At 49.4% G+C, this 57671-nt stretch carries 52 protein-coding genes (1 of these 52 running past the window's edge); 37 read left to right on the forward strand and 15 right to left on the reverse strand.

Annotated elements, in window-relative coordinates; translation table 11 throughout:
• Positions 1–305: 305 nt before the first annotated feature.
• Both B5F77_RS09865 and B5F77_RS09870 read right to left on the reverse strand, forming a co-directional pair.
• Positions 306–2351 carry a M13 family metallopeptidase gene (locus B5F77_RS09865; protein ID WP_087330302.1) on the reverse strand — a complete coding sequence of 682 codons (2046 nt, stop codon included), beginning with the start codon at positions 2349–2351 and terminating at the stop codon, positions 306–308.
• 2 nt (positions 2352–2353) lie between these two features.
• Entirely contained in the window at positions 2354–2851 is a 498-nt protein-coding gene (locus B5F77_RS09870) for an NUDIX domain-containing protein (RefSeq protein WP_087330304.1), read from the reverse strand.
• A gap of 361 nt (positions 2852–3212) precedes the next feature.
• Here B5F77_RS09870 and ppdK point away from each other — a divergent pair, with 361 nt between their 5' ends.
• Together ppdK and B5F77_RS09880 are read left to right on the forward strand one after the other, a co-directional pair.
• Positions 3213–5939: a pyruvate, phosphate dikinase gene (gene ppdK / locus B5F77_RS09875; RefSeq protein WP_087330305.1), complete on the forward strand. Its 2727-nt coding sequence runs from the start codon at positions 3213–3215 to the stop codon at positions 5937–5939.
• Between the two features lie 377 nt (positions 5940–6316).
• Positions 6317–7813, forward strand: coding sequence for a phage integrase SAM-like domain-containing protein (locus tag B5F77_RS09880; protein ID WP_087330307.1), 1497 nt, complete (start codon positions 6317–6319; stop codon positions 7811–7813).
• Between the two features lie 114 nt (positions 7814–7927).
• Here B5F77_RS09880 and B5F77_RS09885 read toward each other — a convergent pair whose 3' ends face one another.
• Positions 7928–8140 (reverse strand): hypothetical protein, encoded by a 213-nt coding sequence (locus B5F77_RS09885; RefSeq protein ID WP_087330395.1) that lies wholly within the window; start codon positions 8138–8140, stop codon positions 7928–7930.
• An 841-nt stretch (positions 8141–8981) separates the two neighbouring features.
• Here B5F77_RS09885 and B5F77_RS09895 point away from each other — a divergent pair.
• The 20 genes from B5F77_RS09895 (at position 8982) to B5F77_RS09990 (ending at position 26885) form a co-directional block, all read left to right on the forward strand.
• Positions 8982–9368, forward strand: a complete 387-nt coding sequence (locus B5F77_RS09895; RefSeq protein WP_087330311.1) for a plasmid mobilization relaxosome protein MobC — start codon at positions 8982–8984, stop codon at positions 9366–9368.
• Between the two features lie 39 nt (positions 9369–9407).
• Positions 9408–10967: a relaxase/mobilization nuclease domain-containing protein gene (locus tag B5F77_RS09900; protein WP_087330313.1), complete on the forward strand. Its 1560-nt coding sequence runs from the start codon at positions 9408–9410 to the stop codon at positions 10965–10967.
• A 182-nt stretch (positions 10968–11149) separates the two neighbouring features.
• Positions 11150–11860, forward strand: coding sequence for a ParA family protein (locus B5F77_RS09905; protein WP_087207586.1), 711 nt, complete (start codon positions 11150–11152; stop codon positions 11858–11860).
• A 10-nt stretch (positions 11861–11870) separates the two neighbouring features.
• Positions 11871–12233 carry a hypothetical protein gene (locus B5F77_RS09910; protein ID WP_087330315.1) on the forward strand — a complete coding sequence of 121 codons (363 nt, stop codon included), beginning with the start codon at positions 11871–11873 and terminating at the stop codon, positions 12231–12233.
• The gene (locus tag B5F77_RS09915) at positions 12226–12813 is read left to right on the forward strand and encodes a MarR family transcriptional regulator (RefSeq protein WP_177607989.1); all 588 of its coding nucleotides are present in this window, start codon (positions 12226–12228) and stop codon (positions 12811–12813) included. Before B5F77_RS09910 ends, B5F77_RS09915 begins: the two co-directional genes overlap by 8 nt.
• A gap of 2 nt (positions 12814–12815) precedes the next feature.
• Positions 12816–13208: a hypothetical protein gene (locus B5F77_RS09920; RefSeq protein WP_087330317.1), complete on the forward strand. Its 393-nt coding sequence runs from the start codon at positions 12816–12818 to the stop codon at positions 13206–13208.
• A gap of 65 nt (positions 13209–13273) precedes the next feature.
• Positions 13274–13630, forward strand: a complete 357-nt coding sequence (locus tag B5F77_RS09925) for a DUF4134 domain-containing protein (RefSeq protein WP_087330397.1) — start codon at positions 13274–13276, stop codon at positions 13628–13630.
• Positions 13631–13634: 4 nt separating this feature from the next.
• Complete coding sequence (locus tag B5F77_RS09930) at positions 13635–13934, forward strand: DUF4133 domain-containing protein (protein WP_087330319.1); 300 nt, start codon at positions 13635–13637, stop codon at positions 13932–13934.
• Between the two features lie 25 nt (positions 13935–13959).
• Positions 13960–16800 carry a TraG family conjugative transposon ATPase gene (locus B5F77_RS09935; RefSeq protein WP_087330322.1) on the forward strand — a complete coding sequence of 947 codons (2841 nt, stop codon included), beginning with the start codon at positions 13960–13962 and terminating at the stop codon, positions 16798–16800.
• Positions 16788–17528, forward strand: a complete 741-nt coding sequence (locus B5F77_RS09940; protein ID WP_087330324.1) for a hypothetical protein — start codon at positions 16788–16790, stop codon at positions 17526–17528. The genes B5F77_RS09935 and B5F77_RS09940 overlap by 13 nt, the downstream gene beginning before the upstream one ends.
• Before the next feature lie 83 nt (positions 17529–17611).
• Positions 17612–18265, forward strand: coding sequence for a hypothetical protein (locus tag B5F77_RS09945; RefSeq protein WP_087330399.1), 654 nt, complete (start codon positions 17612–17614; stop codon positions 18263–18265).
• Between the two features lie 43 nt (positions 18266–18308).
• Positions 18309–18932 carry a DUF5045 domain-containing protein gene (locus B5F77_RS09950; RefSeq protein WP_239446198.1) on the forward strand — a complete coding sequence of 208 codons (624 nt, stop codon included), beginning with the start codon at positions 18309–18311 and terminating at the stop codon, positions 18930–18932.
• A gap of 36 nt (positions 18933–18968) precedes the next feature.
• Complete coding sequence (locus B5F77_RS09955; RefSeq protein WP_087330327.1) at positions 18969–20087, forward strand: hypothetical protein; 1119 nt, start codon at positions 18969–18971, stop codon at positions 20085–20087.
• A 20-nt stretch (positions 20088–20107) separates the two neighbouring features.
• The gene (traK, locus tag B5F77_RS09960) at positions 20108–20704 is read left to right on the forward strand and encodes a conjugative transposon protein TraK (protein WP_087330330.1); all 597 of its coding nucleotides are present in this window, start codon (positions 20108–20110) and stop codon (positions 20702–20704) included.
• 13 nt (positions 20705–20717) lie between these two features.
• Complete coding sequence (locus B5F77_RS09965) at positions 20718–21209, forward strand: hypothetical protein (RefSeq protein ID WP_087330331.1); 492 nt, start codon at positions 20718–20720, stop codon at positions 21207–21209.
• Positions 21202–22416 carry a conjugative transposon protein TraM gene (locus B5F77_RS09970; RefSeq protein WP_087330332.1) on the forward strand — a complete coding sequence of 405 codons (1215 nt, stop codon included), beginning with the start codon at positions 21202–21204 and terminating at the stop codon, positions 22414–22416. The genes B5F77_RS09965 and B5F77_RS09970 overlap by 8 nt, the downstream gene beginning before the upstream one ends.
• A gap of 44 nt (positions 22417–22460) precedes the next feature.
• Positions 22461–23345 carry a conjugative transposon protein TraN gene (gene traN / locus B5F77_RS09975; RefSeq protein ID WP_087330334.1) on the forward strand — a complete coding sequence of 295 codons (885 nt, stop codon included), beginning with the start codon at positions 22461–22463 and terminating at the stop codon, positions 23343–23345.
• Positions 23345–23809, forward strand: a complete 465-nt coding sequence (locus B5F77_RS09980; RefSeq protein WP_087330401.1) for a hypothetical protein — start codon at positions 23345–23347, stop codon at positions 23807–23809. Before traN ends, B5F77_RS09980 begins: the two co-directional genes overlap by 1 nt.
• A 24-nt stretch (positions 23810–23833) precedes the next feature.
• The gene (locus B5F77_RS09985; protein WP_087330336.1) at positions 23834–26143 is read left to right on the forward strand and encodes a type IV secretory system conjugative DNA transfer family protein; all 2310 of its coding nucleotides are present in this window, start codon (positions 23834–23836) and stop codon (positions 26141–26143) included.
• Positions 26144–26189: 46 nt separating this feature from the next.
• Entirely contained in the window at positions 26190–26885 is a 696-nt protein-coding gene (locus tag B5F77_RS09990; RefSeq protein ID WP_087330338.1) for a TraX family protein, read from the forward strand.
• Positions 26886–26894: 9 nt separating this feature from the next.
• Here B5F77_RS09990 and B5F77_RS09995 read toward each other — a convergent pair whose 3' ends face one another.
• Both B5F77_RS09995 and B5F77_RS10000 read right to left on the reverse strand, forming a co-directional pair.
• A complete protein-coding gene (locus B5F77_RS09995) occupies positions 26895–27554 on the reverse strand; it encodes a hypothetical protein (protein ID WP_343225081.1) in 660 nt (219 codons plus the stop codon).
• 10 nt (positions 27555–27564) lie between these two features.
• Entirely contained in the window at positions 27565–27930 is a 366-nt protein-coding gene (locus B5F77_RS10000) for a DUF2200 domain-containing protein (RefSeq protein WP_087330341.1), read from the reverse strand.
• A gap of 267 nt (positions 27931–28197) precedes the next feature.
• Here B5F77_RS10000 and B5F77_RS10005 point away from each other — a divergent pair, with 267 nt between their 5' ends.
• From B5F77_RS10005 to B5F77_RS10015, 3 genes are read left to right on the forward strand one after another with little or no spacing between them, the layout of a single operon-like run.
• Entirely contained in the window at positions 28198–29184 is a 987-nt protein-coding gene (locus B5F77_RS10005) for a DUF3592 domain-containing protein (RefSeq protein ID WP_087330343.1), read from the forward strand.
• 38 nt (positions 29185–29222) lie between these two features.
• The gene (locus tag B5F77_RS10010) at positions 29223–29936 is read left to right on the forward strand and encodes a DUF3592 domain-containing protein (protein WP_162607981.1); all 714 of its coding nucleotides are present in this window, start codon (positions 29223–29225) and stop codon (positions 29934–29936) included.
• Between the two features lie 14 nt (positions 29937–29950).
• Complete coding sequence (locus B5F77_RS10015; RefSeq protein ID WP_239446186.1) at positions 29951–30355, forward strand: hypothetical protein; 405 nt, start codon at positions 29951–29953, stop codon at positions 30353–30355.
• A gap of 1 nt (position 30356) precedes the next feature.
• Here the strand turns inward: B5F77_RS10015 and B5F77_RS10020 are convergent, their stop codons facing one another.
• Complete coding sequence (locus tag B5F77_RS10020) at positions 30357–30953, reverse strand: glucosaminidase domain-containing protein (protein ID WP_087330350.1); 597 nt, start codon at positions 30951–30953, stop codon at positions 30357–30359.
• Between the two features lie 89 nt (positions 30954–31042).
• Between B5F77_RS10020 and B5F77_RS10025 the strand changes: the two genes are divergently transcribed.
• Genes B5F77_RS10025 through B5F77_RS10075 form a run of 12 tightly spaced genes read left to right on the forward strand, consistent with a single transcriptional unit; the run spans position 31043 to position 40241 of the window.
• Positions 31043–31819: a DUF4099 domain-containing protein gene (locus B5F77_RS10025; protein ID WP_087330403.1), complete on the forward strand. Its 777-nt coding sequence runs from the start codon at positions 31043–31045 to the stop codon at positions 31817–31819.
• Between the two features lie 12 nt (positions 31820–31831).
• On the forward strand, positions 31832–33163 hold the full coding sequence (locus tag B5F77_RS10030; protein ID WP_087330352.1) for a DNA mismatch repair protein MutS: 1332 nt from the start codon (positions 31832–31834) through the stop codon (positions 33161–33163).
• Positions 33164–33217: 54 nt separating this feature from the next.
• The gene (locus tag B5F77_RS10035) at positions 33218–33448 is read left to right on the forward strand and encodes a hypothetical protein (protein ID WP_087330354.1); all 231 of its coding nucleotides are present in this window, start codon (positions 33218–33220) and stop codon (positions 33446–33448) included.
• Entirely contained in the window at positions 33432–34760 is a 1329-nt protein-coding gene (locus tag B5F77_RS10040) for an ArdC-like ssDNA-binding domain-containing protein (protein ID WP_087330404.1), read from the forward strand. Before B5F77_RS10035 ends, B5F77_RS10040 begins: the two co-directional genes overlap by 17 nt.
• Before the next feature lie 18 nt (positions 34761–34778).
• Positions 34779–35960, forward strand: a complete 1182-nt coding sequence (locus B5F77_RS10045; protein ID WP_087330356.1) for a DUF3991 and TOPRIM domain-containing protein — start codon at positions 34779–34781, stop codon at positions 35958–35960.
• A gap of 38 nt (positions 35961–35998) precedes the next feature.
• Positions 35999–36715, forward strand: coding sequence for a hypothetical protein (locus B5F77_RS10050; protein ID WP_087330358.1), 717 nt, complete (start codon positions 35999–36001; stop codon positions 36713–36715).
• Positions 36716–36762: 47 nt separating this feature from the next.
• Complete coding sequence (locus B5F77_RS10055) at positions 36763–37308, forward strand: topoisomerase C-terminal repeat-containing protein (RefSeq protein WP_087330360.1); 546 nt, start codon at positions 36763–36765, stop codon at positions 37306–37308.
• Entirely contained in the window at positions 37305–37847 is a 543-nt protein-coding gene (locus tag B5F77_RS10060) for a hypothetical protein (RefSeq protein WP_087330362.1), read from the forward strand. The genes B5F77_RS10055 and B5F77_RS10060 overlap by 4 nt, the downstream gene beginning before the upstream one ends.
• A gap of 51 nt (positions 37848–37898) precedes the next feature.
• Positions 37899–38174, forward strand: coding sequence for a hypothetical protein (locus B5F77_RS15730; RefSeq protein WP_158098025.1), 276 nt, complete (start codon positions 37899–37901; stop codon positions 38172–38174).
• 20 nt (positions 38175–38194) lie between these two features.
• Complete coding sequence (locus B5F77_RS10065; RefSeq protein ID WP_087207595.1) at positions 38195–38500, forward strand: hypothetical protein; 306 nt, start codon at positions 38195–38197, stop codon at positions 38498–38500.
• 35 nt (positions 38501–38535) lie between these two features.
• Entirely contained in the window at positions 38536–38961 is a 426-nt protein-coding gene (locus B5F77_RS10070) for a PcfK-like family protein (RefSeq protein ID WP_087207535.1), read from the forward strand.
• 2 nt (positions 38962–38963) lie between these two features.
• Complete coding sequence (locus tag B5F77_RS10075; RefSeq protein WP_087330364.1) at positions 38964–40241, forward strand: PcfJ domain-containing protein; 1278 nt, start codon at positions 38964–38966, stop codon at positions 40239–40241.
• Positions 40242–40325: 84 nt separating this feature from the next.
• Here the strand turns inward: B5F77_RS10075 and B5F77_RS10080 are convergent, their stop codons facing one another.
• The 9 genes in view from B5F77_RS10080 to brxC are tightly spaced (at most 59 nt apart) and all read right to left on the reverse strand, a layout consistent with a single transcriptional unit that may run on beyond the window.
• Entirely contained in the window at positions 40326–41180 is an 855-nt protein-coding gene (locus B5F77_RS10080) for a hypothetical protein (protein WP_022384484.1), read from the reverse strand.
• Between the two features lie 59 nt (positions 41181–41239).
• Positions 41240–41929, reverse strand: a complete 690-nt coding sequence (locus tag B5F77_RS10085; protein WP_087330367.1) for a TatD family hydrolase — start codon at positions 41927–41929, stop codon at positions 41240–41242.
• Positions 41926–43344 carry a Qat anti-phage system QueC-like protein QatC gene (gene qatC, locus B5F77_RS10090; RefSeq protein ID WP_087330371.1) on the reverse strand — a complete coding sequence of 473 codons (1419 nt, stop codon included), beginning with the start codon at positions 43342–43344 and terminating at the stop codon, positions 41926–41928. The genes B5F77_RS10085 and qatC overlap by 4 nt, the downstream gene beginning before the upstream one ends.
• A complete protein-coding gene (locus B5F77_RS10095; RefSeq protein ID WP_087330373.1) occupies positions 43332–44075 on the reverse strand; it encodes a hypothetical protein in 744 nt (247 codons plus the stop codon). Before B5F77_RS10095 ends, qatC begins: the two co-directional genes overlap by 13 nt.
• Positions 44076–44080: 5 nt before the next feature.
• Positions 44081–45940, reverse strand: coding sequence for a P-loop NTPase fold protein (locus B5F77_RS10100; RefSeq protein ID WP_087330375.1), 1860 nt, complete (start codon positions 45938–45940; stop codon positions 44081–44083).
• A gap of 2 nt (positions 45941–45942) precedes the next feature.
• Positions 45943–48042: a BREX system Lon protease-like protein BrxL gene (gene brxL, locus B5F77_RS10105; RefSeq protein WP_087330377.1), complete on the reverse strand. Its 2100-nt coding sequence runs from the start codon at positions 48040–48042 to the stop codon at positions 45943–45945.
• 3 nt (positions 48043–48045) lie between these two features.
• Positions 48046–50529 carry a PglZ domain-containing protein gene (locus B5F77_RS10110; RefSeq protein WP_087330379.1) on the reverse strand — a complete coding sequence of 828 codons (2484 nt, stop codon included), beginning with the start codon at positions 50527–50529 and terminating at the stop codon, positions 48046–48048.
• Between the two features lie 10 nt (positions 50530–50539).
• Positions 50540–54442 carry a BREX-1 system adenine-specific DNA-methyltransferase PglX gene (gene pglX, locus B5F77_RS10115; RefSeq protein WP_087330381.1) on the reverse strand — a complete coding sequence of 1301 codons (3903 nt, stop codon included), beginning with the start codon at positions 54440–54442 and terminating at the stop codon, positions 50540–50542.
• A gap of 14 nt (positions 54443–54456) precedes the next feature.
• On the reverse strand, positions 54457–57671 hold the 3' portion of the coding sequence (brxC, locus tag B5F77_RS15595) for a BREX system P-loop protein BrxC (RefSeq protein WP_140392864.1). Its footprint extends 421 nt past the window's final position; 3215 of the gene's 3636 nt are visible here — the last part of the coding sequence; the start codon falls outside the window, past its right edge; its stop codon occupies positions 54457–54459.

The following is a 57671-nucleotide window of genomic DNA, read 5'->3' on the forward strand; positions in this document are numbered from 1 at the left end:
CAAAGTGCACGTCCTCGCTTAGTCCCGGATTCATCCTCTCGTCCAAACTGATGTGTATTTCCGTTGAAGTCTGGGATATCCCTACTATGGAGAAGTAATCCAATATCTGGGCTGGGAGTACAATACCGGCAAGTATGTTCAAATAATCGTTTTCCATACTGCAAAATAAAGGTTTGTTCTTCAAACTAACAAATTTATCCCCTCTGAAAATCTACTGAGCCCAAATATGCTGAGTAACGAAATAAAAAACGGGAGGCTGGAGGTCAGTCAGCTTCCCGTTTCTATGATAGATGAATCAAATGTATTTACCAAACGTTTACGCGGTCAGTCGGCTTCATATACATCGCGTCGCCCTCTTGGATTTGGAAAGCATCGTAGAAAGCATCGATATTGCGAAGCGCGGCATTCACACGCCATTTGCCCAGCGAGTGCGGGTCCATTTTCGTGAGCCGAATGATTTCTTCGTTGCGGATGTTTTGCGCCCAAAGCGTAGCATAACCGAGGAAGAAACGTTGTTCGTGCGTGAATCCATCAATAGGAGCCGGCGTTTGTCCTTGCAAACTATTCAGATAAGCCTGATGCGCTACGAGCAATCCGCCTTGGTCTGCAATGTTTTCGCCCAACGTGAAGCGGCCATTGGCGTGCATAGTGTCTACTACGATGATGTTACTGTATTGATCTGCTAACTTATCCGCACGGACAGTGAATTGTTCAGCATCTTTTTCCGTCCACCAATCAACGAGGTTCCCCTCTTTGTCGTAGTGACGGCCCTGGTCATCGAACCCGTGCGTCATTTCGTGGCCAATGACCACGCCGATAGCGCCATAGTTTACAGCATCATCTGCATCCGGATTAAAGAAAGGCGGCTGCAGGATACCGGCCGGGAAGCAAATCTCGTTTGTTGTCGGATTGTAGTAGGCATTGACCGTCTGCGGCGTCATATACCAGCGGCTCTTGTCTACCGGTTTACCTGCATCGGCCAGCATATAATCCATTTCGAAGATAGCCGAGCGGCGGATGTTGGCCCAATAAGAGTCGTTCTGGATATCCAATGCACTGTAGTCACGCCACTTGTCTGGATAACCGATTTTGACCGTGAAGGCAGAGAGTTTTTCTTGTGCTTTGAGTTTGGTCGAGTCGCCCATCCATTCCAAGCTATTGATACGCTCTGAAAGTGCCTTTTGCAAGTTGCCCACGAGCGTCAGCATCTTTTCTTTCGACGAAGCAGGGAAGTATTTCTCGACATACATCTGTCCTACCGCCTCGCCCAGCGAACTATTGACCGTCTGCAAAGCCCGTTTCCAGCGTGGTTTCATTTCCTGCTTACCTGACATGACCTTGCCGTAAAAATCAAAATTTGCATTGGCAAAATCGTCGCTCAAATAGGGAGCTGCCATATCCAGCAAGTTGAATGCCAAATAATATTTCTGGTCGTCTACGGAAATATCTCGCAGCACTTTGGCTAATTTCTTGTAATATTCAGCCTGCTTTGCGTCCAGTTCGGGGATGTTTTCCAATCCCATCGCCTTGAAATAGGTATCCCAATCAATGGCATCATTACTGCTTACAAAGTCAGCATACGACATTTTGTGGTAGTTTTTCTCCGAATCGCGCATCTCTTCGCGAGAGAACGAGACTTCGGCAATGCCATTTTCTACCTTCATCACGGCATTCATGGCTGCTTCAGCCTGTTCCGGAGTATGGCCAGCCAAGGTGAAGAGTCGGTTGATGTACGTTTTGTAGGCTTCACGTATTTGGGTGAATGTCTCGTCGTTTTGCAAATAATAGTCGCGGTCGCCCATGCCTAAGCCGGCTTGATAGAGTTGTACGATGTTCATCGAGCTGTTCTTTTCATCGGCCGAGACATACAACGCGAAGAAGGGAGACATGCCTTCATGGTGCAACGTAGCTACCATTTGGGCCACTTCCGATTTGGTACCAATTTTCAGGATGGTCTCCAATTCCTCTTTGATAGGCGTAGCGCCTTCTTCGTTTGTCTTGATGCTATCCAACGCCAAAGCATATAGTTTGCCAATCTTTTCACCTACGCTTCCTGCGGTTTGCGGTGTAGACATAAGTCCTTCGACAAGCTCTTTCAGTTGTTTGTTGTTATTTTCAAACACCATGTCGATAGTACCAAAACGCGAATACTCCGCCGTAAGCGGATGCGCTTTCATCCAGCCACCGCACGCATACTGGTAGAAGTCGGCGTTGGCCGTAGTCGTACTGTCCAAATTAGCCAAATCAATTGCAGGAGTCCCTTGTGGAGCCACTTCCTGTGCTTTGTTGTTACATCCCGCGAGCACCATGAGTCCGGCGGCAAAGAGCGGGAATACGGTTTTCATTTTCATAACTATTCTTGTTGTTTTAAACGATTATATTCTCTTTCGAAATTAGGCGTAAATATTCCTTTTCCTAACTGTGATTCGATTTCGTCGATACGCCAAAAGCGGGCATCGTCCAACTCTTCTTTGTTGAGTGTGAAAGGACCTTCATAAATCGTACGATAAGTATGCACTAACTCTTTTTCGATATCCGATTCGAATACGTAGCGAGCCATCACTTCAGCTTCGAAACTTTTGATACCTAACTCCTCGCGGGCTTCGCGCCTCAAAGCTTCTTCGATAGATTCGCCATAGTCTACATGTCCGCCCACGGCCGTATCCCATTTCCCCGGTTGGATATCTTTCGTTTGCGAACGCTTTTGTAATAAAAGGTCGCCTTCCTTATTATATATATGTAGATGAACTACCGGATGCAATCGTTTGCTTCCATTATGGCACTCGCGCCGAGTAGCTCGCCCTATGATATTTCCCGCCTCGTCGACCAGCGGGAACCATTCTTCATCCATATCTTCTTACTTGCTATTTGTTTTGCGGCGGCAAATATACGGATTTTTTTCATTCTATGGATAGAGGGACGTTTTTAACGCGGTATTTTTCTGTTTTGTGATTTGTATAGAAGGAATGTGAAAGTGTATATTATATAATAGGTATAGAGAAGCTTTTTTACCCCTAAAAGAATGGAGTTTTCTTCTTATCCGAAGTCCGGCACGCAAAAATACAAATAAAAAACCAATAAATCGCACAATATGTTTAAAAACATATAAAATTTTTCTTGAGAAGAGATATGATTCTGCCAGAGAATCCCTATCTTTGTGAAGTAAAAATTGAACTAAACAAACGTCTATAGAACAATCTAAAAAACATATCATGGAGACGAAAAGAGTTTATACATTTGGAAATGGAAAGGCAGAAGGACGCGCGGATATGCGCAACCTCCTGGGTGGTAAAGGTGCCAATTTGGCGGAAATGAACTTGATTGGAGTTCCTGTTCCTCCGGGATTTACGATTACAACGGAAGTATGTTCGGAATATTTCGAGAAAGGGAAAGATACGGTAGTCGAATTGTTGAAAGACGACGTTGAACGTTCCATTCATGGAATAGAAGAATTGATGCATTCGAAATTTGGCAATGTAGAGAATCCGTTGCTCGTTTCAGTTCGTTCGGGTGCTCGTGCATCTATGCCGGGTATGATGGATACGATTCTGAACCTCGGTTTGAACGACGAAGTGGTAGAGGGATTAAGCCGCAAGACAGGCAATCCGCGTTTTGCGTGGGATTCTTATCGCCGTTTTGTCCAAATGTATGGTGACGTGGTTCTTGGCATGAAACCGACCAACAAAGATGACATTGACCCGTTCGAAGCCATCATCGAAGATGTAAAGAAAAACAAAGGAGTTAAGCTGGACAATGAGCTGGATGTAGAGGATCTGAAAGTACTTGTCAAACGCTTCAAAGAGGCGGTAAAGACACAGACTGGGCAGGATTTTCCATCTTGTGCTTACGAGCAATTGTGGGGCGCTATTTGTGCTGTGTTCGATTCGTGGATGAACGAACGTGCTATCCTTTATCGTAAGATGGAAGGTATCCCTGCTGAATGGGGAACGGCCGTGAATGTGCAGGCCATGGTGTTTGGTAATATGGGTGATACGTCGGCCACCGGTGTTTGCTTCTCGCGCGATGCCGCTACGGGCGAAGACCTTTTCAATGGCGAGTATCTGATTAATGCCCAAGGGGAAGACGTCGTGGCTGGTATTCGTACACCTCAACAGATTACGAAGATAGGTTCGCAACGTTGGGCGAAGTTAGCGGGTATTTCTGAGGAAGTCCGTGCGGCAAAGTATCCTTCTATGGAAGAGGCTATGCCCGCTATTTATAAGGAATTGGATGAGTTGCAGACGAAACTGGAAAACCATTATCGCGATATGCAAGATATGGAGTTTACAGTTCAGGAAGGTAAATTGTGGTTCTTGCAAACGCGTAATGGAAAACGTACGGGTGCTGCTATGGTGAAAATCGCTATCGATTTGTTGCATCAAGGGATTATCGATGAAAAGACAGCGTTGGAGCGTTGCGAACCGAATAAGTTGGACGAACTGCTTCATCCGGTGTTCGATAAAGAAGAGTTGAAGAAAGCACAAGTCCTGACGCGAGGTTTGCCTGCATCTCCGGGTGCCGCTTGCGGACAGATTGTGTTCTTCGCAGAGGATGCTGCTAAATGGAAAGCGGAAGGACATCGCGTAGTTATGGTGCGTATTGAGACTTCGCCGGAAGATTTGGCCGGAATGACTGTAGCAGAAGGTATCTTGACGGCTCGTGGAGGTATGACTTCGCATGCAGCCGTAGTGGCTCGCGGTATGGGTAAATGCTGTGTGTCTGGGGCAGGAGCTATTAATATAGATTATAAGGCTCGTACCGTAGAAATTGATGGTACTGTGTTGAAAGAAGGTGATTTTATCTCACTGAATGGTTCTACTGGTGAAGTGTACAAAGGAGAAGTTCGTACACAAGCTGCTGAAATCTCAGGTGATTTTGCTGAACTGATGAGCTTGTGCAATAAATATACGCGTCTACAAGTTCGTACGAATGCAGATACTCCACATGATGCAGAAGTTGCCCGCAAGTTTGGTGCGGTAGGCATTGGACTTTGCCGTACGGAACACATGTTCTTCGACAATGAAAAGATCATCGCTATGCGTGAAATGATTTTGGCTGAAGATGTAGAAGGACGTAAAGCTGCTTTGCTTAAATTGTTGCCTTACCAGAAGGAAGACTTCAAGGGTATTTTCAAGGCAATGGATGGTTATCCCGTAAATGTACGTTTGTTAGATCCACCTTTGCATGAGTTTGTGCCTCACGATTTGAAAGGTCAGGAAGAGATGGCGAAGGCAATGGGCGTAACGGTTCAATATATCCAGCAACGCGTAGAGAGTCTTTGCGAACATAACCCCATGTTGGGACATCGTGGTTGCCGTTTAGGTAATACTTATCCAGAAATCACGCAGATGCAGACGCGGGCTATCTTGGGTGCTGCCATCGAGTTGAAGAAGGAGGGGTATAATCCCATGCCGGAAATCATGGTACCATTGACGGGTATTCTTTATGAGTTTGAAGCGCAGGAAAAAGTAATCCGTGAAGAAGCTGCAGCCTTATTTAAAGAAGAAGGTATGGAGATTCCGTTCAAGGTGGGTACGATGATTGAAATTCCGCGTGCAGCTTTGACGGCTAATCGCATCGCTTCTCGTGCGGAATACTTCTCATTTGGAACGAATGACTTGACGCAAATGACTTTCGGTTATTCGCGTGACGATATTGCTTCTTTCTTACCTGTTTATCTGGAGAAGAAGATTTTGAAAGTCGACCCATTCCAAGTTCTCGACCAGAATGGTGTTGGGCAGTTAATCAAGATGGCTGTAGAAAAGGGACGTTCTGTCCGTCCGAATTTGAAATGCGGTATTTGCGGGGAGCATGGAGGTGAGCCTTCATCCGTTAAGTTCTGCCACAAAGTAGGTTTGGATTACGTTAGCTGTTCTCCGTTTAGAGTTCCGATTGCAAGATTGGCCGCCGCTCAAGCGGCAATCGAAGACAAACTCTAAAAATCTGCAACGACGTTGATATTTTGCTTCCATCTGCATTTTATATGCAAAACATTTGTTTTTCATTTGTTTTCCCAATGGAGGCTAATCAACTCAATACCAGTAAGGTATTAAAGCGGCGCAGGCTGCGATAGAGGATACTCTCTAAGACTGGAAGCCCTCAGGCAGAATAGCAATTAAAATTTGTATCAGGCTGTAATCTACCGATTTATACGGTGATTACAGCCTGAGTTGCGTTAAGACAGTTCGTGCAGTTGACATCAAAAAATGAGCCAAATGAGCATATTTGTTTTACTCTATGTTTACCCCAAAAATCATCATGTTTACCCCTGTTTACCCCAAAGAATTTATAGTATTTATCTAAAAAGGAAATAGGTATGACAACATTTAAAGCAACGGTAAAAAAGCCAAGAAGCGATGGCTTCTACACAGTTTACATCAGGATTACGCATCAGCGCAAATCCAGTTACATTAAAACAAATAAAATTGTAGACGCTGCTCATATTACAAAAGGTGGTGATCTCACTGACCCTGTTGTAAATGAGTATTGCGCTATGCTCATCAGGCAATATACGGACCGCTTGAACCGCGTGAATGCGACTTGTTGGGAAATAAAGGAAGTAATAGAGTTCTTGTTGAAAGACGATGAAGAAGCGTGCTTCAGCGATTACGCGCGAAAGTTCATAGACAGGATGGAAGCGGATGGACACGAACGCAATGCAAAGAATTACAGACTTGCGGTAAACCATTTAGAACGCTTCATGGGGACAACCCGACTTCTGTTTAGCAACTTGTCATCTTCTGCAATAAATCTTTGGATAGAGAGTCTGTCAAAAACAAACCGAGCCAAAGAAATGTACCCTACATGTGTACGACAAATTTTCAAAAAAGCTATAGTCGAGCTAAATGATGAAGAGCGTGGTGTTATACGCATAAAGTTCAATCCTTGGCTTAAAGTGGCAATTCCCAAATCTGACAATACAATGAAACGTGCCATCAGTGCGGAAGCCTGCCGTGAGTTCTTCAACCGTCCTCTTCCAAAAACAAAGATGCTGTCTCCCCTTCCGGAACTTGGCCGGGATGTAGCACTTCTATCACTGTGTATTGGCGGTATCAACACCGTTGACCTTTACGAACTCAAAAAGAAGGATTACAACAATGGCATTATCGGCTATAAAAGGGCAAAGACACGTCACAGCCGCAGAGACGAGGCATATATGGAAATGAGAATAGAGCCATTTATCCAAGAGACCTTTAATAAGTATCTCTCCAAAGATGAGGATGATGAGTACCTGTTCGTATTCCACAGCCGTTACAGCAATTCCGACAGTTTCAATGCTAACGTAAATATCGGAATACGCAAGATATGCGCCGACATGGGCATGAAAAAGGAGGACTACTACTGCTATTATACGTTCAGGCATACGTGGGCAACCATTGCCCAAAACGATTGTGATGCAAACCTTTATGAAGTTGCATTTGGCATGAATCACAGTCATGGGTTCAATGTAACAAGAGGCTACTTAAAACTGGACTTTACTCCTGCGTGGGAACTTAATGCCAAGATTATTGATTTCATTTTCTTCAGCAATAAGAAGAGTAAACAAGGCAAAGCTCGTGACCTTGAAGCTCCAGAGGAAAAACTTTTCCGCATTTCAAAAAAGATGATGATATACGGACGCGCTTATTTCAAAGGAGATGTTGTTGGTGAACTAACAGATATCGGTTTTAGTAACGTTGACGAAGTTATCTCCGAACTAGTCAAACAGCTACCCAAAGATATTCCTATCGGTTGTACAGTCCAGTTCAGACTTAAAAATTGTGATAGTCAAAGAGAGGTTGTCTATGAAAGAAGCAAAGGCAAAGGATTTTAGCCTGCTTGTCAGTTAGGTAAACACCTGACATGAGGGAAGAACACCTTTCCACCCGACTACAACACGAAGCCGTACCTGCCCGTCCGAGACAGGTGCGGCTTTGCTGCTTCACCCTTATCTTGAATCCGGCGGACGGTTGACACAACACCGCCCCAGGAAGATGCCGACCAACAGCAGTAATCCCTTCCATACAAGGACGCACACCTTCTTCAACAACCATCCGGCAAGCCGCAGCACGTTCCTTACCAGCCATAACACCAACCGCCACAACAGCGAAAGTATGATGATGACAGGCACCAGGTATATTATCAGTAACAGTTCAAACATATACTCAAATTTAAGTGAAACCATAAGCCATACGAGGCTATTTTCCACCATAAATATACTAAAAATCAGCGAGATATGAAAATATTCCGGCAACTTTATCCTGACAAAATCATTGATTGACAAACGATTGCCCATTGTGCTTCCATATCAAGATAGCTTTATACATATCGTTTGGAATATACTGGTGACAAGTGTCTGTATTTCCAAAATCCGAAATCATCAGGTGCAAAAAACTAGTTTTCTCAGGTCTGATGAGTGACTATAAAGTAATGTCAAGGTCGTCTTAGCCTTGGTCGGCCATTACATTACTACATTATTGCATCATGTTGAAATATCCAAGCTCATTACCAATCTGAAAAATCTGATGCCTGTGCTTCCTTTTCCCTCTTGTTATCGAACAAACGGATAATGATTCTAATAATTCACGAATAGATGAACTAATATAACCGGACACTTGAAACCAAAGTAAGCCCCATTTCGCACCTTGGATTACAAGATAACTGGATGACCCGATACTCACAGACCGAGGAAAATCCTATTCGATACACCCGGCAATCGGATGCTCTCGATATCCCGGTCAAAATGATATGTTCCTTGAAGAATAGTGTTGTGCATTTTGTACGGAAGCCCCTTTTCACGGTAATTTTGGCGCAAGAAAGAACCCGGGATGACATTGCCCTGCGTTGCAGGATTTTCCAAGCAAGTTGTACTTTTGTGGCCACAAAACTCCGTTTGTTCTCCCAAAAAGTGACTTGCCGGATGCCATGCACCGGAGCGGCACCGCCGCTGTTTCGCCCTGCGAAATAAGGTAAGACAATCCCGGTTGCAAACAAACCGGAACATGAAGGAACATAGGAACAAGTACATCAAGGTAAGGATGACCCCGGAAGAAGTCCGGGAGTTCAAGGAGAAATCGGCTGAATACAAGACCGTAAGCCACTACGTGCGCAAGGCACTCGAAGAGTATTCAAACGTAAGCGTCAGGCAGCAGCTTGAACTCATGCAGGAACTCGGTTCGTTTTACCGAAGATACCAGGGCGAACTGTCCCATATAGGCGGAAACCTCAACCAGGCAGTAAAGCGCGCCAACGAGCTGGCGGTTGCAGGGTTGCTGCCCCCAAGCTATATCCGGGAAGTTCTGTTGCCGCTCATCCGGGACACACAGGAAACCGTCAACGGGATAAAAAGACAACTTGACATCCTCACATCAAGAATAAACAAGCCTTAGAACCAGACATATCACCAATCCAGATAACACCACCCCAAGATGATAGCGACCATATTACCCGGAAGCGCGGACTTCCATGCCGTTGGTTACAACGAACACAAGGTATCGAAAGGGCTTGCCCGGCTCATCGAGATGCGGAACTTCGGGACAATCGGTCTGGCAGGCAGACCCACCACGGAGGAGCTTACCGGCTATCTCAAAAAATACAGTTCCACCAACAGCCGCATCCGGAAACCGCAGTTCCATGTGGCCGTCAGCTGCAAAGGCCGTGAGATGACGGAATCCGAACTGCTGGATTTCGCGCACCGATACCTCAAGGAAATGGGATATGCCGAACCCGGACAACCTTGGCTCATCTACGCCCACCATGACACCGACAACACCCACCTGCACATCATCACCTCGCGTGTCGCCCCCGACGGCAGGAAGATAGCCTATAGTCACGAGCGCAGGCGTTCCCAGAAAGTCATAGACAGGATTCTCGGCACGGACAGGCAAAAGAAGATTGCCGACGACATGGACGCGGCCAGGCAATATACCTTCTCCTCTTTCGCCCAGTTCAAGGCAATCATGGTTTCTATGGGATATGAGGTATATAAGAAAGATGAAAACGTATTTATCAAGCATGGCGGCAAGGTGCAGCGGCAAATTCCGTTGGCCGAAGTCGAACAGCTTTTCAAAAGCGGCTATAGGGAACGCGCCCGTTGCCGCCAGCTGCGGAGCATCCTCAAAAAATACCGGGACGTGAGCGGCGGCAAGGAAGAGCTGCAGAAAGAGCTGAAGGAGAAGTTCGGCATCGACCTCGTGTTCTTCGGCAGGAAGGATGCGCCCTACGGCTACATGATTGTCGACCACGCCCACCGTACCGTCATCAACGGGGCAAGGGTGCTGGCCACGGAACAGCTTCTGGACTTCGCCACCCCGGAACAACGCTTCGCACGCATAGAGGACTACATAGACCGGCTGCTCACCCTCAACCCGAAAATCACGCAGGGCGAGATTTTCCAGAAGCTGAGGAAGCAGCGTGCCTATATCAAGAAAGGCGTCATCCACTTTGACGGACAGACACGCCCGTTAAAGCCGTTCATGGCGGAAGCCATCGACCGGAACAACCGCATCCGTTTCATCGAGATGTTCCACCCGGCCACAGAAGCTGAACGCGATCTGCTCTGCAAAATCTTCAAGGTGAACCGTCCTGATCTGGTGGACCTGTCAGGCGAAAGGCCGCAGTCCCATACGGATGCCGTCAGCCGCCTGCATGAAATCTTCAATGACGAGAACGTCTTTTCCGTGAAAAGTGCCCTTCATGAGGAAGGCTTCATCATCCGCGAGGAAGCGGGCGCGGCATATGCCGTCAACTTTAAAAGACACATCGTGATAGACCTTGCGGCGGAAGGGCTTGACACGGAACGGCTGAAACCCCGGCCACGGAAGCAACAGGCCAAGCAGACACATTCCACCGGAAACGGCGGAAAGAAGATACACATACACGGACTGAAGGATTCCGGTGCCGGAAGCCATGCCGAAAAGCGTGAGTGGGAAGTCGGCGGCAAGGGAGGCTACGATGACATTGACGACGGACGCAACCTTAAACGGTAGACCATGAGGAAAAAACGGAGACTCCCTTTTGTCACCTGTCTGGCCGCATAAGCCGTCATACCTTTTAATCCGCTGCATAAAATACTTCGGTCAGGCTGACCTGAAGCACAAAAGTGTTGTGCATTTCGTTACCGTCCTATCCGGTGCATACTTTTGCACCGAACCAAACGACCGTGGACAAAATGATACAGACACCCGTCATCGTGACATTCGCCAACCAGAAAGGGGGAGTCGGCAAGACGACCCTCTGCGTCACCTTCGCCAACTACCTTGTGACGAAGGGCGTGCGTGCCGTGGTCGTCGACTGCGATTTCCAGCACTCCATCATGAAGTGCCGCAAGGCCGACATCAAGAAATACGGCGAGGAAGCCGTACCCTACGACGTGCTGGCCTACGAGGCCAACGACAAGCAGGCCATGACCGCGCTCATGGAGAAGCTGCACAACGACCCCAGCATAGACGTGGTGCTCATGGACTCGCCCGGCAGCCTGAAGGCGGAGGGGCTGATACCCATGTTCGTCAACTCGGATATCATCGTCGTGCCGTTCCATTACGACCTGGTGACCGTCCCCTCCACCGCGAGCTTCCTCCTGTTCATCGACCGTCTGCGCAAGGCCGTGGGCGGACGGATGAAAGCCCGGCTCTTCATCGTCCCCAACCTCCATGACGGACGGGTGGGCAAACGCTCCGAGCTGGAACTGTGGGAGAACACGGGGAAGACCTTCGCCAACTACGGGCTGGTGACGGACAAGATTCCCAAGCGGGCCGACATGGAACGTTTCAGCACGGTGGCGGAACTGGATATGCAGGCCGGCATCGTCAGTCCGGTGTTCGACAAAATATACGCCGGAATTTTCGTTGACGGCACCCCCAAAGACATAAACCATCAATGACCATAGCGTAATGAACAAGGAATTACAAATAGACGACCTCACCAGAGGCATCAATGACGACGAACCTGCATTCAAGGGAGAAGGACAAGCGGAGCAAGGCACCGCACATCCCGGTGACAAGTGCTGGCAGGACTTCATGGCCTACCTTGAAGCGCCGACGGACGGGAACGGCAAGGCAGACCGTCTGGTATGCAAACTCGACCGCGACCTGGCCGACTCGCTTGACGACTGCGACATCCGTGGCCGCTGCCGTTCCGACCTCGTGAACGCCATCATCCGCTCGTTCTTCGAGAACCACCTTTTCCGGCTGGCGCAATACCGCCGCGAGAAGAAATCATTGTTCAACAACTATAACCCCGAATCCCATGCGTAGAATCGACTGGACAGAAACCATGCTCTCCCGGCTTGCCGAGCTTTATCCCGTGGAGACCACCGCACATACTGCCTATATGCTCCAGATAGGCGTGACGGCCGTGAAGGAAAAAGCCCGCGAACTCGGACTGGAGAAGCTGGCCAAGAGCCGGTGGCTGGAACGTGCCGGACATATCAGCCGCCACTTCGACAACCGTTCCTACGCCGAGATGGCCGGCGACCTGGGCGTCAGCCGCACCACAGTCAGCCGCATGGCACGCAAGCTGGGGCTGAGCCGGAGCAAGGCAAAGGGTTACGCGATGTCGTCCCGTGTCCGCAATGAGCTGGTACGCCGCGAACGGCGCAGGGCTGTATTCGGTCTTGACCCCCTCACACGCCTCAAGGTTATCTCACACCGCGCCAAGGTCAGGATACGCTCCAGGCTGAAAGCCAACGGATACATCACCGGCGTACACAGGAACATACTGTACTTCACCGAAGCCACATGCCGGAAAGCCCGGCTGGAAGCCAAGGCCACTAGACTTGGACTATCCTTTCTGCCTTTTCCCGAAGACAATACACCATTATCCAATGCCATATAGCCATGCAGTACGGACAAATCGTTTTTATCCTTTTCGTGGCAATGGCCTGCTATTACGCCTTCCTCATCTTCACGGACATCAGGAAAGCGCAGGCGGCCCGGAACGCGGAAAAGGAGAACCATACGGAAGAAGAGATAGACATATCGGACGAGGCAAAGAGCTTCCGCCCGACCAGAGTCAGCAGGGACGAGGAGAAGAAAGAGGATGCGGCAGGTGGAAAGCAGGAAGAAACACCGGCAGGCGCAACCTCCAACTTCCGCCGCCCCGGCTACCGTGAGGCCATCATGACCGACGGCATCCTTGTGGACGACCTCATCCATGAAATCGACAGGCTGGCGGAAACCGGCACCGGCGACCTCGGCCTGGTCATATACACCTGCGAAAATGCAAGGTGAGAAACACGTTCCTTTGGCGACTCCTGTTCCTTTGGCGATGAAACAACCATTTAATGATTAAAGAAATGCAGACACTAAAAAGAAAATGCCTACGCGCATTCGTCCGTTTCAAACAGTCAGCGTTCGCCCGGAAGGGCACGCTCGCCCTCGTGGCGCTCACCCTCGCCGCCGGCGATGTAATGGCAGGCAGCAAGGGGGCGGCGGGCTTCACCAAGGCCACGCAGGAAGTAAGCTCCTACCAGACTCCCGTCTCCAACCTCATGAAGGCTATCGCCGCCGTCATCGTGCTGGTAGGCGCGTTCAATGTCTACTTCAAGATGCAGAACGGCGACCAGGATGTCAAGAAGACCATCATGCTGACCATCGGCGGATGTATCGCGTTCATCGCATTATCAGAGGCCTTGCCGCTTTTCTTCACGTAAGGCCATGGAAGAGGACAAGAACAGTCAGGACGGTTTCCCCGTGTTCAAGGGACTCCAGAAGCCGTTGGAATTCATGGGCATCCGCGGCCGCTTCCTCACACTGGCGGCGGTGGCCATAGGCGTGTCCTTCGTGGGATTCATCGTCTTCTCCATCGCCCTTGGGAAACTTGCCGGGTTCATCGCCATGCTGGTGATGGCCGCCGCAGGGCTGGCCACCATCTTCGTCAAGCAGCGCGGCGGACTGCACAGCAAGAAACGGGCGAAGGGCATCTACGTCTATAAGAACATCCGAAAAACGAATTGAAAAACCAACAAACAGAAAGCAACCAATGGCACAGAACAGGAAACGGGCATTCGAGGGGCTTTACTCCCAGCTGGAAGAAACGGACGGCCATGCCGTCCTCTTTTCCGCCAGGGGCGAGCCTTCGGTCATATTCGAGATGGCCAATCCCGTGCAGCAGCTATGCACGGACTCGGAGCAGTACCTGCGCTTCCAGGACGTACTCTCCAACCTCGTGCAGACGCTCGGCGAAGGCTACGCCCTGCAGAAACAGGACATCTTCTGCAGGCAGGCCTACCACCACGACGTGCCGGAGGATGCGGAGTTCCTGACGCGGAGCTACTTCCGCTACTTCGAGGGAAGGGAGTTCACCGAGATACGCACCTATCTTATTATCACGCAGGAGGCGCAGCGCGGCCAGTTCGTGCAGTACGACCCGAAGAAGTGGGCGGAGTTCCATTCCAAGGTGGCCAAGGCGGAGGACATCCTGAATGAAAGGCACATCCGCCACAGGCGGCTGACAAAGGAAGAGGTGGACGAATACTGCCACCGCTTCATGGCCTTCCGCTTCCGCCACGGCCCGTTCTCCATGACCAACTTCAAGGCTTCGGACGAGTACCTGAAGGTGGGCGGCCGCGTGGTGCGCTCCTATCCGCTGGTGGACATCGACGAGATAAACCTGCCCTCACGCATCAGGCCCTACACGCAGGCCAACGTAAACGGCTATCCCGTCGCCACCGACCTGTTCTCGTTCCTGACCAATGTTCCCCATGCGGATTGCGTGGTGTACAACCAGGTGGTGCAGATACCCGGCCAGCGCAAGCTGCTGAGGAAGCTCCAGGCCAAGGCCAAGCGTCACGGCTCCATGCCCGACCCGAGCAACCGGATAGCCAAGGCCGACATCGAGGAGGTCTTGGAAAAACTTGCCGTGGACAGCTCCCTGCTGGTCTACGCCAACTTCAACATCCTGGTGAGCTGCCCGGCGGACAAGGTCACCCCGGTCACTTCCTACCTGGAGACCAAGCTGTACGGATGCGGCATCATGCCCTCTCGCACGGCCTACAACCAGCTGGAGCTGTTCACCGACAGCTTCCCCGGCAACGCCTACGCCTTCAATCCCGACTACGACCTGTTCCTCACCCTGTCGGACGCCGCCCTGTGCTTCTTCTTCAAGGAACACCTGAAGGAATCGGAGGACACGCCCCTGACCACGTACTACACCGACCGGCAGGGGCTGCCCGTCTGCATCGACATCACGGGCAAGGAGGGCAAGGTCAAGATGACCGACAACGCCAACTTCTTCTGTATCGGGCCTTCTGGAAGCGGCAAGTCGTTTCATATGAACTCGGTCGTCCGCCAGTTGTTGGAACAGCAAACGGATGTGGTCATGGTGGACACGGGCGACTCCTACGAGGGCATCTGTGGCTACTACGGCGGCACGTACATCTCCTATTCCAAGGAGAAACCTATCTCCATGAACCCCTTCAAGGTCACGGCGGAGGAATACAGGCTGAACTTCGGCGAGAAGAAAAACTTTCTCAAATCGCTGGTGTTTCTCATATTCAAGGGCAGCGCATTTCCGAGCAAGATAGAGGACATGATAGTCAACCAAACCCTCGTGGAGTATTACGATGCCTATTTCCATCCTTTCGAGAATTTCACGGAGAAGCAGCGTGCGGAGTTGCGGCAGAAGCTACTTGTAGACGCCAAGATGGATGACGATTACGAGAAGTACAACCATGAGATGGAAGATATTGACCGCCTGATAAACGCCAAGGATTCGCCGGAGGTGCCGGAAAGCCGCGCCCTGCTGCTCCCCTCGGAAGTTAGGCGCATGAAGCTCGTCCGCCAGTGCCGTTCGCTTATGGTCCTCATGCGCGACAAGGCCGCCTCGGAGTCTGAAAGGGAACATGCCGCACATATCGTGGAGAAATACCGCAGGGAGCTTTACGAGAACACCATGCTTGTCAAGATTGACAGGCAGATAGACCGCATGGAGGAGCAGAAACGGCGGCTGAAGGTCAGGGAACTTTCCTTCAACTCCTACTACGAGTTCGCCGTGGAGCGCATCCCGCAAATCACTTCCCTGGAGAAAATAACATTCGACATACACAACTTCGCAGCCATCCTCAAGCAGTTCTACCGGGGCGGCGAGCTGGAGACGACGCTGAACGCCGACCTGGATGTTGACCTCTTCAACGAGTGTTTCATCGTATTCGAAATCGACAAGATAAAAGATGACCCTGTACTTTTCCCCATCGTGGTGCTCATCATCATGGACGTGTTCCTCCAGAAAATGCGCATCAAGAAAGGGCGCAAGGCCCTGATAATCGAAGAGGCGTGGAAGGCCATCGCCTCGCCCACGATGGCGGAGTACATCAAGTACCTGTACAAGACCGTCCGCAAGTTCCACGGCATCGCCGGGGTGGTCACGCAGGAGCTGAACGACGTGATAGACTCGCCCATCGTGAAGGAGGCCATCATTAATAATTCCGATGTGAAGATACTGCTTGACCAGTCCAAGTTCAAGGACAGGTACGAACAGATAGCCGCCATACTGGGGCTGACCCCCGTTCAGCGTCAGCAGATATTCACCATCAACGCGCTTGACAACCACGAGGGGCGCAGCTACTTCAAGGAGGTGTGGATATGCCGGGGACAGCATTCCGACGTCTACGGCGTGGAGGAAGCCCCCGAATGTTACTGGGCCTACACCACCGAGCGGACGGAAAAAGAGGCGTTGAAAACATACCTGCGGCACTACGGCACGGTGCAGGAGGCCATCACGCGCATCGAGGCCGACCGTAAAAAAGCGGGCAGCCCCAAGTACCTGGAGTTCGCCAGACAAGTCAACCAACATCAAAAAGTAATGTCATTATGGGAAAGCTGAAAAACATATTGTTAGGAACATTCCTGTTTGCCGCGTCCGCCCCCACGTTTGCCGGATGGCGCATCGTCATAGACCGTAACTGCATCGCAACGGTGGGCGCCAACCTGGCCTCGCAGAAGCTCATCGAGGGGCAGCACAACCAACGGCTGGACTCCATCGCCTCCAAGAAGCAGAAGGTGGAACTCTACACCGTGAGCATGGCCACCATCAAGGAGCTGTACAAGCTCTCGATGGAAAACATCTCCGGTTTCGGTACGGAGAGTCTTTACTACAAGGAAATCGGAAGTTGCGCCTTCGATATCCTCAAAGACGTGCCGGAACTTATTGAAACGGTGGGCAGGGCGAAGTTTACGAACAAGCTGCTTTGCCTCAATGAACTCGGCAACCTCGTAGCCGAGACCCAACAACTGGTGGGCGACTTCGTGAACATCGTGAACAACGCCAGGGTGCAGAACCCGCTCAAAGGGGAAGCCACGGCGGAGAGGAAAAGCGACGGGTACAACCTGCTCGACCGCTACGAGCGGCTGACCCTGGCCAACCGCATATATACTGACCTTACGAAGATACGCTACAAGGTGGAGGGAATGATGCTCATGGCACAGTATGCCACAGCGGACGACCTCTTCTTTGCCATCAACCCGGAGGGCTGGGCAAACGTGGTGACCATGAAGAACCGTGTCGGCAGCCTTGTCCAATCCTGGAACGGGCTGGTGGCTTCCAATTACTGAATTTGAAAACAAGAGCCATGGACTATAATATAAAAGGTATAGGAAATCGCAAGGCATTTTTTGCCGCCTTTATAGCAATCGCCATCCTGTCGCTTCCCGTCAGGGTATCGGCCGGAGTCATTCCCAAAGACCTCCCGACCATCGAAGCCCTGATAGCCTTGCACAAGGCGGTGAAGAAGGACGAGGACAAGGCCATGCAGCGTGTGGCCGCCAGTTTCGGCGAGCAGTCGCTCATCACCAAGGGGGCCGGCAAGTTTAACGACGTGCGCACCACCCTGAACACCAAGCTGGACAACGCCCATTCCTACCTGGTGCTGGCAGGCGCCGTTTCTTCCACCGCAAATTCCTTATACCAACTGGTGAAGGAATACAAGGACTTCACTTCAAACACGTTCGTCCATGTCAGCAAGAAGCCCTTCGTAGCATGGTACTATGCCGACGCCAACCTGGCCATATCGAGGGAAGTGAAGCACTGCTACAAGCTCTATGCGTCGGTGGCCGCTTCCGGCATCAACTTGATGAAGGCTTCCATGGACGAGAAGCTGAACCTGGTGATGACGCTGAAAAGCACCATTGACAGGGCAAGGTACATCATTGACAATGCGAACCTTTACTGCTACCTCATTACCGACTGCGGATGGAAGCCGGACTACATCTGGGAGATACTGAACTCCGAAGTCAAGGACGAGATAGCAAAAACAATTATCAACAAATGGAACCAAGGATATGAGATATAGAGTAATAACACTTTGCCTGTTCAGCCTGTTGGTAGCCTCCGGCATGCAGGCACAAGTACCCGTCCGTGACAACGAGAAAAAGAAACAATGGCAGTCCATGGAAAACGGGCCGTGGGACTTCGCGCCCGACTGGTACTACTACTTCCTGCACAAAGGTTACTCCGGCGCGGAGATGTACTGGAAATGGGCGGGCTTCAAGTCCGGCTTCCGCGTCCGCTTCAAGGAATCCAAGTCGAACATCAAGCGCATCATGCCCACACGGGTCATATCCGAGGAAACCCAGCGGCAGAAGCTGGAAAAGGTGGAGGAAGAACGTAGGTATGTGGAGGAACTGTACAAGGAGGAGCTTGTCCGGGAAGCCGACCGCACCGTGGATTTGGCCTATCCGGCCTACAAGGACGAGTTCAACCGGATGCAGGACTGCATCACCGACGGCCTGCTCTACTGCATGACGAAAAGCGGCGGAAAATTGAAGCCGCAGGTGGACGAACTGGGCAGGCAGAATGAAATCCTTTGCGCCGGCATCGCCTATATCCGCAAGACGGGCGTGGGCTACGGACTGGAGAACGCCAGGCGGCAGCAAGCCTATGAGGAAGCCAAGGGAAAGATGGAGGCACTCGTGAAACAGACCGCCAACCTCTGCGCCGTGGCCGCCACACATTATTAGAATTAAAATGTATTACATGAAGATAAGAATACGATTATGCAACTGTCTGCTGTTTTATTGACCATAGGCCTTCCGGCCATCGACGAGAGCCTGGACAAGCTGCTTGTCGCCATGGAGACGTTCCCCAACGTGGCCGTGCTGGGCGACGCGGTGGGACTGGCCCGTATCATCGGGCTGCTGCTCGCCCTCTGCGTGGGTTCCTACGAGTGCTGGATGATGATGCTCGGACGGCGCGGCATGGATGTGATGAAGCTCCTCCGCATCGTCGGCATCTCCATCTGCATCTCTTCCTCCTCGTGGATATGTGACGCCCTGCAGGTGCCTGGCAAGGGACTTGAAAGCGCGAGCAAGGCGATGGCGCAGGCCAAGAACAAGGAGGTGGCCGCCTTCGAGCTGAAGGTGGCTCAAAAACAAAGCGAGTACCTTGACCGGCTGCGCACCGTGCAGGATTCCATCGCGACCGCGCAGCAGGTGGCCGCCATCGGACAGGACGCCGCATGGTGGGACAAACTCATCTACAACGTGGAGAACCTTGGCAACACCATCAACAACTACGCCCAACGGGCGGTGGTGGCCACGGAGACCAAGGTCAGCGAATGGATAAACGATGTCATCCGCTTCGTGGGAGAGCTGATTTTCCAGATGTCCTACTACGGCATCCTCGTGGCGCAGCGCATCTTCATGGCCATTATGATGATATTCTGCCCCATCATGTTCGCCCTGTCCCTCGCCCCGCCGTGGAACTCGGCGTGGAGCCAGTGGATGTCCAAGTTCCTTTCCCTCTCGCTGTGGGGCTTCGTGACCTACATGTGCCTGTACTACGTTGACTTCATCCTTTTATATAATTTACAACAAGACCTCGTGGCCTACGACCACCTGCTTCACGGTTCGGTCAATTCGTGGTCGCAGATAGGCGCGTTGGGGCTGCAAGGTATCGGCTCCAACTGCATGTACGCCATGGGAATGCTGGTCGGCGCGTACATCATACGTTTCGTCCCGGAAGTGGCCTCGTGGCTCATCCCCGGCGGCGTAAGTTCGGGCGCGGCGACGGCGGCAGGCTCCACGGCTACGGGCATCGCTTCCATGGCAGGAGGTGCGGCCGGCTCGGTGGCCGGGGGCGCGGTTTCCATGGTCAAGCCCAAATCAGGAAGATAAAACCATAAAAATAAAGAAATATGCTCATAGAATCACTGGCACAGAAAACACGGCTCGCCATGGTGACGGTGCTGGCCACCATAGGCGGATGCGCCGTCATCTGCGGCTTCACCGTATGGTGCTGCATCTCCCTTGTAAACAAGGAAAGGGAGCAGATATACATATTGGACGGGGATATCCCGTTCCTCGCTGAGCGTGCGCAGCTGGAGGCCAATTTCACGATGGAGGCCCAGGCGCACATCCAGCTCTTCCATCAGTATTTCTTCAACCTGCCGCCAGACAACGACTACATCAAGTGGACGCTCGGCAAGGCCATGTACATGGCGGACGGCACGGCGTTGAAGCAAAAGCAGGCGATGGACGAGAACGGCTTTTATTCCGACATCATCTCCTCGTCGGCGGTCTGCACTGTCATGTGCGACTCCATCGACTTCGACGAACAGGAACGGAAGTTCACCTACTACGGTACGCAGCTCATCAAGCGGCGCACCCGTGACCTGAAGCGTTCTTTGGTCACGACCGGATATGTCGAGTCCGTGCCGAGGACGCGGAACAATCCCCACGGATTGCTGATTACCAACTGGAGGACGCTCGAAAACAAGGATTTGGACTACTAAATGTAATTTGGATATGAGAATCAGAAAGAAACTTCGGGAAAGCAGGCTAAGGACGCACCTGCAAATCCGCGCATGGCTGCAACCTAAACTGGGAAAGGCAGGGGAAAGGCTCCGCTTGGTAGGTCGCATCCGCCTGGCGAACATCTGGGCACGGAAGCATCCGAAAAGGACTTTCGCCTGTGTTACGGGAACATTGTCGCTCTTGCTGGTATGCTCCCTTGTCATGAACAATAGCAAGCCGGACGGGACGGACAACGCACACGGCATCGGCGCCATTGCCAATATGGAACCCTTGTTCCAAGGCTTCCGCACCATACAGTCGAACAAAGGCCTGCACCGTGCCACGATACAGGAGCTGGCGGACAGCGGACGGGCCATCCGACAGGAACTTGACTCCCTGATAGCCATGCCGAAGAAGTCGCACGGTGACTCCCTGCGGATTGTCAGGCAGTACAGGCGGCTGGAGAACATTGTAAAATTCATCAATAACGGAGAACATGATTAAAGTCAATTTCAAACAACCCAAGTACATCTTCCCGGCGGTCATCTTCATACCGCTGTGCGCCCTGGTGTATTTCGTGATGCAGACCTTCGGGGGCGGCGGAGAGCCGGAACAGGCCGTGGCCACCGACCGCATCAACACGGAACTGCCCGAAGCACACGCCGAGGAAGCCGGGGACAAAATGTACGAGATGTCGCGCCGCTTCGGCGACGAGGACGCCTTTACCGCCGTGGGAGGCATCGGCGAGGAAAAGGAGGAGAAAGAAGAGCCGGGACACGGCTACAGCGAGGAGGAACTGGACGGACTGGACGCTGCGGAAGCGGAGCGAATCCGGCAGCAGCAGGAAATGGAGGAACTGGAGCGCTCGTTGGCGGAGTCCAGGCGGCACATCAATTCATACGCCTATGACAACAATACGCCTTCGGACCGTCCGTCTGATGGAAGCAGTGGCATGGGCTACACTTCGCAGGACGACTTCGCCCGTGACCTGGAGGAAATCCAGCGCCGCAGCTACGAGAGGCAGAAGGCCATCGGGCGCGGCCTTGGGTTCGGCGACCCGGAAGCGGAAGAGGCGGCCAAAAGGCAGCGTGCAGACTCATTGGCGAAAGTCCGCAAGGAAGAGGCGGAACGAAACCGGCCGAACCTTGTCATCAAGTCTGCCGACACCAATGCGGACAAGTTCCATACGGTGGCCGCTCCCGACGGTGCGGCGGAAGCCAGGCTGATACGCGCCATGATAGACCAGACCACCAAGGCCAAGGAAGGCACGCGCCTGCGCTTCAAGCTGCTTGACGATGTGACGGTGAGCGGCACAAAGTTGAGGAAAGGCACTTACCTCTACGGCACGGTGACGGGATTCTCCAGCCAGCGCGTGAAGGCTACCATCACCAGCATCCTTGCCGGGGACAAGTTCATCAAGGTCAAGCTGTCCGTATTCGACAACGACGGTATGGAGGGCTTCTACGTGCCCGAATCCTCGTTCCGCGATTTCGTGAAGGACGCTAGCTCCAACGTGGTGCAGCAGGACATCAACATCGAGTCCGACGGCGGCTACGGTTCCGGCATATCCAGCGAGGCCGTTGCCTTGCAGGCCCTGCAGAACATGTACAACTCCGCTACTTCCGCCCTGTCTTCCAACATCCGGAAGAACAAGGCGAGAATCAAGTACAACACCATCGTCTATCTCATCAACTCGGACGATGCAAGGTGAATGTCTGAAACAATATCAATGTAAATTCTATAAACAATATCCCAATGAAAGCAAGGCTTATCTTACTGACTTTGCTCTGTGCCGTGGGCATGGCCGCCTACGCCAACGAGAAAATCTATGTCAACCGGGATGTGACCACGCACATCGTCATGCCCGAACCCATCAAACTGGTGGACATCTCTACCCCGAAGATTGCCGGGAATCAGTGTACGGACAACATCGTCCGCATCAAGCCGTACCATGATGAGGGTGATTCCATACAGTCCGGCGGCTACACGGAGAACGAGCTGCTGGGCACCATCACGCTCATCGGGGAAAGGCACATCGCGCAATATGACGTCCTTTATACCGAAGAGCCGGGACAGGCGGCCGCCATCTTCGAGGTGCCGTACACCCACACGCAGTCCTACATCAACCCCGAAGTCACCATGCCCATGTCCGAAATGGCACGCTATGCGTGGGCGGTGTACGGCAGCAGGCGCAAGTACAACCAGATCGTGACGAGGGCGCACGGGATGAAGGCCACGGTCAACAACATCTACGCCGTCGGGGATTACTTCTTCATCGACTTTTCGCTGCGCAACAAAACGAAAATTCCCTACGACATCGAGGAAATCCGCGTGAAGCTCACGGACAAGAAGGAAACCAAGGCGACCAACTCGCAGACTATCGAGCTGTCGCCCGTGTTCACGCTCAACTCCACGAGGAAGTTCAGGAAAGACTACCGCAACGTGATGGTGCTGCCCAAGCTGACCTTCCCCGACGAGAAGGTGCTGCGCATTGAAATATCCGAGAACCAGATCAGCGGACGGGTCATCGTGCTGACCGTCGAATACGAGGACATCCTCCATGCGGACGGCTTCGATACCGACATCCTGAAGGATGCAGCCTACTATCCTTATTACCACATCTCTTATTCCGACAAATGATGAAGAAGTTTTTAATCACCTTATTCTGTGCGGTCGTTGCCATTGGCGCATCCGCACAGGAGGGCAAGCTGGCGGTAAACGCCGGCTTCCTGTTCCCGTCCACCCTGAACGCAACAATCGGCTACGAGCGTCCGTTGTCATACGGAAATGCCGTGGAACTGTACGGCGAGGCCGGCACTCATTGGCAGGAAAAGGATTTCTGGAAAAGCTACTATTGGGACGGCGGCATCGTCTACAAGCACCGGCTGGTGCGCTATAAGAACGGTATGCTGCGTTTCCGCTTCGGCCCGCAGTTCGGCGCGGTGCAGAAACGGTTCTTCATCGGATTGGAGGGAGGGTTTGAATACAGCTATGTGTTCCGTAACGGCTGGGAGTTCGCCCTGATACAGAAGAACAACGTGAACTTCCTGCACGGCGACACGTTCCGCAACGGGTTGTTGCTTGGAGTGAAGATACCTTTTTAACCACTTGTAAACAAAACAGAAGGCATGGCATTTGAAGAGACAAGGGAACAGCAGCAGATGTACAACTACTTCCGCAGCTGCATATACATCTTCCTAATCATAGAGATTGTGATGAACCTGCCCGTCACAGCGGACAACCGTGTCACGCAGTTCATTCTCGACCTGTTGGGGCGTTTCAAGGTGTTCAACACCGTATCGGGCTGCAAGGTGGCGGAGCTGGTGTGCATCTGCATCGTCTGCATAGGGACGAAAGCGAAGAAGGCGTTGAAGTTCAACGTGCGCACGATGGTGGTCTATCCCGTGCTGGCCGGGCTTACCCTTGTCGGGCTGTGCTTCGTGTTCCACGGGATGTATTTCGGCGTCAGCTGGTTCGGCTTCCCTGCCAACCGCATCCTCTACGCCATCTGCTCGGTTGTCGGCACCATGCTGGTGCATCAAGGGCTGGACGGCATCGCCAAGTATTACAACAACAAGGTGGGCGAAGACCGCTTCAACTTCGAGAACGAGTCGTTCCAGCAGTCGGAGAATCTTGTCGCCAATGACTATTCAGTGAACATCCCCATGATATACTATTGGAAACGGAAGATGCACAAGGGATGGATAAACATCATCAACCCGTTCCGTGGGACAATCGTGTTGGGAACGCCCGGTTCGGGCAAGTCCTTCGGTGTCATCGACCCGTTCATCCGGCAGCACGCAGCCAAGGGCTTCGCCATGATGGTGTACGACTTCAAGTACCCCACGTTGGCGAAGACGCTCTTCTACCAGTTCTGTAAGAACAGGAAGGCCGGCAGGCTGCCTGCCAACTGCGGATTCCGCACCATCAACTTTACCGACGTGGAGTATTCCGACCGCATCAACCCCATTCAGCGGAAGTATATCCCCGACCTTGCGGCGGCTTCGGAAACGGCGGCGACCCTGCTGGCGTCGCTCAACAAGGGTGGCGGCGAGAAGAAAGGCGGCTCGGAGGCGTTCTTCACCAACTCGGCGGAGAACTTCCTCGCGGCTATCATCTACTTCTTCGTCAACTTCCACCCCGTGGGCTTCAAGGACGGCAGGAAGCTCAGGCGCTTCATCCTACACGAGGGAAAGAAGCTGGAAATCGTCATCAGGAATTGGGACGACTTCAACGCCATCGACAAGGACGGGAATGTGGTGCTGGATTTCGTGGACGAGAAGGGCAACGATGTTTCCACGGACGAGGACAGGATGTTCGTGGACTTGAACGGTTACAGCTATAAAGACCGCACAGGGAAACTGATACGTATCGACCGCTGCTGGTATGAGGACAAGGACGGCAACGAGGTGGAGCCGGACACTGTCACGGGGGAATATTCGGATATGCCGCACGTGCTCTCCTTTCTCGGCAGGCCATACGACCAGGTGTTTAACATCCTGATGCAGGACGACAAGATTGCTTCTCTCATGGCACCGTTCAAGAGTGCCTATGAGAACAAGGCCAACGACCAGTTGGAAGGCATGGTGGGCACGCTCCGCGTCAACGCCGCAAGGCTCGTATCGCCGGAAGCCTACTGGGTGTTCACCGGGGATGACTTCGACCTGAAGATTTCCGACAGGGAGCATCCGAGCTATCTTGTGATAGCCAACGACCCAGAGAAGGAACAAGTCATCGGCTCGCTCAACGCCCTTGTGCTGAACCGCCTGATAACCCGTGTGAACTCCAAGGGGAACATCCCGGTGAGCATCATCGTGGACGAGCTGCCCACGCTGTACTTCCACAAGATAGACCGACTTATCGGTACGGCGCGCTCCAACAAGGTGGCCGTGACGCTAGGCTTCCAGGAGCTTCCGCAGTTGGAGGCCGACTACGGAAAGGTGGGGATGCAGAAAATCATCACCACCTGCGGCAACATCTTCATGGGGGCTGCCCGTAACAAGGAAACGCTGGAATGGGCGCAGAACGACGTGTTCGGCAAGGCCAAGCAGACCTCACGCTCCATATCCATCAACGACCAGAAGGTGTCCACCACCATATCCGAGAAGATGGACTACCTCGTTCCGGCGGCGAAGATTGCGGACATGGCCACCGGCTGGCTGGCCGGACAGGCGGCGCGCGACTTCACCGCTACGGACGAGAGAATGCTGGACAGGTTCGACATCGAACAGTCGGAGGAGTTCAAGACCACCAAGTATTTCTGCAAGACGCACTTCGACATGAAGAAGATTAAGGACGAGGAGGAACACTATGTGCCGCTGCCGAAAATCTACGAGTTCAAGAATGACCGAGAGAAGGAAATCCTGCTCAATCGCAACTTCAAGAGAGTCAACCAGGAGGTGGAGGATATGGTTAAGGAACTGCTTGGAATGAGCTAGGTAATTGTCTAACTGTTTATGGTAATATATTGACGGATAATAGTATATGAATATTGGTTCGACTTCCTATCTGCCTGAACCGCTTCCTTTGTTGAGCGGAAGCGCATTGAAAATCATCGCCGTGGTTTCCATGGTTATTGACCATTACGCATATTATCTTATGGATGGCAATACAATGACTTATGAGGTGATGCGGTGCTTCGGGCGTATCGCCTTCCCCGTGTTCGCTTTCCTGGTTGCGGAAGGTTTCGCCCATACGCGGAACAGGATGCGGTACTTCCTTTCCCTCATGTTGTTCGCAGTCGTCAGCGAAGTGCCGTGGTATCTGTTGAACGGTGCGGACGGCACGCACAACGTGATGTTCACGCTGGCCTTGGGAGTGGCGGCATTGGCCGCATTCGAGAGGCTTTGGGAACATCGTATCTTATGCTGTTGTTCCATATTGATGACGGCATGGCTAGCGGCATGGTTGGAAGCGGACTACGAATGGAGGGGTGTGCTGATGATAGTAGTGTTCTACCTGTTGAATATGGGCAAGAACACACCGGTCACTTTGCGCAGGATAATGCAGCTGCTGTTTGCTTTTCCGCTGATGATGCACTACGGCATAATCGGTGCGCTGCTTGCCTGTGCGGTCATCTTCCTGTATAACGGCACAAGGGGTTTCATCCACGGGAATGTGGCCAAGTACTGTTTCTATGCCTTTTATCCGGCACATCTGTTCCTTTTATGCATCTGTTGAATGTTCACTTCAACAGGAAGTCAAATAAACGTCCGTCCGCATCCGGGAACAATCCTTGAAAGTGCTTTTCCATCCGCTGGCGCGACTCTTCGGGAGTGCGGTCGGGATGGCAGCTGTCCTTGCCCAAGAGGACTTCAGGCATAGCAACGACCATCCCCCAGCCGTAATTGCGCCCGTGCCGGTCTTTCGAATAGACGAAATCCTCCGTGACGATATAACAGCCCATTTCAAGACGTGAGATATAGGTATCGAACTTGCGCGCATCTTCGTTCCCGTAAAGCCGCAGGCTTTGCGCAGGTCACGGGTAATCATGCTGCCGTTTTCCTGCAATGTCTGAAGTATCATGTCCTCAATGCTGCTTTCCTCCGGATGTGGATACACATTTCGGCGCCAGTTGCAGAAGTCCGGCCACCATTCGCGGCTTATGAAGGCAGCTTTCCGGTCAAAGAACTTGCCGTATGCGCATCCGCTCTCCCGGATGATGTCGCCTTTCCATTCCCATAGCGGCCATTCCCATCCGCCGTCGGGCAACGTGACGTAACGGCATTCCTCGTCAACCGCTTCTTCCGCCGACCATCCGTCCAGTCCCATGTGCAACAACGGCAGGAAGCCGATTTCGTTGATGTATTCAACCAATCCGCTGCAATTATATATCTCGTTTATTTTCATGGCAACTTTTTTATGTATTCGGACAAGAGTTCCTTAGAATCTTATCCATGCTCTTCCCTTTGGCAAGTTCGTCAACGAGCTTGTCAAGATACCTTATCTTACGCATCAGTGGTTCTGCAATGATCTCGACCCGAACACCGCAGACCGTTCCCTTGATAAGCAGGCGGTCGGGATTCAACTGTGGGGCGTTCTGAAAAAAATCGCCGTATGTAATGTCGGTGGCGAGAATTTCCGTAAGCTGTCCGGGCGTGTACCCTGTGAGCCATTGCACAATCTGCCGCACCTCGCTTTCCGACCGTCCCTTCCGTTCGGCCTTGGCAACCAGCAAGGGATAGACCTTGGCCAACGGCATCTGATATACTTTGTTCGTTTCCATGACACATTTATATGATGGCTGTTCACGTTCGTTTATATTGGGACAAAGTTGCTGTTCTTTTGCTAATCAGGCAATTTCCAGCTCGTTTCTTGTCATATTCTACAAAATTTTAGGAAAAGGCGTCGGAAATCATAGGTTTATGCACTTGTAATTATCTATATTCCGCCATAATTTGGTTTATGCTATTCGCCATATTTCACAATGCTGTAACCGTGATGAAACATCAGGATGCTATTTTTGTCATCAAATCCATTAAACATTCGTATCATGAAAGAAAAGGACCTGCGCAAAGAAGTCTATAAAGAAAGCAAGAAGAGCCAACGAAAGGAAACGGTTATTGTCTTTGCAGTAATAGCCGGGGCAGGTGCTCTTTTCTGGTGCGCATTGATTCCGATTAATTTTTGGTTTGGTTGTGGATTAGGCCTTTTCTTAATCGCAGTGGCTTGCTTCTTTGCCCATGCTACCTGGAAGAGGCATCAGACGGAGCTTCACGCGGTTGCGCAAGGTATCTTGACGGAAGCCGAAGTGGTGGAACTGAAGGATGAAAAGGACTCTGACGGCAAGCTGACGACAATGGCCGTCTATGAATTTGCCTTGCCCGGAGGCTCGAAGCAGCGCTTCAAGGAATCCGTTTCTTCCTCGATGGCAGGGATTTTGGGGCTAATACGGGTGGGCGTCAAGCTTCCCCTGTTTGTTGACCGGAATAATCCGGACATTTTCTATAAGATGAAACACCGCCTTACGGAACAATCCGTTCCGGATATGGACGATGCCGTCATCAGCCAATACCTCGGAAAGTATGGGAATAGCTTGGACAGGCTACGGCCTGAGGAGGTTGTCCGGGGATACAAGATGTTCGGGCGGATATGGAGGACATTCTTAGGGCTCGTCATCGCCGGTGCGTTGGCAGGCATCGGTTTCGTGGTGTACAATAACTGGCGGAATATGCGCCATGACGACATCGGGCTTCCTCCCGGCGTGTTTATTTCCCTCATAGGCACTACGGAGGTCTACCAGTATTTCCCCGAAACCAATGAGTGGAGCTACAATGCAGATGATTTTGGTGTAGCGCGGACAGCCCGTTGGCGTTATGACAGCAAATGCCGCAAGCCGCTCCAACTGGGCTACACCGGTGCCTCTTTTACATCCCAAGGGGCGAGCGACTGGCCGGAACTGCTCATTCCCGAAAGTTACCGTGATCGGTTGGACGAGTTTGCCGCAGACAAGACGGACAACAGTTTGACTCCTCCATGATTTATCATTTGTCCTATTCACTAAAAAACATATTCATTATGTATCCCGACAGAGAGAAGGCATTGGCCAAAGGCAGACGGAAAGGCAAAACCTTTATCCGCGTATTCTGCGGCATATTTATTTCGGTAGGTATTATCCTGCTCATCGTCGGCATCGCCGTTGGTGTCAGCGGCCACACATTCCGGCAAAAGGCTGAACCGACGGATGCCGTTATCTTGGCCATGCGCGGAGCGAGCAGCGAATCGTTGGGTACTCCTGTCGTGGAATATACCGTAGACGGAAAATCCTATACGGCCATGCTCAACATGGCATCCTCGTCCATGTATCCGGGCAAGCGGATAACCATATATTATCAGAAAAACAATCCGCGGGAAGTGCGCTATCTGGACGATAACGGTTGGCTGATTCTCATCTTCGCGTTTATAGGAACCGTGTTTACCGGAATAGGGACGGCCTTCTGGCTGGTGAAACGCAGCCATGAGCGGAAAGCCCGTCAGCTGTTGGCAACGGGGGAAGTGGTGGAAGCGGAAATTACAAGCATCGGTGAAGATACAAGCAGTTCGATGAACGGACATCATCCTATCATGGTCAGTTGCCGCTACACCGCACCGGATGGACGGGTGTACTTCTTCCGCAGCGGTTCCTTCTGGTATGAAAGCTACGAGATAGCCCCGAAGAAGAAGGTGCGCGTGTATGTGGACCGCAACAATCCGGCAAATTATTATGTAGATGTGGACAGTGCCGTAGGATAAAGAGTCATCCCTTTATGCAAAGAATTATGCGGCTATTGAAATCATTTATCGTTTGGATATGCTTCATCCCTGTGGCAATACTCAATGGCGGATTGCGTGAATATGTACTGGTCAAGTTTATTGGAGAAGAAACGGCATTACCCGTGAGCGGGATATTGCTAAGCGTATTCATCTTTCTGGTAACATGGCTGATGCTTCCCCGTTTGGTAAAAGGCTGTGGCATGAAAGGCTGTCTGGCAATAGGTGTTTGCTGGGCGTTATTGACCGCAGCCTTCGAGTCTGCCGCCGGAATTACCGGAGGCAGTACCATTACGGAAATTCTTGCCGCCTACAATCCATCGACGGGCAATCTGTGGGTGCTTGTATTGGCGACGACATTACTGTCACCTGTGCTGCTGAAAATGTTCAAACAGATTTAATTTAGAGGTATTGCTCCAATATACGGCTTAGCGAACGGACATACCTTGGGTCTTCCGCATAGCCGATGTTCTTCAGCCAAAGGAGATAGTCACCGCCCTTGAACTTGTACTGTACCTTGGTATAATAGGCCCGGACACTTTCCGTCCAATGGCCGAACTCAAAGTATTTCCCTGTCCGTGGGTTGGTCAGGCCGAACAGATTGTGCTTGTTCCTGCATACCGGGGAGGTGAACCATCCGGTTTCAAGGATGGCCTGTGCCAATACGATTTTCGGATATTGTATTCTGTTTTGTATAATTTCCGCATAAAGATTGGGAATGGTCAGTTCGGGAAGCTCTGATTTTAGGGATGTCCTTTTGTTACCTTTTTGGCCTTTTCCCTTATTCTTTTCCTTTATCGGGGTATTTATGTGCAAGGTGTCGTTTCTGACACTTTGCACAATGTTGCTGATTGTATCATCTTCTTTTGCAGCTGTTTGCATTGTTTCCTTTCCGGAATCGGGCATTAAGTCTGAGTCTTTGGTAATGGTGTAAAACTGTGCGGAAGCCGTGATGGGCAGAAGCAACAGCATCAGTGACGACAGAATAGTGTTGTGCATTTCTTTTTCTCGTTTGGGTGAAAATACTTTTGCAGGGTGTTCAAGCGGTTCCGGCCGCAAAATTAACCCGTAAAAACAAGTTTGAAGAAATGGACAACAGAAATCTATCCGAAACGCTGCCCTACGGAAAGCTGGCAATGTTGGGCATTGACAGGGAAAAGGCAGACCTCCTGCCGCAGGAAGTGAAGGAAAAGCTGCTCTCCGGCGAAATCACGCCCCTTGTGCAAGTATCCATCCGTGCGCAGAATGGCAATGCTGTCACGCTGCCGCTCAAACTCCAGATGGTGGCCGACAGGCAAGGCAACCCGGCTTTGATGGCCTATCCCGTCAGGGCGGCTCTCGAAACGGAACGCAACAAGGCTATCGCCCTGACGGAACAGGAAGCGGAACGCCTCAGAAAGGGGGAAGTCATCCAAAAGGCCGTGGATGTGAACGGCGAAAAGACCCGGCAGTACCTCCAGCTTGACCCGGAAACGAAGTCCGTCATTCACCGCCGCGTAACTGAAATACGGCTGGAACAAAAGCTGAAGGACATGGAGAAGGTGAACGACATCGAGCTGGGCACGCAGCAGAAGCAACAGGTACGTGACGGCAAGCCCGTGGAACTCAACGTAGGTGGCGAAAAGGTGTCGGTCGGCGTTGACCTGAGGGAGCCGCAGGGTTTCAAGGTCATCAAGGGCGACCTGAAGGAATGGGAACGGCAGCAGAAGATTCGTTACGACGAGCTGCATCCCGAATACCTCGGACTGGTGCAGACCGACAACAACCGCTGGGAATACCGGAAGGTCGTGGACAGGCAGTCGCAGGAACGCGCCATGAAGCTGCATTCCCCAAAAGAAAATATCACTCAAAGTCTTAAACGCTAAATCCATCCGCTTATGGCGAAAAAAGCAGAACTGGAAAATGTCCCAGACGTATTGGAACAGTTTAACGCGCTGAAACAGAAGCATCCCGACGCCATGCTTCTCTTCCGCAAGGGGGATTTCTACGAGATGTACAGGGAGGATGCGGTCAAAGCTGCCACTGTCCTGGCCATTACGCAGACCAGCAGAACCTTTCCCGGAGAGAAAGAGCCGGTCAAATTCGCTTCGTTTCCCTATCATGCTTTGGACGTGTATCTGCCCAAACTGATACGCTCCGGGCAGAGGGTGGCCATCTGTGACCAGCTCGAAACACCCAAACTGAAAAAGGAAGAGCAAACCAAGCAAAAGACCGGGGAGAAAACCAAGGTAAAGGTAAAAGAAGAAATCATACCCAACAATACCGATATGGCAAAGAAGAAGAAAGAACAGGCCGTGCAGGACAAGCCTGTCCAAACTGACCCCAATGAGGTGAAGGAGAAACCTGCCCGTCAGAAAAATACGGAACAGAAGGCCGCTGCGGAACAGAAACCCGAAGCAAAGGCGGATGCCAATGTGGAACAGCAGGCCGGGGCGAAAAAGGAACGCAAGCCGCGCGAGCCGCAGATGGTGACGGCCGACGGCTGCAAGGTGACCCACGGCCATGCCTACCAGGGCAAGGACAACCCAGAGGAGTGGTACTTCACCGCCAAGATTGACGGTCAACAGCTCAAGCCGCAGAAGATGGATGCCGCCGACCTCGCCGCCTACCAGAAGAAAGAGCTGACCATACCGCAACTGATGGAGCGTTACTATCCGACAAAGCTGATGCCGAAAGTGCCGGAGGACACCTACAGATTCCCCCGGCAGATGGAAGGCGCGGAAGGATCCGTCGCCATCGAGAAGTTCAATGTCTACAAGGAGAAGGACGAGCAGCGCCCCGACTTCGGCAGGTACAAGTTCTATGCCCAAGTGGGTGACGCAAGGATGTCCGCCGTGGCCTCGCGCCAGGACTTGAACGCTTACTTCGACCGGGTGATGACACCCAACCAGCTTATCGAGAAAAACTTCGGCGAACGGCTGCACCTGAAATCCGCCTACGAGAAGTACCGGCTTCCCGAAGGCGTTGACCCCAAGGGTATCCGTGTGGCGAAAGACCATACCGACAACAAGTGGAAGGTGTACGTGGACATGGGCGACAAGGGCAAGACCGCCAAACATGAAATCTCCTTTGACGACGGTTATTCGCTTTTCAAGACCCATACCGCCACGCGCGAGCAGATTGCCGCCAAGTACCTCACCCCTGAAATCAACGGGCTATTGTCGGCACAGACTGCCAAGCTGGAAAAATCAAACTCCATGAAAATGTAAAGCAGACTATTTAGAATCAGAACCAAACAGTATAAACATCAAAAGAACAGGAATATGTCAACACCAATGAATCACGAGGAGCTGGTTGAACTCCTTCAGGAAGGTAAAATAGGCTATCTCCGCTTTGTGCTGGAGGGCGAGAACGGACAGGACTATCTGGAGTGGTGTCGTGCGCACGGCACGGACCCTTCGGACGAGTCCGCCGAGTTTTATGTGGAACAGACGGACATCATGCAGATGGAACGCCAGCTAATCGACGACGATGACTATGGCATCTGGAACTAATCCGTCATCCGCCAGTTCCGGACAGGTGGCCATAGACCGCTTCGCCGAGATGATGATCGGACGCATGGAGCAGATGAAGGCGTCCGACTGGAAGAAAGGCTGGATTGGCAGTGCGTCGGGCTACGCCGGACTGCCACAGAACGTGGGAGGACGCAACTATTCCGGCTCCAATTCCTTCTTCCTGCAACTCCACACGGCGGCCAATGGCTACGACCTGCCCGTTTACCTGACCTTCAAGCAGGCGCACAACCTGAAAGCGCACGTCCTGAAAGGTGAAAAGGCGTTTCCCGTGGTGTATTGGGACATGATGGTCAAGGACAAGGACGGGAAAAGGATAAGCAGCGACGAGTACCGCGCCATGACGAAGGAGGAAAGAAAGGATATGGAGGTCATCCCGTTCGTCAAGGCGTTCCCCGTGTATAACGTGGCACAGACCAACCTGGCCGAAGTGCAGCCCGAACGGATGCAAAAGCTCATGGATAGGTTCAGGCTGCCCGAACTCCGCGACACGGAAGGCATGTACGCCCACGCCGCACTCGACAGGATGATAGAAACACAAGGCTGGGTCTGCCCGATACAGGCGGACAAGCGTGTGGACGGGGCCTATTATTCCCCCTCGCACGACATCGTGGTGGTTCCCATGAAGGCGCAGTTCAACACGGGCGGCACGCCGGAGGAAACGTACCGTGGCGGCATGGAGTTCTACTCCACCATGCTGCACGAGATGGCCCACTCCACCATGACACCGGAACGGCTCAACCGTGACGGCATAGGCAGGTTCGGCGATCCGAAGTACGCCAAGGAGGAGCTTGTCGCCGAACTGACGGCGGCGATGATAAGCCACTCGATGGGCTTCGACTCCAAGGTGACGGACAACTCCGCCGCCTATTTGGACTCATGGATCGGCGTATTGAAGCAGGAGCCGAAATTCATCGTCTCGGTCATGGCGGACGTGAACAAGGCTTCTGACATGATACTCGACCGTGTAGACAGGCAGCAGTTGGCACTGGACGAGCAGCCCTACCTGGCCAAGAACGACCCGCTCGCTCCGCTTGACCCAGGCGAGGAAGTGCCGTTTCGGAACGCTGCCATCGTCAAGACAAGCGGCGGCGACTATGCCATCCGTGCCTCGTATGACGGTGTGGAGCTGGGCCTGAAGAAGGTATCGAAAGGCACGGCAAGGACTTACTTCCAGTTGACTGACTACAAAGACAAGGCTGCCTTCCTGAACATGACGGCACGTAAGACATTCGGGCCGGAGATTGCCATGATGGGCAGGACGCAGGCCGTAAGTGCAAAGATGGGTATTTAATCCTAAAAGTAATACGGTATGCCGGACTACAAGGTAAACTTCAAGGAACTCAAGTCACGTGTCGGTGTGACCGATGTGGCTTATGCCCTCGGCTACCGCCTTGACCGCAAGGCCGGTGTGGGACGTTACATCGAGCTGGTATTGGGCGACGGACGGGATAAACGTGACACCATCATCGTCAGCCATCCCAACGACAGGGGTGCCCAGATGTTCTTCCGCCGGGACGGCTCCAAAGGGGATGTACTTACGCTTATCCGTGAGAATCTGGATGCCTTCCTCGTCACCGGCAAGGACGATTGGCAGAAGACGGCCAAGGTCATGGCACGCTTCGCCAATATGCCGGAACCGGAATACCATGAAGATTGGGAATACCTGAAATCTGTCAAGGCTGCATCAGTTTTTGATGCCTCACGCTATGAAGTGAGGCAAATAGACGTGGAGCGCATTCCTCAGATCTTCCGCCAGCGTGGAATATCCGATGAAACGGTCAGACAATTTGCCCCATTCGTTTTTCTCATACGGGACAGACGGAACGGGAATTTTGACGGCTATAACATCGGCTTTCCTTATACCAGTGCGGACGGTCAGGTGAAGGGCTACGAGATTCGCGGCTACGGCGGCTACAAGTCAAAGGCGGCAGGTACGGATTCCTCCTCGGCGGCATGGGTGGCCGACTTCTCCGGCGGCAATCCGGAAGCGGTCAGGAGCGTGTTCTTCTGTGAGTCCGCCTTCGACGCGATGGCTTTCCACCAGATGAACAAGGGACAGCTGCACCCGGATGTGGCGTTGGTTTCCCTCGGAGGGACATTTTCCGACAACCAAATTATCAGAACAATGAACCGTTTCCCGAACGCCAAGGCTTTCGACTGTTTTGACAACGACATCGCCGGACGTATCTACGGGCTTCGTATGATTGGCCTGCTGGAGGGCATCCCGATGAGAATCAGCAAGGCGGAGGACAGCCTGCAAGTAGAAGCCGGAGGCAAGAGTTTTACCGTCAATCCGGTAAAGGCGTTGCCCTCACAGCTTGCCGCACATCTGCCTGTCCATTATCGCTCCGGACAATGGCTGCCGCCCAAGGCATTCAAGGACTGGAACGACTGCCTCTTAAACAAGCCGCTGGCTCCGGTTCTCGCCCCACGCAAGGAGGAACGCGACCGAAATCTAGCGGAGCGGAGAAAAGGGAGCCTTAAAATGTAAAGTAAAATTAAATATAGATGAAAGCAAACAGACTGAAAATGGCCGCAGGGGCATTTGCTCTGTTGTTGGTCGGAGGTAATGCATTTCCGGCATTCTCCCAACAGATAGACCCGGCACTGACCGGCGCGGTGACGGCACAGACGCTGGAACTGAAAAGCCTGCACGACAAGCGCAGGAAGACGCAGGAGAAGATAATCGCCGCCGAAGCCGCCGTGACGGTCGCCCTCGACCGGGTACACAGCGTAGAGAATAAGATGCTGGAATACCTCTCCAACGCACAGGGGGCGGTGCAGAATCTCTACCAAATCAAACGAGCAGGGGAACTGGTGACGACCGAGATACCGCAGAACTGCAACCTGTTGCTCAAATCGGTGGGAAGTAACCTCAAGGGCACGGCGATAGCGGCCATCGTGTCGGACGAGCTGACGGACGCGGCCACGCAGATGGCGGCGCTCTATCCGTTCATGAAACAACTCGTGACTTCGGGCAGCTACGACGTGGCTGGGGCAGACGGGAAGAACGAGAAGCACAAGGTCAACCTGCTGGACTCTTCGGAACGCTACTACATCGCCAACGAGGTGGTGACCAGGCTTGAAACCATCAACACCGACCTGTTCATCCTGGCATGGCAGGTGCGCACGCTCTCGTGGAACGACCTCTGGTTCTCGCTCGACCCGGAAGGATGGGCGAATGTGATGTCCGGCAAGAACATCATCGGCGGCATCGTGGCCGACTGGAAGCGTGGGTTCAATTAGAAAAATATAAATGATTCAATCGGTGAAAACAATCAATTCATACAATAATGGAAACAGAAAAGAAAATCATCGGCCACTGCCCCCTGTGCGGCGGCAATGTGGTCAAGACCTGCAAGGGGTACCGCTGTGAGCATAACATCGGCGGCAGCCCTTCTTGCGTACTGAACATCAACGCCATCATCGGCAACCGCAAGATGTCGGACGCGGAGGTGGCGGTACTGTTGGAGAAACGCCGCATCCTGCTGGACGGCTTCGCCAGCAAGGAGGGCAAGGCATTCCCGACCGTGCTGGAGCTGACCGACGACGGCGACATCCTGATGCAGCCGGTCATCGGCAAGTGTCCGCATTGCGGAGGTGAAATACGGGTGGGAAGCCGGGCGTTCAACTGCTCCAACTATGCCAACCAGAACGCACCCTGCTCCTTCGCCATCTGGCGCAACATCGGCGGCCACCAGCTCACCTTGGAGGAAGCCGTGGAAATATGCGAGAAGGGCATCACATCTTCGGAGCTGGAGATGTACCGGGAGGACGGCAGCATCTACCGCAAGCGGCTCGGCGTATCGCCGGACAAACTTCAAATCGTGAAGATATGAGACCGGGAATGAAAATCTGGATAATACTCGTTTCCATCGTGTTGTTTTGGATCGGGGTGTTCTGCTTTGTCTGCTGTGCGGACAACTTGGAGAATCGTGCGACGGACATGGCGGAAAAGGCATTGAGGGCGTCGGTGCACAATCCCGAATCCATACGGATATTGGGCGTCAGCAAACCGGATTCCGTGTTCGGGCATACCTACATCACGCAGGAGGAGAAGATGGCCCTTTCCATGGCCATGGTGGAAATCAACAGGAAGGTGATGGAAGTGACGGACGGGCTGGAGGACTTCGACCCGGACGACAAGGAGACGGCCGCCCTGATGGAGCGGCAGATGTCAGCCATGTCGGGCCTGAGGCGGCTGATGGATTTCAGCGGCCCGCTTGACGGGAGTCCGCAACCGTTCAGCGGCTGGAAGGTCAAGGTTGACTTCGAGGGTGTGGACGCGGACGGACAGGGCTATCATTCTGAATACTGGTTCATTCTGGACAAGGAGGCGCAGTGCGTGGTGAAGTCGTTTGAGATACCCTTGCCGTAGAAGGCTAAGAATTTTATTCCTGGATATATTGAAATCTCGGTGTCATCGGTTATGGCATCGGGATTTCCTGTTCTTGAACCTATGGGCGTTCCGCTCCGGCAGATTTTCCGCTACAAAGCAACGGAAGGCCGTGGCGGCGGCGAACGACGCTCCTCTTGCCTGCGTGGAAAGCGTCCGGCAGCCTTCCGCGATTTGTGCCAAATCGGGTATTCCGGCCTCTTTCCACTGGTCACGTCCGCCTTTTGCCCCTTGCGCCTTCCGTCATGCCGTACCGTAAAATCCCGGAGCGGAAGCCGCAAGGCTTCAAACAAAAGGGAAAAAGATTAGAACTTCAAAATTCAGACGTTATGGCAATAAAACTCATTGACAGAGAGGAAAGTGTCAGCTACAAGGGCTGTATTTATGAGCTTACCTTGTTGTGGGACAGGGAAAGCGTCCGCAAGTGCTTCTGCGGTATGCCGCCGTTTTTCGCCCACATCCGCAAGGACGGAGCAAACTTCGCTATAATAGATTGTTATTCAAACGACAATGAGCGGTTTGTCGTAAAGAAGTTCATGCCGTCCTTACTGGCAAGGCCGGACTGGCAGGTGCGCTTCGACAGGGACATCAACACCATACCATTTTTGGAACTGCTGGCAGGACTGCCGATTTAACCGTATGGATTTTATCAACGTAAAAACAAGGACATATGAAAGGAACAGAACATTTCAAGGAGATTATCAAGAGTTATCTTGACCAGAGGGCAAAGGAAGATGAGCTTTTCCGTGCCAAGTATGAAACCACGGCACGCACCATTGACGATGTGGTGACTTTTATCCTACACGAAGTGAAAAACTCCGGCTGTTGTGGTTTCTCGGACAGCGAGATATATTCAATGGCGGTACACGCCATAGACGAGCCTGACCTTGAAATAGGCAAGCCGTTGCAGTGCAGTGTGGTGGTTAACCATCATATTGAACTGACGGAGGAGGAAAAGTCGGAACAGAGGGCACTCGCGCTCAAACGCTATCAGGACGAGGAGCTGCGCAAGATACAGGCACGCAATGCGAGGCCGAAAGCCCACAAGCCGCAACCGGAGAGCCAACCGACATTATCACTCTTTGACAACTTTTGAGCATGAAACCGAGGAACAGATTTGAAAAGGCGGTGGCGGCTTCCAACGGGAAGCTGACCGCCCTCAGCCCCAAAGCTGTTGAATGGGCTGTAAGTAATGTTATTGTACATATCGCATTCCGCACGTCCAGCCATAACTACACGTGCGGTGACTGCGGAGCGAAGTTTGACCATAAAGGGAAAGGCAAGACGGTATGTTGCCCTCATTGCGGACACCGCTTGCAGGTAAGGGACACGTTGAAGCGCAAGGAAGTGCAGTCCTCCTATTTCTCTTCCCTTGAAGTGGTGGACGGCTTGCAAGTTCAGCGTGTGTTCCTGCTGAGAGCCGTATGCCGGAAAGGAATGATGTTGAAAACGTCCTGCATGGAGGTGTGCCGCCTGTGGCTCAATGCCGATGGCAGAATTGCGGTGACATCAAGGGCGAGGACTTTGGGCTGGTATGTGGACAGCTTTAATTGGTGTACAGATATTGACTTGAAACTTTTGTCCGAGGTGCATTGGGTGATTTCCGACACATACGTTTACCCCCGTTACAAGGTGCTTCCCGAACTGAGGCGCAACGGCATGAGAGGCAGGCTTCCCGATGATTGCCATCCGGCAAGGCTGATGAAGGCGTTGCTGACGGACAGCCGGATAGAGACGATGATGAAGTCCAAGGACTTGCAGGCCGTGGCTTACTTTGTGAGCCGTCCGCTGGATTTGGACACGTGCTGGCAGTCGTACAAGGTGGCCGCACGACATCATTACCGCCCGTCCGACTACGGCCTGTGGTGCGATACCGTCCGCTTGTTGGAGCAATGCGAAAAGGACATCCATAATGCTAAGTATGTCTGCCCTATAGACCTCAAAGCCGCCCATGACCATTGGCTGGACAAAAGGAACAAGGCGACGGAGAAGCGCAGGAGTCAGGAGCAGATGTTGAGAGCCAAGGCGAAAGAGACGGACTTCTATAGGGAAAAGTCCCGCTACTTCGGGATTGTCATCAGCGACGACGACATTGAAATATCTGTGCTTGATTCCATAGAGGCTTTCCAAGCAGAGGGAAGCAGCCTTCACCATTGCGTGTTCCAATGCGAGTATTACGCCAAGGTGGACAGCGTTATCCTGTCGGCACACGACCGCCAGGGCAACCGCATCGAGACCGTGGAATTCTCGTTGAGCCAGGGCAAGGTCATACAGAGCCGGGGGCTGTGCAACTCCAACACGGAATACCACGACCGAATTGTAGGACTTGTAAACGCCAACGCCTACCGCTTCCTGGAGGCGAGGACACCGGCATAATTCCTTGAAATGTTCAGACCCCGACCTGCGCCGTGAGGTGTGGGTCGGGGTAATGTATTCCTTTGAGGTAAGAATTGTGCCGTTCTACTCCTTACTATTGTTTTCCTCCTCTATCAGGGCATTGCGATGATAACCGTGCCGCACAAAAGAGTCCACAAAAATCAATTCCTTGTACCATTCCCCTTTTTCATCCTTTTTATTTTGGAAGCGGAAAAATCCTCTGACGAATATTTCATTGTCATTCACAATCTTGCGGAACCACCTCGAATCCATTACAATTACTTCCTGACCGCTCTCATTCCTGACCTTTTCTTTGCTTTTGTACCCCAAAATCTTATCATCCAATTTAGCGGTTGTTCCAACGGGTACGATGATTGTTTCTACCTTTACATATTTTTTAACGGCAAGATATACCATCAATTTGTTAGCCAACCTCTCATAAATTTGTTCCCGTTCCTCCTTATTCCCGGCAAAAAGCTGGTCATCTGCCGTCAATGTCGGCCACGTGTATATATGCCGTACATTGTCCTTGGTTGATTCTATGTAAAAATACATATACAGGTTGCTAATGCCGCCATCCTCCCTGAACAGCCACACATGCAATGTGTCTTCTCCAAATCCATAAACAATCGTCCCGCAGTCTCTGGAAAGGAGTATGCCACAGACATTATCCTTGTAGAACTCTTGGAAAAGCTGATGGTCAATGCCGTAAAATGATTTTGCGCTTTTCTTCATGACTACCTCAAAAGAGGGCATGAGAAGTTCGGGTAAGCCCCAATCCGGTTGTGTCTGGCGGACATCAGACAGGAATTTCAGGCCATTGGCCAAATATCCAAAATGTTGCTTGTTGCTCAGCATGGGCACGCCGAATTTTCCTTCATCTTCCACGTTGTCAATATTGAGCAACCAAGATATGATAGGTCGTTTGCGGATTATCATAAGTCAATTGTATTATTATTCTATTTAAGGTGATAGTAGGGATACATTCTTTTTAATATCTATTTTCTAATTGCAGATATAAGACGACTGAAATTATCATAAATGACATTTTCTCTTATGCCTATATTAGTCAGAGCATTACTAATTGAACAAACTTTATTAAAAGGGGCGTCTGTTTCTGTTAGAATGAGATTACGAGGTATGCGCTCAATTATTTTTGCTCCACTATTAGTCTTTGTCATTTTTTCATTGATAGAAAAATAATAGCCATGTTCTACTATCTTAGGAATTAGAGAGATAGGACCTGAATACCAATGGAATATTACATTCTTAATGTCATAGGTAACCAACATTTCTAACAAGATTTTTTCAGCTCGTCTTGAATGAACACTTACTATTTTATTCTTTCCTTTTAATAACTGTAATACTTTCTCAAAAACAAAAATTTGATCACCTTTAGTTTTTAGTCCTTCGCTGCTGAAATCTAGACCTACTTCACCGATATAGCTGGTTTTATCTAAATATTGGCTGAATAGCTGTAATTCATTTTTGTTTTCACTTGCATATAATGGATGAAAGCCTAATGCCAAACGTGAGAACTTATATTGTTTTAGATGCTCATATCCCAATAAGAAATGGCTCGGTAGGTTTGTCATTCCTATCGAAATATTCTTTTTTGCCTCTTGTTGCATAAGATATTCTTCAGGATTTGGCATCATATCAAAATGACAATGGGCATCTATATTCATATACCTGCTTTTATTTGTATTTCATTTGTTGCTTTTTTCTTAAGCCAATTGACAACTTGAGAATATGAGTGTAGTGCTAATGACGTGTACCCTTCTAACTCATGCTTTTCTATAATTCCGTTAAAGAATAGTTCTTGGCGAATTATACGTTCATTCATTCTGTTTTTTAGGAAATACAGAAGGGCGTTAAAATCCCTATTCCTTTTTTGATTTTTATCGTCAAGATTGAATTTAATACCGTGAAGAACATCTGTACCAAGCAATGCTTCATTATCCATACCTATTGTATCTAATGCTACTCTTCTATATAGACATGGCAGACACATACCACAATGCTTTATTTTTGCATTGTGTATTTCTATTCCGCTTTTGTCCCAAAAAACATTGTGGCCACGTTTTGCACAAGAGCATGATAGGTCAACTAATGATTTAAAGATTGCTTTTTTCGATGCGTCTTGGCAACACTCTATAACCATGTCAGCTTTTGATTTTAAGCGATATGGATTAAATATTGGGTTTGATACACCTATAGCAAACAAGGCTTTCTGTATGCGCTTGATAAATGTAGGATGTGTAGTTCGAGTACTGCAAGAACTTCTTCTTCCACTATCAAGAGGTATGTTTATTGATATAGTTCCATTTTCTGGAACTATCAATTGACATTGTGGAGATATTTTGTTTGCAACATATATTCCTGCTGCAAAAAATAATAAGGAACGTGAGCGGAATGTACTCTCTGTGGGAGTTCCTTTAATATTCCAAGAACGAGGTTTGAGCCCTGCATTCAGCAATACTTGCTCATATTTATTCGATAAAATATTGTTTTCTTTACAATATTCCAATATGCCTTTTTGATCACTATGCTCTTTGCCCAGCTCCATATGCGAAACAAGTAATATCTTTTTATCAGTGGAAAGTGTACTTGCTTCGTCTATAAATCCAATCAATGAATCTAAACCTCCTGAGAACAATGCAACCTTTTCAAAAGACTGTGAATCATATCCCTTCACTTTTTTAGTTGGATTATAAGAGTATGAATCTGTTTGAACAAAGTGAATATCCCAATTGTCGCCCGTAAGGAAACTAATTGCACTATTAAAAGCTTCACGGCCTTTGTTCATATCCTCAAGATTGATTACAGGAACGTCCAATAACACCAAATTTCGTTTCCATCCATCATCCGAATTTGACAAACGATGCACAGCTCTATCTACATTATACACAATCATGGATAGAACTAATAAATCAAAGGCGACAGATGATGTATCCCGTGAAAATTCCCATAATTGTTTGGGATTAAACTTTGCGTTTACAGAACGAACTCTTCCGTCATTTCCTTGAAATGAAAGAGTGAACAAGCCGAAGACTTCACTTGTTTCTGACGGAGTATAATTGATTTTTATTATTGTTTCCATATATCCAATATTTCTGATGTTAAGGAATCCAGATATTCTTTCCCTTCCGGGCTACTGAAATCGATTTGCGTTAGTTCTTTGCTCAATTTCTCATCCAGTTCATTATGAAGCCAACCTCTCATGTCTTTCTTTATTTCTTCAGGATTACGTCCTTTGTCAAATATGTGGCTTTGAAACAACTCAGCAGAATATTCCAATATGTATTCAATTTCAAATGTTATAATCCATTCATGGAGATTGTCATCGGTCGCATTCTGAAGTTTATCTTCAATTTCTTGCCCATCTTTACAATCTGACAAAATATCATTCAGCACTTTATCCATTGCATAAGTTGCTGCTGCATCATCCATTGTGGAATCATTGTCTCCAACAATCTCGTGCAGAAGTAATTCCTTAAAATCTTGTGGTGTTTTTGGCTTTTGTTCATCAGGCAGTCTATCAATACCTAAACTTGATATAAGTCCGTATTGTTTAGTATTACTTAAAACAGTGACCAATCCTCTAATAACCTGGCCACCAGCACGTCCAAACGAACTAACTCTTTTGCCTCCATGTCCGCCTGTTCTGCTACCCCTATACAAACCGTTACCAAGTGCTGTTCCTAAATTACCAAAGAACTTAGCATTTGAAGCGGTCTTATTGTCTGTTCCATTTGCTATACTCGTTATGGCTCGTTTTGCTGCAGACCAATTGGGCGAGGATTTCAAATTATGTGATTGTGATGTACCCATAGTTATTATTTTTTCATTTTTAGTTCAATAGCTTTCGTTAAAGGATTCCCTTTTGGCAATGTTTCAATGTACTTATGAATCTCATCGCTTAACCTTATCATCCTTACAAAGAACACATTTGCCTTGGGGTCAATGTTTTCTGTCTTTATATTACTAAACAAGAGTTTAAGTCTATCTACTTTGTCACTAATCAAAAGATTTTCCTCATCGGCATTAAGAATCATCCAACAAGTCTCAGACTTGGGGTCTTGTCTAAGTTTCTCATTTATCAAACGAATAATCATTTCCTTTTCTGAGTCCTCGCAAGCGTTGATTATCTCAGGCAATTCTCGTTTCATCATCTGATTTATTTGAAGGCTACATAATCTTCGGAATAACAGCATGGCCTTATTTGTAATCAACGAAGCTATCGGCTTCTCATTTTTCAAAGCGTCTCGTGCTACCCAGAAGTAGTTTTGTAGATTTACATTTTTTAATGACGGTTCTGAGCTTAGCCACTGTTTCAAGTAGTCTGATGACCAGTTGTCTTTCCATTGTGGATTTTGAATTCCATTTTCAGTCTTTGCTTCTTGCTCAACATCGCCCAATGGCAAAACGCCTCTATTAGCATTTTGAAGTTTATAAAGTTCTTCAAAACGAGAATTATACAAGGTGTTGTACTCCAGTACCATTAGTTTGGTTAATACTTCAGGGCGTATATCTGTAAAACCTGCTACCTCCGCTAATTCTTGACGTACATACAAGGTATTAAGGAATCGTTTGAGTTGTCTCGGATTTCCGTTTAAGAATTGCTTTATAAGCGGAACAGTTGGTAAACGGTATTCAACATCTTGAAAATTTACATTTTCAATACTTGATTTTATGTCATCAATATTATATTTTGAATGTTTGTCCGTCTTTCTAAAGTCCAGGTATTTCTGATGAATTTCATCGAATTGAAATTTATTTAAGTGATTTTTACACAAAAGGAGCGTGATATAAGTCTCTTGCTCATTGTCTGACAAGCGTGGCAGTTTGTATGGCAACTGGATGAGTTTCTCTAAATAATCAGAAAATGGGCTGGATATATCCTCTTTCTTCATTTGAATAGGATAATGCTGACTAATGGCATATTCAATAATACGTTCATCTGCACCTATAACAAAAGCTGTTTTCTTTACATTTACAAATAATTTGACAGCTTCCAAACACCCAATGATTCTTTTAGGATCACATCTATCCAAATCATCAATATAAACAATTACAGCTTTATAGCCCATATCTTCAACTAATTCTTCAAAGAGTTCTCTGAAGGTTGCTATAAATTTCGATGTATTGCCTTTGGTTACATCTTCAAGTAGATTATTGTATTTGTCCTTACCTATTATGTTATCAACATCTTCCTTTGTAGGCAACCATTTCTTTAGCCAATCTGGTGTAAGATTCTCATAGGCTTTCTTCAAAATGAATACACCAACTTTCAAAAAGTTTATTCTTGCAAGAAAATCATCTACTCGTTCAAATACATCTTTTCGTTCATTAATGTCTTTGTCAAGTGCTTCTAATATGCTTTCTATCATTGTCAGTTTTGTCGAGTCATAGCTCTCAAACTGCCAACTATTAAAACACACTTGAAGTATTATGGGACTGTGATGCTCATTTTGTTTAGTTTGTTTGGACTTCTCATGCTCTTTTTGTTGAGAATTCTCCCATTCTCGAAGTGACTGCTGAAGTAATAACATCAAACTACTTTTTCCAGAACCCCAATTCCCAAAAACTCCGATGGAGATTGGCAACATAGCGTCATTTAAGATTATTTTTTTGAGTAAATCTGCATGGACTTGATAACCAAGCAAATCTTGCGTTGTTTCATTATCTGACCACATACTTATTCAACTTTAGTGTACACGATTTTAGTTTCCAAGCAGGGGCGTAAATCTAAATCGTAATAGCCCATGAGATAGAAATTACGGCCAATGTTTTGATAGATGTGCAAACCACGGTCGAGAGAGATATTCCATCCGTTGTTCGTGATGATATATCGGGCATGAATTAAATCCGAGAAGGTGTACTCAAAATCAATGCCAGTATCTTGTAGGACTGCTTTAAGTTGCTCAAGCCCATCTTGGATTTTTTGTGTTTCATCAATTGTTTCGCCCATTTTGGTGATAAGTGTTATCTTCTTGCAATCGCCTACCTTTACAATGGTTTCTGCAAAACGGGTTAGATTTTGCATTTGGTACCCATGTGAAAGGTAGGGCTCTTGCAGTTCGATGACCTTAGCTCCTTCTAGATATTCTGCAAAAAGCTTGTCATAGCTATAACCTGTATCCCCATAACGGATAGACAATGCTTTTGGCTTTGGACCTTGTGATTCATTTTCCTGATGTTCCACTTGGGGTGCGGCGGTTTTTGTTTCAATAGGACGTGGACCACTGGTTTGTGGTCCAGTTTCCATCTTTATATATCCAGTCTTCCTTGGGTCCTGAGTAGCCATGGAATCCTTACTTTCCGGACACCATACTACGACTTTTTGTCCCTCCTTGTTGATATATGACATATTGATGCGGGCGTACTCTTCATCAGGTTTACGCTTATTCAACTGTTCTTTCACGCGACGGCGTCCTTCGAGAGCATAAGCCACAATCTCATCAAATTCTTCAGGTGTGGGTTCGCCTATAGGATAAATGAGCTTCAAGAAGCCAAGGACGGTCTTTTGGAGCGCACGGCTATCACGACCTTCCACGTTATCACCCACTTTGAGGTATTTGTTCAGTATGGGCAGGTAGTCGCTGTTGTGGTCGAAAAGGTAGTGCATGATTTCAGACAGGTAATCAGAAATCATACCGTAGTTATTGTTGTAGGCAGAGTCATCAATTTTAGGTACTTCCCAGCCGGGGATGTAGTTGTAGAATCGGTCTATGACGGCAAAATCAAAAGCTTTAGGCAAGGTGGCCAACAGATCATGGTCATAGCTGTTTATGATGGTTGGAATGTTTAAGTCGAAATTGCCGACAAAAGCAAAACTGGCTTGACCTGTCACCTCCTGTCCTCGGCTAAAGCGCCCATTGGCCATATAATCTTTCATGATTTGAATGGTATCAGCATCCTTTATCTTCATGTTGGCAACTTCATCGAAAGCCACAGTGTCCCAAAAACCGACTGCACCCACTTGTTTGCGCTGATTGTTGTAAAGCAGTGTGGCGGTACTGGCTTGGCCACCAGACAACAAGGTGGAATAAGGAGAAAACTCAGAGTAGAAATAGGACTTACCTGTACTTCGTCCTCCCAGTTCTATGCTATTGTAGTTGTTTTGTACAAGGGGAATGAATCTTGCTAAAATATGAAATTTCAACCGTTTGCCATCTTTATCTCCTTTTAGGGAGCGACTACGTTCAGCCAGCCAGTCCGGATTGATGCCGATGCTGCGTATCAATACATCTATCCATTCATCGGTGGTAAAGCCTTTACGGCCTTCAAACAATTTTTGTTCGTCAAAACGTGCTATTTGAATCGGACGCAAGTCTTCCACATAGAAGGCATAGTCGTCTTCTTGCACTTCATTATAAGCCAACGTCACTTCTGCCCAGATACCGCTTTCGAGCAGTTTTTCGTTTTTCTGGTAAAATTGCGGATTGATGGCTATCCGCTTCGAACCGAAATTTTCCATTTCTGCCCAATAGCGTTTTTCGCGTTCCACATACTTTACGTGAATCTTATCAATAAACTTGTGACGCTTCTTTTGTTCCACGATTGCTTGAGCTTTATTGCTTTCATCGGGTTTAACATAGTTCTTCTCGATGATTTGCAATACTGCCTTTTTCCCTTCCTCTATTTCATCCGGGTCATCCGAAGCACAATAGCGCGACAAGAGAAATTCCAGCACGAAAGAAGGCACGTTCACTGTCTGTTTGATTTCGTGCAACAAATCCTTTCGCACCACCTTCCCTGGGAAGTATTTATTGAGCTTTATATCTAATTTGTCCATGGTTTAAAAGTCGAATTCTGTTTGCAATTGAATAGAAGCCAATGTGGCATTGGTATCGGGGTCAAGTGCCATCACGATGATATTGCCTTCGATGCCTTCGTCAATCTCTATAGGCTGTTTACACTTTTCACACTCACTTGGAATGGAAATCAAGCCTGTCATCTCGTTATAGAATGTCGATTCCACGACACGTCCCACTTCCTTACCAGAGGTATCAGTCACTACCATTTTGACAATACAAAGTTCGGGGCGAAAGAGTGAGTCTACTCCACTAAAATTCAATTCGATAAGCGGACGGTTGACACGTACAATGCCGTCCTTCTTTCCTTTGTAGGTCAAATCAAGGCGGAAAGCCTCTTTCGCACGCTCTTCGGTCAATTGAACGGTCAGGATGGGAACAATGTTTTCTTGTAGCGACAGACCTTCATGAAAGTAGATTTTGTTCTTTTCGTAGATGCCATATTGCTTGGCAAATGCAAAACGGTAGACTTGACTGTGCACTCCTATATGTTCGGGTGTGTAGAGCCAGGATGTTTCGTTCCCATTCAGATTGCCGGCTTGACTGCGGCGTTCATTCATGACGCTGGTGCCCACAGGCTTGCCCATATTGTCTCCCGCTTGGTATTTGGGTTGTATCATATAGCCATGGTCAGCCATGATGAGTACTGTATCGAAACCCAGGTTCTTGCATGCACGGATGCATTTGGTGAGCAATCGCATTTCGCTTTCCATTTCCGCATAGCCTACGCTATTGAGATTTTCACCCGCCGCATCAATGGATTGACTGCGGATGATGAGCAGGTTCACATCGGAAGGTACATTGGCCGACAGGAATTCTTCTGACTTCACATCCATCAGCCTTACGTGTGCAGGAACTTTGCTTTCAATGTAACTGATTCGATCTACCGGCAATTCCACTTTCTTTCCTTCAAGATAAGGCTGTAGTTTGCCGTCTTCTACAACTAATTCCAGTGCAGACGCTGCTTCTGGCAGCAAGGCAGCCATGCCAAACCGGGTGACTGTGGGCACGTATGCAGCCGAAGGCTTGATTCTGACCGTATAACTGTTTTCCAAACTTAGAGCCAAACCTTTACCCATCTCGTAACGGAAAGCGTCGGCAAAGATAAGGACTATGCGTTTGTGGACTGTCAATAGTGGAGCGACTTCCTTATCCCATACTTGGATATTCCGGCAGATACCCGTAATGGGGTATCCTTCTTGTTCTATGAGTTTCTGATAACGGCTCTGTACTTGTTCGGTAAAGCTTCGATAGTTACGGTAAACGAATTGTGCCAATTCGTTGATCTGTGGCGTATCTTCATCCGAGCCGGTGAGTAGGGTCTGGAAACGGCGGAACGCATGATCCACTTTATAGCCTTCTTCACTGTACCACAGAACGATTTCGTTCAGATTGTGTAAATCACCCATGGGTTGGCGGATGCTTTGCATCATCCGTTCACACTGGTCTGTCAGATTCCAGAACAATGCCACGCCGGCATCTGCCTGATACCACACGTTTTTCTTGTTTTTTGCTATCAACAGCGTAGCTTCGTCGTATTCGCCTTTATGCAGGTAGTCCAAATAGAGGTTATACTCTACCTTATTCTCAAAAGCAAACGTCACAATTTTGCCCAAATCGATAGCATCGGCAAACAAGGCATCAAGATGCAAACGGCTGGTGATGGCTTTGGCTTGCTCCACATAATCCTCACGAAGGTCTGTGCGGTTGCGGATGTTTTGACAGAGATTGTGGATGCTCTCCATGTTCTCTTTCGGACATTTGGCTACCGTGTGGAGCGCTGCAGGCAGGTTGCCGGGCAAGTCATGCGCAAATTCGCTGAAGAGCAAGTATTGCCACAGTTTCTGCTTGACATCCTTCAGCGTAGTTCCGGTGCTGTCCAATCTGGGCAAATGGTTTTCGCCGAAGCTCTTCCATTCACTCATCCATGCCGTGCCTTTTGTTTCAGAAAGCGCCAGGAGGTTCAACGTAATCTCCACCATGCTCTTACCTCCGGTAAGTGTTTCCAGTTCAGGATAGTTTACCCCTTCTTGCAGGGCATTGATATTGGCAAAACTGGCGGTACCGTTTTTGGCAAGCTCATCGATGGCCTCTGCTTTTCCCGGTAGGAAGCTCTTGCAGAGATTGATATAATCATCGTTAGGTCCGACGGGAAAACGTGCGCCAACTTGTGTGATTCCGATGAAGGGGTCGAGCACACGTTCTTTGTCGTTCTTGGGAAGCTTTTCCCGACGATAGATGAGCATGCGCGCGTCTTCGTTTTGTACCAATTCATTCATCCAGCAGTCACATGCCGCCTCTCTGTTTTCAATCAACTTCCGGGTGGTGTCGATAACCCGTACACCCCGTTCAGCCACCAAAGGCAAAAGCGGATAGTATTTGCCCTCGGGATCATAAACCGTCAGGATGGGATGTTCCTTGCTGGTCTTGCCAATCCAAACATCTATGATGTGTCCTTGTATATCCATAATGGTAGAATTATTCAAAATCTATCGATTGTTGTGTAGGCTCTTCACTGCGTTTTTTTCTTGATTTCTTTTCCTTGGGCTTGTTTTCGCAAAGTTCTTCCAGACCATGTGTGAGAGCCATACACCAGTCTTTTTTGGCCTTATCCCGGATGCGGTCCGGATAGAGTGCGTATGCCAGATGACTCCAGTCATATTCGCCTTTCTGTAAGGCTTCCCAATTGCTTAGGCATTCTCTTTTCCATCCGTTATGGCGGAATACGTTGCGCAGAGGAGCTGCCGTGACAGGCACACCATCGTCGTGATTGGGCTTGTAAGGAAGGTCGTTCACCCGTTGGAGTTCTGCTTCCAATGCTTGCATGTCGCCCAGCAAGTTTAGCAAAGCCGCTTCGCGTTTCTTGTCATTGGCCAGTTGGGTAGCAGTCAGGTCACTTTGTGCAGCAGTGTGCTCTTTGCTCAAAAGCAGCAGCAGGTGGGGCAATGTTTGGTCGCTCAGTTTGGGATAATATACCCAAAGGGTGACTTCACCATCGGGCGACGAAACCGACCAGTAGATGGGTGCCTTTCGGCGGCTTTTGGTATAGCGTTTGAAGTGATAGTCGAAGAAGCCGTTGGGAGATTCCAAATAGGTTTGCAGGCTGTCTGTGCCTATCAGTTGGCAGAGTTCGCTTTCCATCTCGTCCGCATCGCTTTGCCAGAGCCTGTGCATCACTTCCTGCACCCGTTTTACCAGGCTGTCGGGATGACGATCGTCACCCATCAAGATGCCGTCGGCAGGAAGGGAAAGCGGATAAGCCTGTGCTTCTTCGGCTTTCAGTGCAACCACAGGCATGAAAGGCAGCGGGTCGAACACATCGCTAAAGGGAGGTATGCTATCTGGCTGGGCGGCATAGCGAATGTTCCATCTGCCGAATGCCATGCCCACCAACTCCATGACCATCTCTTGTGCCATCACTTGCTTGTTGATGACATTGCCACTGCTGGCACCGTCTATGGAAAGCAGTTCTTCGTAAGGGCGGCGGCTTTTATAGGCGTTCAGGGTTGTCCTAAAGTCGCTGTCTGCTTCAATGTCTGCCAAGTCCATCCACAAGTCATCGTTTTGCTTTACCAGCTCTTGGTAGCGACGATAGTCGGCGGTAAGCTTTTCTTGAAGCCGGTCCAGACTTTCTCCGATATGGTGGCTACCCATGACTTGGGCTATCAAACCATGATATTCCAGATTGGTTTCATCTAAACTGAACCACCACCGTTTGATGTCAATGATTTCAGTGATAATTCGCTCGATGTCGGACTGGCTGGTGGCGTAGTCGGGCATGGGAAGAAGATTGACATATCCAGCTTGTTTATGGTCTCCACAATACAAATTAACAGTAAACTGAGAGTATATAGAATTGATAAAACTAAGTAAAGCTATAGCATTATTTGTTCCTATTTTAGGGATAGCCAACCCTTCTGAGGTAAAATTGAAGCCTCTTTTTAATATATGAGCATCAATAATTTGTCCTCGTTTCCCAAATCCAACACCTTGTTGGAAATGATATGACAAATTCCTAATATTTGTTTGTTTATCAGCATTGATTATATCTTCGTTATAAAAAACAACATCTCGATATGTATAATAAAAAAGATTATAATTTCCACCATTATATAAATGATTATAATGTGACTTTGAATTTATTTCATAGAATAATCTTGGATGTTTTTCCGCAACAAAATCCATACCCTTTCTTGCTATCATTCCACGAGTTTCAATATTTTCATTAGTAAATAGTCTCAATATGTCAGGAGCAAAATAGTAGCCGATTATGCTATTGGGTAGATTTATAAAATTAGAAGATCTGCAGATGTATATTTTATCTTTTCTTTTTCCACATGTATAAGATTTTAATGCTTCAGCTTTAATTGCAAAATTCTCATCTAAGACATCAATAAATACTCCTTTACTATTAGAAGGTTGTTTTGACAGCACCAAAGTAGATGTCTCTACATTTGCATCAAGAACATTCCACCCCGTATCTGCACAAGCTGAAATATAGCCGCAAATATTCTTTTTCCGGAAAGGTTCGTAGGAGGATTTGATGAGCACCGTGCGGTCGAAGATAGCCCCCACCAATCCGTTGTTGACCAATAATTCCTGCATACGGTCGAAGAAAGCGCAAACCAGATTCTTGCACCAACAGGAATAATGCGCATCCAAATAAGGAATCGTGCTCTCCGAGCCTTCCCCAAACGGTGGGTTCATCAGAATCACATCGTATCGCTTCTGGCACAACTCAATAAAGGCAAAGCCACGCACGGCATCGTTGGCAAACAAGGTGTTTTCGTAGCCTTCTTCTTCCGAAAGACGGGAAGAGACGGTGCGCAATGCTTCTTGCAATCTCTCCACCACCGTAGCGAAAAAGGCGGCTTTGACTTCCTTCTTGCCAAGCTTTGCCACCTTCTTGTTGGCGGCATCGATTTCAGCCTTCTTCTCCTCAGAATCGAACAGATTGACAGTCTTGATGACATTCACTTTGCTCCAATTCTTGCGCAAGTCTTCAATTTCCTCCTCAATATCCTGCTCCATCTTGATAAGCAACCCGGCTTCGCCCGCATATTGCATCTTCTCCCATATCTTGACAAGCAAACGCTGCATGGGCTTGTCGAGCTGTTCGGTAAGCTGTTTGAGCATCCGTTTGTTGCCCGGCATCGGTTCAGCCAATACCAGATTGGAACGTTCGATGACTGGACGTTCTTCACGGGGCACACCCAAATTGCTCCAAGATTGTTGTGCGCGAAGCCACAGGGAAAGGGCGGCAATCTGCAGGGCGCGAGGGTCAATCTCCACGCCATGGATATTGTTTTCCAATATCAGCTTGGGCACCAAGCGGGCAAACGACTCGCGCGTTTCCGTGTAACGGTACTGCGACAGCAGTTCGGGCTGGTTGTCCCATGCATCCATGTAGATGGCTTCTATCACATCGAAAGTGTAAAGGCCAAAGTGCATGGAACCGCAAGCCGGATCGAGCATCAACAGTTCGGTGGGTTCCTTGATGGGGCGAGGTGTCAGCACTTCATCGGGACGGTGAATCAGGTATTGGCATAGCTCCACGATGCGGGTTTGCCCACCGGTCATCTCATACCAGATGCGACCCAATGAGTTGTCGGTAAGGAAGCGCACCACATAGTCGGGCGTAAAAAACTGGTTGCGTACCGCCATCTCACGGCTGTTGCGTGGGCGGTTGCTTTCTTCGCGCATTTTGCGGCGTTCCTCCAAGGAGTTGTAGTACTGATATATCCAGCCCAAGGTTTCATCTTCCTTCCAAAAGTCCACCGTCTCATCCGTCGGCTCATCATAAAAAGCCGTGAGATTCTCATTGTTTATCAATTCAAAGAGCTTGATCAGCGTGGTTTCGTCCGGCCACATCAGTCCGTAGGGTGAATAGCGGTCGAATACAGCAGGAAGTTCGATGGACAGTTCGTCGCAGAGTGACTGGATATACCAGCGGTAACGCTCATAGCGAGAACCGGTGGCTCCTTGTCCGGTTACCATGTCATAGCTTACAAAGCCTGCCGAATCGTAACCTTCGCCAATGGAAGGCATGACCAATTCACGTTCTTCACACATGCGTATCGCACAAAAGCGGTTCAATATCGTGAAGGCTTGTTCGGCAATGAGCTGTTGCACCGCCTTCTTATCAATATCCGTACTGTTTGCCGGAAGACTATTTTTGATGTATTGCAAACGGCCACGAAGCATACGGGCACGATAAATAATGTCTGCATCCTCGGTGGTCAGTTGGCCGACAGGTATCACACGTCCATCGGCCCAAATGCCATAATGCTGTTGCAGGGAGGATGTAATGTTGTTTGTGAGCAATGTTTTTACGTTGCTCACAAACTGCATCAATATTTTGCGTCCTGATGTGGAAATCATATTCGTTTGTTTTTTTAATCAATAAAAGAGAGAGCAATAGACACACCCTCATCCATCTGAGGCAGCAAGCTCGTCAACTCGTCAATGAGGGATTCTACATCCTGACGTTGGGTCAGGCGGTGCTTGATCCGGCGGTGTATGACGGTTGCAGTCGGTTCTTTTGCATTCGTCGTATCTCCGGTAGAATCCTTATTTCCGTTGTTATTGTTGGAGTCGTGGTTCGTGCCAGTGTTTCCATTCTGATTGTCTTCCACCAACTGTTTCACCTTGCCTTCGATGCTATCGTATAGGCCTAAAGGGGCATAGAAAGCCGTAAACTGGTTGCACATTTCCTGCAAGCGGTCGAGTGTGCAGCCTTCTTGGATAGAGACTCTGCTCATCAAGACTTCTATGCTTTGTCTCTGCTCTTCTTTCAGAGAACGGAAACCTGCCGTAGCACGGATCTCATCGTTCTTTTGGTTGATGCAGTGGGTGGCTTCCGTATAGAAGTGAGTACAAGCCTGCTCAATCTCGCTGTCTATGCGTGAAGCCAGGTCGGCATACTCAGCAGTATGGTCGAAGCAATTCGGATCAAGCATAAGGTCGTTGAAAGCCTGCTCGTCTTCTCCCAATTTATTCTTTAAGTCCTCCAGCATGGGCAATTGCGGCAAGCGTTGGGCATCGTTCAATCGCTTCTCAATTTTCTTGATGGAAGTGAGCAGCCTGCCTTGCCCCTCCGCCTTGAGCACCTGATTGACAAAACGCAATGCGTCGGCACAAACATCGTCTTTGGCAAAGAGATAAGGCGCTTCCGCTCCTTCCGATTCGATGATTTTAACCAAATAATTCACGGCTTGACAAACAATGGTTGTCCTTGCCATTTTCAGCTTTTCAAAGGTATCTTTTAGCTGTTCCACCTTTGTCCGACGCTGTGTGGCAATCTTTAACGCTACTTTGGCTATGCTAGCAGGAATCGGTAATAACCCTTGTGGATTATATAATTCTTTCAGTGTAGTCACAGCCTTCATCATTTCGGCAGGTTTTAAGTGCGCATCAGTATTGAGTGAAAGACCAAGGTGGCTGAACGAGGTGTTATTTTTCATAGCCTCAGCAGCATTCTTGGTGAACATTTTAAATGACTGAGCACCACTTCTTACCACAATCATACCCGCCTTTAACATCAATGCCACCAGGTAACGAATGGTATCTTTACTCCAACCGTACTTGGCGCGGCTAAAACAATCAGCCAGTTGTCCACCATTGGCATCGTCGTGCGAAGCGATGTAATCCTTTATCTCAGCGAGTGCGGCATGATTGGTATCTATCACTCCATCGTCGCGTACAATGCCAAACGGGTTGAGTGAAGCAGGTAGTGTGGAGGCGTCATCATAAGCCAACAAATCACTGATGACCGAAGTCGGCATGCTACGGGGAGCTAAAGGATATTTATCATAAACCTGCTCGGCAAAGTTCTTCAAGGCATGTGTCTTGTAGGTTTCGCCATTCACGGATGTGGGCGAACCTTTGCAAATGGTTTCACTATTATTCTGTGATTGACGCAGAATGCGCATAATCTCCTGACGGTTCTTATCGGCATCCGCTTGTTGGGCACGCAGATAATCCTGAATTTCCTTATTGACATCGTGCCGGTGATTATTGCAGATGGTTTCGTCTTTCACCACATCAATCAGCAAGAGTTCAATATCCTGTGGCAAAGTGCACACCCAGAATAAGGTTTGTTTGTTTTCTACCTTAGTACTTTCGGTGAGAAGAGTATTGTGTACTTTCTCAAAGTCGCCGGCATCTACGAAACGAACATTCAGCTTAATGTCTCCGCCTTGAATCAACACCGGATTCTGTCTGCCACGGCATAATTCCACGGTTGCACTGACGGTTTTGGAACCATAAATGCTCACAGAAGGGGCTGGAGACAGGATGTCAAGAACCAACTCTTTCAATACTTTAAATTTATCCGCATCGGTTGCATTTATCCTGGAACGTTCGTCTTGTACGGTAAGGATGGCGTTGGTCATAAAGCGGAAGCAACCGTCTATTTCTTGAAGCGTAACACCGGCAGTATCTTTAATCTCGTCGAGCAAAGCACGAAGTTCAGGCTTGTTCAAAGGATGAGCGACCTGCTGGAACAGCAAGGAACAGAGATTATCGAACGACAGGTTGAAATCGTCCAATAGTTGCATGATGGCAATTGTCTTGCATGCCTTTACCGCCAGCGGATTGCTTCCATAGAGTTCGATGGCCTTTTTGGCTGAAATCACAATTTCACGGAAATCTTGGTTCTTCTCCATATAAGAATGAAGGGCATCATAGAATAAATCCGGTGTGGCCATCTTGCCAATGGCACATTCTGCCAAATGACCGTCTACCAGCAAATCTCGAATCAATCGGATGACTGAACGCAGACCGGAGCCACCGCTTCTGCTTGCCAACTTCTGAAGAAGCGCCAACAAGATGTCGATATGAACCGGCAAGAAAGGATAGAGATTTGCAAACAATTCACTTGTTAGTGGCTTCATATAGATAGAGTGCTCCATATTGGTCAGTCGCGTTTCTAACTTAATGGATGCTTCATTGCGCTGGAAGAGGTCTGTCAAATACTCTTTCCCCTTCAGCGACTTACCCAGCAGTCGCTTCGTGATAATTTCCTTAATATCATCCGCTTCAATATCCACTTTAATGGGGAAGCGGTCGTTGAGCTTAAAGAGCTTATCCGAGTTTATCTGGGCTTGAGGATTGTCTTCTGTCAAAGTCTGTTGAGCGGTAGCGATAAGCCATACATTGCCTTTGAACTGCGATTTCAGAATCTGCATGGTACCTTGCATGCTACGGATTAAGTCCTCACTGCCCCCTATGTATTGACCGACTTCATCAAGCACATAGATGATGCGTTCTTTGCCATATTTTTGCTTGACCAATGAGCATAGCCGTTTGAAACGGTCTGTTTCGTTTTCGACGGATTCCACTTTGATGGAATTATATTCTTCCGGTGAAGAGAAATATTCAGGCAGGATGGTTGGCGCAAATTTAGCGGCATATTTATTGGCAATCAATTTCTTTGATTGAATGACCTCCCAATCCTTTCCTTCTTCTTTCACCATTTCGCAAAACCGATCATATTTGCCCTCTTCCTGAAGGATGGAAATGAAATCCATCAATTTGGGGTCAGTTGCTTTGATTCCGATGAGCTTCAACGTTTCGTAATACATGATGTCGCTCACAGTAGATGTGATAC

It is taken from the genome of Parabacteroides sp. An277 (genome assembly GCF_002159645.1).
Lineage (GTDB): Bacteria > Bacteroidota > Bacteroidia > Bacteroidales > Tannerellaceae > Parabacteroides.

Bases quoted from the DNA above. Each gene is read 5' to 3' on its own strand.
- B5F77_RS09865 (WP_087330302.1), bottom strand. From the start codon at position 2,351: ATGAAAATGAAAACCGTATTCCCGCTCTTTGCCGCCGGACTCATGGTG.
- B5F77_RS10095 (WP_087330373.1), bottom strand. From the start codon at position 44,075: ATGGGTACATCACAATCACATAATTTGAAATCCTCGCCCAATTGGTCT.
- B5F77_RS09940 (WP_087330324.1), top strand. From the start codon at position 16,788: ATGGGAAAGCTGAAAAACATATTGTTAGGAACATTCCTGTTTGCCGCG.
- B5F77_RS10030 (WP_087330352.1), top strand. From the start codon at position 31,832: ATGGCGAAAAAAGCAGAACTGGAAAATGTCCCAGACGTATTGGAACAG.
- B5F77_RS09905 (WP_087207586.1), top strand. From the start codon at position 11,150: ATGATACAGACACCCGTCATCGTGACATTCGCCAACCAGAAAGGGGGA.
- B5F77_RS09970 (WP_087330332.1), top strand. From the start codon at position 21,202: ATGATTAAAGTCAATTTCAAACAACCCAAGTACATCTTCCCGGCGGTC.
- B5F77_RS09930 (WP_087330319.1), top strand. From the start codon at position 13,635: ATGGAAGAGGACAAGAACAGTCAGGACGGTTTCCCCGTGTTCAAGGGA.
- B5F77_RS15730 (WP_158098025.1), top strand. From the start codon at position 37,899: ATGGCATCGGGATTTCCTGTTCTTGAACCTATGGGCGTTCCGCTCCGG.
- B5F77_RS10100 (WP_087330375.1), bottom strand. From the start codon at position 45,940: ATGTGGTCAGATAATGAAACAACGCAAGATTTGCTTGGTTATCAAGTC.
- B5F77_RS09995 (WP_343225081.1), bottom strand. From the start codon at position 27,554: ATGAAAATAAACGAGATATATAATTGCAGCGGATTGGTTGAATACATC.
- B5F77_RS10045 (WP_087330356.1), top strand. From the start codon at position 34,779: ATGCCGGACTACAAGGTAAACTTCAAGGAACTCAAGTCACGTGTCGGT.
- B5F77_RS10060 (WP_087330362.1), top strand. From the start codon at position 37,305: ATGAGACCGGGAATGAAAATCTGGATAATACTCGTTTCCATCGTGTTG.
- B5F77_RS10075 (WP_087330364.1), top strand. From the start codon at position 38,964: ATGAAACCGAGGAACAGATTTGAAAAGGCGGTGGCGGCTTCCAACGGG.
- B5F77_RS10110 (WP_087330379.1), bottom strand. From the start codon at position 50,529: ATGGATATACAAGGACACATCATAGATGTTTGGATTGGCAAGACCAGC.
- B5F77_RS10015 (WP_239446186.1), top strand. From the start codon at position 29,951: ATGCAAAGAATTATGCGGCTATTGAAATCATTTATCGTTTGGATATGC.
- B5F77_RS09870 (WP_087330304.1), bottom strand. From the start codon at position 2,851: ATGGATGAAGAATGGTTCCCGCTGGTCGACGAGGCGGGAAATATCATA.
- B5F77_RS09935 (WP_087330322.1), top strand. From the start codon at position 13,960: ATGGCACAGAACAGGAAACGGGCATTCGAGGGGCTTTACTCCCAGCTG.
- B5F77_RS10065 (WP_087207595.1), top strand. From the start codon at position 38,195: ATGGCAATAAAACTCATTGACAGAGAGGAAAGTGTCAGCTACAAGGGC.
- B5F77_RS10005 (WP_087330343.1), top strand. From the start codon at position 28,198: ATGAAAGAAAAGGACCTGCGCAAAGAAGTCTATAAAGAAAGCAAGAAG.
- B5F77_RS10020 (WP_087330350.1), bottom strand. From the start codon at position 30,953: ATGCACAACACTATTCTGTCGTCACTGATGCTGTTGCTTCTGCCCATC.
- traK (WP_087330330.1), top strand. From the start codon at position 20,108: ATGCTCATAGAATCACTGGCACAGAAAACACGGCTCGCCATGGTGACG.
- B5F77_RS10070 (WP_087207535.1), top strand. From the start codon at position 38,536: ATGAAAGGAACAGAACATTTCAAGGAGATTATCAAGAGTTATCTTGAC.
- B5F77_RS09985 (WP_087330336.1), top strand. From the start codon at position 23,834: ATGGCATTTGAAGAGACAAGGGAACAGCAGCAGATGTACAACTACTTC.
- B5F77_RS10025 (WP_087330403.1), top strand. From the start codon at position 31,043: ATGGACAACAGAAATCTATCCGAAACGCTGCCCTACGGAAAGCTGGCA.
- qatC (WP_087330371.1), bottom strand. From the start codon at position 43,344: ATGGAAACAATAATAAAAATCAATTATACTCCGTCAGAAACAAGTGAA.
- B5F77_RS10010 (WP_162607981.1), top strand. From the start codon at position 29,223: ATGTATCCCGACAGAGAGAAGGCATTGGCCAAAGGCAGACGGAAAGGC.
- B5F77_RS10080 (WP_022384484.1), bottom strand. From the start codon at position 41,180: ATGATAATCCGCAAACGACCTATCATATCTTGGTTGCTCAATATTGAC.
- B5F77_RS09955 (WP_087330327.1), top strand. From the start codon at position 18,969: ATGCAACTGTCTGCTGTTTTATTGACCATAGGCCTTCCGGCCATCGAC.
- B5F77_RS09920 (WP_087330317.1), top strand. From the start codon at position 12,816: ATGCAGTACGGACAAATCGTTTTTATCCTTTTCGTGGCAATGGCCTGC.
- traN (WP_087330334.1), top strand. From the start codon at position 22,461: ATGAAAGCAAGGCTTATCTTACTGACTTTGCTCTGTGCCGTGGGCATG.
- pglX (WP_087330381.1), bottom strand. From the start codon at position 54,442: ATGATTTCCACATCAGGACGCAAAATATTGATGCAGTTTGTGAGCAAC.
- B5F77_RS09980 (WP_087330401.1), top strand. From the start codon at position 23,345: ATGAAGAAGTTTTTAATCACCTTATTCTGTGCGGTCGTTGCCATTGGC.
- B5F77_RS09910 (WP_087330315.1), top strand. From the start codon at position 11,871: ATGAACAAGGAATTACAAATAGACGACCTCACCAGAGGCATCAATGAC.
- B5F77_RS09990 (WP_087330338.1), top strand. From the start codon at position 26,190: ATGAATATTGGTTCGACTTCCTATCTGCCTGAACCGCTTCCTTTGTTG.
- brxL (WP_087330377.1), bottom strand. From the start codon at position 48,042: ATGGACAAATTAGATATAAAGCTCAATAAATACTTCCCAGGGAAGGTG.
- B5F77_RS09925 (WP_087330397.1), top strand. From the start codon at position 13,274: ATGCAGACACTAAAAAGAAAATGCCTACGCGCATTCGTCCGTTTCAAA.
- B5F77_RS09915 (WP_177607989.1), top strand. From the start codon at position 12,226: ATGCGTAGAATCGACTGGACAGAAACCATGCTCTCCCGGCTTGCCGAG.
- B5F77_RS09950 (WP_239446198.1), top strand. From the start codon at position 18,309: ATGCAGGCACAAGTACCCGTCCGTGACAACGAGAAAAAGAAACAATGG.
- B5F77_RS09880 (WP_087330307.1), top strand. From the start codon at position 6,317: ATGACAACATTTAAAGCAACGGTAAAAAAGCCAAGAAGCGATGGCTTC.
- B5F77_RS10050 (WP_087330358.1), top strand. From the start codon at position 35,999: ATGGCCGCAGGGGCATTTGCTCTGTTGTTGGTCGGAGGTAATGCATTT.
- B5F77_RS09885 (WP_087330395.1), bottom strand. From the start codon at position 8,140: ATGTTTGAACTGTTACTGATAATATACCTGGTGCCTGTCATCATCATA.
- ppdK (WP_087330305.1), top strand. From the start codon at position 3,213: ATGGAGACGAAAAGAGTTTATACATTTGGAAATGGAAAGGCAGAAGGA.
- B5F77_RS10085 (WP_087330367.1), bottom strand. From the start codon at position 41,929: ATGAATATAGATGCCCATTGTCATTTTGATATGATGCCAAATCCTGAA.
- B5F77_RS10040 (WP_087330404.1), top strand. From the start codon at position 33,432: ATGGCATCTGGAACTAATCCGTCATCCGCCAGTTCCGGACAGGTGGCC.
- B5F77_RS09965 (WP_087330331.1), top strand. From the start codon at position 20,718: ATGAGAATCAGAAAGAAACTTCGGGAAAGCAGGCTAAGGACGCACCTG.
- B5F77_RS10055 (WP_087330360.1), top strand. From the start codon at position 36,763: ATGGAAACAGAAAAGAAAATCATCGGCCACTGCCCCCTGTGCGGCGGC.
- B5F77_RS09900 (WP_087330313.1), top strand. From the start codon at position 9,408: ATGATAGCGACCATATTACCCGGAAGCGCGGACTTCCATGCCGTTGGT.
- B5F77_RS10035 (WP_087330354.1), top strand. From the start codon at position 33,218: ATGTCAACACCAATGAATCACGAGGAGCTGGTTGAACTCCTTCAGGAA.
- B5F77_RS10000 (WP_087330341.1), bottom strand. From the start codon at position 27,930: ATGGAAACGAACAAAGTATATCAGATGCCGTTGGCCAAGGTCTATCCC.
- B5F77_RS09895 (WP_087330311.1), top strand. From the start codon at position 8,982: ATGAAGGAACATAGGAACAAGTACATCAAGGTAAGGATGACCCCGGAA.